Source organism: Cupriavidus necator (genome assembly GCF_013141915.1).
GTDB classification, from domain to species: domain Bacteria; phylum Pseudomonadota; class Gammaproteobacteria; order Burkholderiales; family Burkholderiaceae; genus Cupriavidus; species Cupriavidus necator_B.
Map to the genome: position 1 here is coordinate 111,549 of NZ_SROX01000011.1, position 55,304 is coordinate 166,852.

At 64.4% G+C, this 55,304-nt stretch carries 61 protein-coding genes and 1 other RNA gene (2 of these 62 cut by a window edge); 9 read left to right on the forward strand and 53 right to left on the reverse strand.

Annotated features, from left to right (window positions below):
• From E5S69_RS20130 to E5S69_RS20165, 8 genes are all read right to left on the reverse strand, one after another.
• On the reverse strand, positions 1-293 hold the beginning of the coding sequence (locus tag E5S69_RS20130) for an acyl-CoA dehydrogenase (protein ID WP_171516390.1). Its footprint begins 1,492 nt before the window's first position; only the first 293 of its 1,785 coding nucleotides appear in the window; its start codon is at positions 291-293; the stop codon falls past the left edge of the window.
• 109 nt (positions 294-402) lie between these two features.
• On the reverse strand, positions 403-1,338 hold the full coding sequence (locus E5S69_RS20135) for an electron transfer flavoprotein subunit alpha/FixB family protein (RefSeq protein WP_171516391.1): 936 nt from the start codon (positions 1,336-1,338) through the stop codon (positions 403-405).
• An 18-nt stretch (positions 1,339-1,356) separates the two neighbouring features.
• Complete coding sequence (locus E5S69_RS20140; RefSeq protein ID WP_171516392.1) at positions 1,357-2,106, reverse strand: electron transfer flavoprotein subunit beta/FixA family protein; 750 nt, start codon at positions 2,104-2,106, stop codon at positions 1,357-1,359.
• Positions 2,107-2,325: 219 nt separating this feature from the next.
• Entirely contained in the window at positions 2,326-3,123 is a 798-nt protein-coding gene (locus E5S69_RS20145) for a MetQ/NlpA family ABC transporter substrate-binding protein (RefSeq protein ID WP_171516393.1), read from the reverse strand.
• Between the two features lie 32 nt (positions 3,124-3,155).
• On the reverse strand, positions 3,156-3,809 hold the full coding sequence (locus tag E5S69_RS20150) for a methionine ABC transporter permease (RefSeq protein ID WP_171516394.1): 654 nt from the start codon (positions 3,807-3,809) through the stop codon (positions 3,156-3,158).
• On the reverse strand, positions 3,799-4,833 hold the full coding sequence (locus E5S69_RS20155) for a methionine ABC transporter ATP-binding protein (protein ID WP_171516395.1): 1,035 nt from the start codon (positions 4,831-4,833) through the stop codon (positions 3,799-3,801). The genes E5S69_RS20150 and E5S69_RS20155 overlap by 11 nt, the downstream gene beginning before the upstream one ends.
• Positions 4,834-4,997: 164 nt before the next feature.
• Entirely contained in the window at positions 4,998-5,801 is an 804-nt protein-coding gene (locus E5S69_RS20160) for an enoyl-CoA hydratase (RefSeq protein ID WP_171516396.1), read from the reverse strand.
• 12 nt (positions 5,802-5,813) lie between these two features.
• Entirely contained in the window at positions 5,814-6,737 is a 924-nt protein-coding gene (locus E5S69_RS20165) for a histone deacetylase family protein (protein WP_171516397.1), read from the reverse strand.
• Positions 6,738-6,905: 168 nt separating this feature from the next.
• Here E5S69_RS20165 and mltB point away from each other — a divergent pair, with 168 nt between their 5' ends.
• A complete protein-coding gene (mltB, locus tag E5S69_RS20170; protein ID WP_171516398.1) occupies positions 6,906-8,012 on the forward strand; it encodes a lytic murein transglycosylase B in 1,107 nt (368 codons plus the stop codon).
• Positions 8,013-8,080: 68 nt separating this feature from the next.
• On the opposite strand, the gene cysM is transcribed toward mltB, so the two are convergent.
• The 11 genes from cysM to cmk all read right to left on the reverse strand — a co-directional run bounded on the left by cysM (position 8,081) and on the right by cmk (position 19,560).
• On the reverse strand, positions 8,081-8,983 hold the full coding sequence (cysM, locus tag E5S69_RS20175) for a cysteine synthase CysM (RefSeq protein WP_171516399.1): 903 nt from the start codon (positions 8,981-8,983) through the stop codon (positions 8,081-8,083).
• A gap of 137 nt (positions 8,984-9,120) precedes the next feature.
• Entirely contained in the window at positions 9,121-10,422 is a 1,302-nt protein-coding gene (locus E5S69_RS20180) for a solute carrier family 23 protein (protein WP_171516400.1), read from the reverse strand.
• Between the two features lie 252 nt (positions 10,423-10,674).
• Positions 10,675-11,073: a ComEA family DNA-binding protein gene (locus tag E5S69_RS20185; protein WP_171516401.1), complete on the reverse strand. Its 399-nt coding sequence runs from the start codon at positions 11,071-11,073 to the stop codon at positions 10,675-10,677.
• A gap of 170 nt (positions 11,074-11,243) precedes the next feature.
• Positions 11,244-12,239, reverse strand: a complete 996-nt coding sequence (gene rfaD, locus E5S69_RS20190; protein ID WP_171516402.1) for an ADP-glyceromanno-heptose 6-epimerase — start codon at positions 12,237-12,239, stop codon at positions 11,244-11,246.
• A 27-nt stretch (positions 12,240-12,266) separates the two neighbouring features.
• On the reverse strand, positions 12,267-13,214 hold the full coding sequence (rfaE1, locus tag E5S69_RS20195; RefSeq protein WP_171516403.1) for a D-glycero-beta-D-manno-heptose-7-phosphate kinase: 948 nt from the start codon (positions 13,212-13,214) through the stop codon (positions 12,267-12,269).
• Between the two features lie 80 nt (positions 13,215-13,294).
• Positions 13,295-14,686, reverse strand: a complete 1,392-nt coding sequence (locus E5S69_RS20200) for a UDP-glucose dehydrogenase family protein (RefSeq protein ID WP_171516404.1) — start codon at positions 14,684-14,686, stop codon at positions 13,295-13,297.
• A 34-nt stretch (positions 14,687-14,720) separates the two neighbouring features.
• On the reverse strand, positions 14,721-15,953 hold the full coding sequence (gene lapB / locus E5S69_RS20205) for a lipopolysaccharide assembly protein LapB (RefSeq protein WP_171516405.1): 1,233 nt from the start codon (positions 15,951-15,953) through the stop codon (positions 14,721-14,723).
• Between the two features lie 3 nt (positions 15,954-15,956).
• On the reverse strand, positions 15,957-16,298 hold the full coding sequence (locus tag E5S69_RS20210) for a LapA family protein (protein WP_171516406.1): 342 nt from the start codon (positions 16,296-16,298) through the stop codon (positions 15,957-15,959).
• Positions 16,299-16,579: 281 nt separating this feature from the next.
• A complete protein-coding gene (locus E5S69_RS20215; RefSeq protein WP_171516407.1) occupies positions 16,580-16,999 on the reverse strand; it encodes an integration host factor subunit beta in 420 nt (139 codons plus the stop codon).
• Between the two features lie 31 nt (positions 17,000-17,030).
• Complete coding sequence (gene rpsA / locus E5S69_RS20220; protein ID WP_116382164.1) at positions 17,031-18,725, reverse strand: 30S ribosomal protein S1; 1,695 nt, start codon at positions 18,723-18,725, stop codon at positions 17,031-17,033.
• Between the two features lie 166 nt (positions 18,726-18,891).
• Complete coding sequence (gene cmk, locus E5S69_RS20225) at positions 18,892-19,560, reverse strand: (d)CMP kinase (protein ID WP_171516408.1); 669 nt, start codon at positions 19,558-19,560, stop codon at positions 18,892-18,894.
• A 124-nt stretch (positions 19,561-19,684) separates the two neighbouring features.
• Here cmk and E5S69_RS20230 point away from each other — a divergent pair, with 124 nt between their 5' ends.
• The gene (locus E5S69_RS20230) at positions 19,685-19,930 is read left to right on the forward strand and encodes a DUF2061 domain-containing protein (protein WP_171516409.1); all 246 of its coding nucleotides are present in this window, start codon (positions 19,685-19,687) and stop codon (positions 19,928-19,930) included.
• On the opposite strand, the gene aroA is transcribed toward E5S69_RS20230, so the two are convergent.
• The 7 genes from aroA to gyrA all read right to left on the reverse strand — a co-directional run bounded on the left by aroA (position 19,920) and on the right by gyrA (position 29,348).
• Complete coding sequence (aroA, locus tag E5S69_RS20235) at positions 19,920-21,224, reverse strand: 3-phosphoshikimate 1-carboxyvinyltransferase (protein ID WP_171516410.1); 1,305 nt, start codon at positions 21,222-21,224, stop codon at positions 19,920-19,922. The genes E5S69_RS20230 and aroA overlap by 11 nt on opposite strands.
• A gap of 49 nt (positions 21,225-21,273) precedes the next feature.
• Positions 21,274-22,170, reverse strand: coding sequence for a prephenate dehydrogenase/arogenate dehydrogenase family protein (locus tag E5S69_RS20240; protein WP_171516411.1), 897 nt, complete (start codon positions 22,168-22,170; stop codon positions 21,274-21,276).
• Between the two features lie 87 nt (positions 22,171-22,257).
• The gene (gene hisC, locus E5S69_RS20245; protein WP_171516412.1) at positions 22,258-23,388 is read right to left on the reverse strand and encodes a histidinol-phosphate transaminase; all 1,131 of its coding nucleotides are present in this window, start codon (positions 23,386-23,388) and stop codon (positions 22,258-22,260) included.
• 28 nt (positions 23,389-23,416) lie between these two features.
• Positions 23,417-24,580 (reverse strand): prephenate dehydratase, encoded by a 1,164-nt coding sequence (gene pheA / locus E5S69_RS20250; RefSeq protein ID WP_171516413.1) that lies wholly within the window; start codon positions 24,578-24,580, stop codon positions 23,417-23,419.
• A gap of 105 nt (positions 24,581-24,685) precedes the next feature.
• A complete protein-coding gene (gene serC / locus E5S69_RS20255; protein ID WP_171516414.1) occupies positions 24,686-25,843 on the reverse strand; it encodes a 3-phosphoserine/phosphohydroxythreonine transaminase in 1,158 nt (385 codons plus the stop codon).
• Between the two features lie 160 nt (positions 25,844-26,003).
• Positions 26,004-26,567: a DUF2059 domain-containing protein gene (locus E5S69_RS20260; RefSeq protein WP_171516415.1), complete on the reverse strand. Its 564-nt coding sequence runs from the start codon at positions 26,565-26,567 to the stop codon at positions 26,004-26,006.
• Positions 26,568-26,660: 93 nt separating this feature from the next.
• Positions 26,661-29,348: a DNA gyrase subunit A gene (gyrA, locus tag E5S69_RS20265; protein ID WP_171516416.1), complete on the reverse strand. Its 2,688-nt coding sequence runs from the start codon at positions 29,346-29,348 to the stop codon at positions 26,661-26,663.
• 434 nt (positions 29,349-29,782) lie between these two features.
• On the opposite strand from gyrA, the gene ompA reads away from it, so the two are divergent.
• The 4 genes from ompA to ssrA all read left to right on the forward strand — a co-directional run bounded on the left by ompA (position 29,783) and on the right by ssrA (position 32,426).
• Positions 29,783-30,436, forward strand: a complete 654-nt coding sequence (gene ompA / locus E5S69_RS20270) for an outer membrane protein OmpA (RefSeq protein ID WP_010812964.1) — start codon at positions 29,783-29,785, stop codon at positions 30,434-30,436.
• Positions 30,437-30,552: 116 nt separating this feature from the next.
• Positions 30,553-31,311, forward strand: a complete 759-nt coding sequence (gene ubiG / locus E5S69_RS20275) for a bifunctional 2-polyprenyl-6-hydroxyphenol methylase/3-demethylubiquinol 3-O-methyltransferase UbiG (protein ID WP_236901389.1) — start codon at positions 30,553-30,555, stop codon at positions 31,309-31,311.
• A complete protein-coding gene (gene gph / locus E5S69_RS20280) occupies positions 31,308-31,982 on the forward strand; it encodes a phosphoglycolate phosphatase (protein WP_171516417.1) in 675 nt (224 codons plus the stop codon). Before ubiG ends, gph begins: the two co-directional genes overlap by 4 nt.
• Positions 31,983-32,067: 85 nt before the next feature.
• Positions 32,068-32,426, forward strand: a transfer-messenger RNA (tmRNA) gene (gene ssrA, locus E5S69_RS20285).
• A gap of 193 nt (positions 32,427-32,619) precedes the next feature.
• On the opposite strand, the gene E5S69_RS20290 is transcribed toward ssrA, so the two are convergent.
• Positions 32,620-32,856: a hypothetical protein gene (locus E5S69_RS20290; protein WP_171516418.1), complete on the reverse strand. Its 237-nt coding sequence runs from the start codon at positions 32,854-32,856 to the stop codon at positions 32,620-32,622.
• Positions 32,857-33,543: 687 nt separating this feature from the next.
• Between E5S69_RS20290 and E5S69_RS20295 the strand changes: the two genes are divergently transcribed.
• Genes E5S69_RS20295 through E5S69_RS20305 form a run of 3 tightly spaced genes read left to right on the forward strand, consistent with a single transcriptional unit; the run spans position 33,544 to position 34,646 of the window.
• Entirely contained in the window at positions 33,544-33,768 is a 225-nt protein-coding gene (locus E5S69_RS20295) for a DUF2188 domain-containing protein (protein ID WP_171516419.1), read from the forward strand.
• A gap of 31 nt (positions 33,769-33,799) precedes the next feature.
• Positions 33,800-33,979, forward strand: coding sequence for a hypothetical protein (locus E5S69_RS20300; protein WP_171516420.1), 180 nt, complete (start codon positions 33,800-33,802; stop codon positions 33,977-33,979).
• A 34-nt stretch (positions 33,980-34,013) separates the two neighbouring features.
• Positions 34,014-34,646, forward strand: coding sequence for a hypothetical protein (locus tag E5S69_RS20305; RefSeq protein ID WP_236901390.1), 633 nt, complete (start codon positions 34,014-34,016; stop codon positions 34,644-34,646).
• Between the two features lie 146 nt (positions 34,647-34,792).
• Here E5S69_RS20305 and E5S69_RS20310 read toward each other — a convergent pair whose 3' ends face one another.
• The 26 genes from E5S69_RS20310 to E5S69_RS20435 form a co-directional block, all read right to left on the reverse strand.
• Positions 34,793-35,176, reverse strand: a complete 384-nt coding sequence (locus E5S69_RS20310) for a hypothetical protein (RefSeq protein WP_171516421.1) — start codon at positions 35,174-35,176, stop codon at positions 34,793-34,795.
• A complete protein-coding gene (locus E5S69_RS20315) occupies positions 35,173-35,517 on the reverse strand; it encodes a DUF6527 family protein (RefSeq protein ID WP_171516422.1) in 345 nt (114 codons plus the stop codon). Before E5S69_RS20315 ends, E5S69_RS20310 begins: the two co-directional genes overlap by 4 nt.
• Entirely contained in the window at positions 35,514-36,068 is a 555-nt protein-coding gene (locus tag E5S69_RS20320; RefSeq protein WP_171516423.1) for a glycoside hydrolase family 19 protein, read from the reverse strand. Before E5S69_RS20320 ends, E5S69_RS20315 begins: the two co-directional genes overlap by 4 nt.
• Positions 36,065-36,463 (reverse strand): hypothetical protein, encoded by a 399-nt coding sequence (locus E5S69_RS20325; RefSeq protein WP_216621388.1) that lies wholly within the window; start codon positions 36,461-36,463, stop codon positions 36,065-36,067. Before E5S69_RS20325 ends, E5S69_RS20320 begins: the two co-directional genes overlap by 4 nt.
• A gap of 104 nt (positions 36,464-36,567) precedes the next feature.
• Complete coding sequence (locus tag E5S69_RS20330; RefSeq protein WP_171516424.1) at positions 36,568-37,683, reverse strand: acyltransferase family protein; 1,116 nt, start codon at positions 37,681-37,683, stop codon at positions 36,568-36,570.
• Between the two features lie 78 nt (positions 37,684-37,761).
• Entirely contained in the window at positions 37,762-37,953 is a 192-nt protein-coding gene (locus tag E5S69_RS20335; protein WP_171516425.1) for a hypothetical protein, read from the reverse strand.
• Entirely contained in the window at positions 37,950-39,596 is a 1,647-nt protein-coding gene (locus E5S69_RS20340) for a phage tail protein (RefSeq protein ID WP_171516426.1), read from the reverse strand. The genes E5S69_RS20335 and E5S69_RS20340 overlap by 4 nt, the downstream gene beginning before the upstream one ends.
• A 60-nt stretch (positions 39,597-39,656) precedes the next feature.
• On the reverse strand, positions 39,657-40,880 hold the full coding sequence (locus tag E5S69_RS20345) for a phage head spike fiber domain-containing protein (RefSeq protein WP_171516427.1): 1,224 nt from the start codon (positions 40,878-40,880) through the stop codon (positions 39,657-39,659).
• Between the two features lie 11 nt (positions 40,881-40,891).
• A complete protein-coding gene (locus tag E5S69_RS20350) occupies positions 40,892-41,719 on the reverse strand; it encodes a hypothetical protein (protein WP_236901391.1) in 828 nt (275 codons plus the stop codon).
• Positions 41,720-42,844, reverse strand: a complete 1,125-nt coding sequence (locus E5S69_RS20355; protein WP_171516428.1) for a baseplate J/gp47 family protein — start codon at positions 42,842-42,844, stop codon at positions 41,720-41,722. It lies immediately after the preceding gene.
• Position 42,845: 1 nt separating this feature from the next.
• The gene (locus E5S69_RS20360; protein ID WP_171516429.1) at positions 42,846-43,226 is read right to left on the reverse strand and encodes a phage tail protein; all 381 of its coding nucleotides are present in this window, start codon (positions 43,224-43,226) and stop codon (positions 42,846-42,848) included.
• A complete protein-coding gene (locus tag E5S69_RS20365) occupies positions 43,223-43,894 on the reverse strand; it encodes a phage baseplate assembly protein V (protein ID WP_236901392.1) in 672 nt (223 codons plus the stop codon). Before E5S69_RS20365 ends, E5S69_RS20360 begins: the two co-directional genes overlap by 4 nt.
• Entirely contained in the window at positions 43,891-45,012 is a 1,122-nt protein-coding gene (locus E5S69_RS20370) for a hypothetical protein (protein WP_171516430.1), read from the reverse strand. The genes E5S69_RS20365 and E5S69_RS20370 overlap by 4 nt, the downstream gene beginning before the upstream one ends.
• Positions 45,013-45,019: 7 nt before the next feature.
• Complete coding sequence (locus E5S69_RS20375; protein WP_171516431.1) at positions 45,020-45,976, reverse strand: hypothetical protein; 957 nt, start codon at positions 45,974-45,976, stop codon at positions 45,020-45,022.
• Between the two features lie 4 nt (positions 45,977-45,980).
• Complete coding sequence (locus E5S69_RS20380) at positions 45,981-47,915, reverse strand: hypothetical protein (RefSeq protein ID WP_171516432.1); 1,935 nt, start codon at positions 47,913-47,915, stop codon at positions 45,981-45,983.
• 238 nt (positions 47,916-48,153) lie between these two features.
• Entirely contained in the window at positions 48,154-48,627 is a 474-nt protein-coding gene (locus E5S69_RS20385; RefSeq protein WP_171516433.1) for a hypothetical protein, read from the reverse strand.
• Between the two features lie 166 nt (positions 48,628-48,793).
• Positions 48,794-49,153, reverse strand: coding sequence for a hypothetical protein (locus E5S69_RS20390; RefSeq protein ID WP_171516434.1), 360 nt, complete (start codon positions 49,151-49,153; stop codon positions 48,794-48,796).
• Between the two features lie 3 nt (positions 49,154-49,156).
• The gene (locus E5S69_RS20395; RefSeq protein WP_171516435.1) at positions 49,157-49,588 is read right to left on the reverse strand and encodes a hypothetical protein; all 432 of its coding nucleotides are present in this window, start codon (positions 49,586-49,588) and stop codon (positions 49,157-49,159) included.
• 53 nt (positions 49,589-49,641) lie between these two features.
• Positions 49,642-51,159: a phage tail protein gene (locus tag E5S69_RS20400; protein ID WP_171516436.1), complete on the reverse strand. Its 1,518-nt coding sequence runs from the start codon at positions 51,157-51,159 to the stop codon at positions 49,642-49,644.
• 61 nt (positions 51,160-51,220) lie between these two features.
• Positions 51,221-51,367: a hypothetical protein gene (locus E5S69_RS20405; protein ID WP_171516437.1), complete on the reverse strand. Its 147-nt coding sequence runs from the start codon at positions 51,365-51,367 to the stop codon at positions 51,221-51,223.
• 7 nt (positions 51,368-51,374) lie between these two features.
• Positions 51,375-52,205, reverse strand: a complete 831-nt coding sequence (locus E5S69_RS20410) for a hypothetical protein (RefSeq protein WP_171516438.1) — start codon at positions 52,203-52,205, stop codon at positions 51,375-51,377.
• A complete protein-coding gene (locus E5S69_RS20415; protein WP_171516439.1) occupies positions 52,205-52,858 on the reverse strand; it encodes a hypothetical protein in 654 nt (217 codons plus the stop codon). The genes E5S69_RS20410 and E5S69_RS20415 overlap by 1 nt, the downstream gene beginning before the upstream one ends.
• A 12-nt stretch (positions 52,859-52,870) precedes the next feature.
• A complete protein-coding gene (locus tag E5S69_RS20420; protein WP_171516440.1) occupies positions 52,871-53,269 on the reverse strand; it encodes a hypothetical protein in 399 nt (132 codons plus the stop codon).
• A gap of 1 nt (position 53,270) precedes the next feature.
• Entirely contained in the window at positions 53,271-53,435 is a 165-nt protein-coding gene (locus E5S69_RS20425; RefSeq protein ID WP_171516441.1) for a hypothetical protein, read from the reverse strand.
• Positions 53,436-53,490: 55 nt separating this feature from the next.
• On the reverse strand, positions 53,491-54,813 hold the full coding sequence (locus E5S69_RS20430) for a P22 phage major capsid protein family protein (RefSeq protein ID WP_171516442.1): 1,323 nt from the start codon (positions 54,811-54,813) through the stop codon (positions 53,491-53,493).
• A 63-nt stretch (positions 54,814-54,876) separates the two neighbouring features.
• Positions 54,877-55,304, reverse strand: the 3' portion of a protein-coding gene (locus tag E5S69_RS20435; RefSeq protein ID WP_171516443.1) for a DUF6651 domain-containing protein. Its footprint extends 340 nt past the window's final position; 428 of the gene's 768 nt are visible here — the last part of the coding sequence; its start codon lies off the right edge, out of view; it ends in the stop codon at positions 54,877-54,879.

The following is a 55,304-nucleotide window of genomic DNA, read 5'->3' on the forward strand; positions in this document are numbered from 1 at the left end:
AATTCCTGCGGATGCAGCACGCCCTGCCAGCCACCCTCGCCGAACTGGCGGAAGGCCTCCTTGAAACCCGGCGTGGTGGTGACCACGCCATCCTTCCAGCTGCTCGGCTCCAGGTCGCCAGCGCGGTTCAGCGGCGCCACCACCTGTTCGTTGAACTTGGCCGCCTCGTCGAGCACGGCCTCGGCCGTCTCGGGCGTGGCTTCCTCGAAGCCGGGCAGCTGGCTGACGGCCTCAAGGCCTGCCAGCTCGTTCATGACGAACAGCATGTCCTTGATCGGCGCACGGTAGGTCATCGATGTCTCCCAACATGTATGAAAAAGCCGTTCGCGGGTGGCCCCCGGAACGGCTAGTTATTTGCTACCTGCGGCTATCCGTGCCGGCCGCGTCGCGGCCGGCGAGGCATCAGCCCAGTGCTGCCACGAGTTCCGGCACCACGGTGTTCAGGTCGCCCACCAGGCCGTAGTCGGCCACGGAGAAGATCGGCGCCTCGGCATCCTTGTTGATCGCGACGATCACCTTGGAGTCCTTCATGCCGGCCAGGTGCTGGATCGCGCCCGAGATACCGACGGCGATATACAGCTGCGGCGCGACGATCTTGCCGGTCTGGCCCACCTGGTAGTCGTTCGGCACGAAGCCGGCGTCCACCGCGGCGCGCGAGGCGCCCAGCGCGGCGTTGAGCTTGTCGGCCAGCGGCGTCAGCACCTTGGTGTAGTTTTCGCCCGAACCCACGCCACGGCCACCGGAAACGATGATCTTGGCGGCGGTCAGTTCCGGGCGGTCGCTCTTGGCCACTTCGCGCGAAACGAATTGCGAAACGCCCGCGTCGGCCACGGCCGGCAGGGTCTCGACGGCGGCCGAGCCGCCTTCTGCCGCGGCGGCGTCAAAGGCGGTGCCGCGCACCGTGATGACCTTGATCTTGTCTTCCGACTTGACCGTGGCGATGGCATTGCCGGCATAGATCGGACGCTCGAAGGTGTCCGGGGCGTCGACCTTGGAGATTTCCGAGATCTGGGCCACGTCCAGCTTGGCGGCGACGCGCGGCAGGATGTTCTTGCCGTACGGGGTGGCCGGGGCCAGGATGTGCGAGTAGTCGTTGGCGATGGCCAGCGCCTGCTCGGCCACGTTCTCGGCCAGGCCGTCGCCAAAGTAGGCGGCGTCGGCCAGCAGGACCTTGGTCACGCCGGCGATCTTGGCGGCGGCATCGGCCGCGGCCTTGGCGTTGGCGCCGGCCACCAGCACGTGCACGTCGCCGCCGCATTGGGCAGCGGCAGTCACGGTGTTGAGCGTGGCAGCCTTGATGGATTGATTGTCGTGTTCAGCAATGACGAGTGCAGTCATGTTATTTCTCCCCCGCGCTCAGATAACCTTGGCTTCGTTCTTCAGCTTCTGCACCAGCGTCGCAACGTCCGGCACCATCACACCCGCGCTGCGCTTGGCAGGCTCGACCACCTTCAGGGTCGACAGGCGCGGCTTGACGTCGACGCCGAGGTCTTCCGGCTTGACGATATCGAGCTGCTTCTTCTTGGCCTTCATGATGTTCGGCAGCGTGACATAGCGCGGCTCGTTCAGGCGCAGGTCGGTCGTGACCACGGCCGGCAGCGTCAGCGACAGCGTTTCCAGGCCGCCGTCGACTTCACGCGTGACCGATGCCTTGCCGTCGGCCACCACCACCTTCGAGGCGAACGTGGCTTGCGGCAGGCCGGCCAGCGCGGCCACCATCTGGCCGGTCTGGTTGGAGTCGTCGTCGATGGCCTGCTTGCCCAGGATCACCAGTTGCGGCTGTTCCTTGTCGATCAGCGCCTTCAGCAGCTTGGCCACGGCCAGCGGTTGCAGGTCTTCGGTCGATTCCACCAGGATGCCGCGGTCGGCACCGATGGCCATCGCGGTGCGCAGGGTTTCCTGGCACTGCGTGACACCGCACGAGACGGCGATCACTTCGGTGGCCACGCCGGCTTCCTTCAGGCGCACGGCCTCTTCCACGGCGATTTCGTCGAAGGGGTTCATGCTCATCTTGACGTTGGCCAGATCGACGCCCGAGCCGTCCGCCTTGACGCGGACCTTGACGTTGTAATCCACCACCCGCTTGACTGCGACGAGTACTTTCATGCGCTCACTCCACTGATAGCTGATAGTCAGAAATTTTGTTCGCTCGTCATTATAACCACCGGGTTGGCGGCTCTCCTGTTTTTCGAACGATCGTACTATTTTATCGGCAAAATGATGCCGGGCATAGGCCCGGCATCGCTTCATCCGTTCGGCGATTGTGTCGCAAACCCGCGTTGGGCGGCATCGTCTGATTGGATGAAAGGCTCAAGTGACGCCGGCTTACCAGGCGGTGATGACCGAGTCCTTGAAGGTCGATGTGACGTATTGCTTGATTTCCGGTGAATGGTAGGCCTTCACCAGCTTGGCCACCCAAGGCTTGTTCTTGTCCGCCTCGCGGATCGCGATCAGGTTGGCGTACGGGCCCTTCGGACCTTCGATGGCAATCGCGTCCTTGGTCGGCGACAGGCCCGCGGACTCGGCATAGTTGCCGTTGATGGCGGCGGCGTCCAGGTCATCCAGCGAGCGCGGCAGCTGGGCGGCGTCGAGCTCGACGATGCGGAGTTTCTTCGGGTTCTCGACGATGTCCAGCGGCGTGGCCTTCAGGCCGGCGTTGGGCTTGAGCTTGATCACGCCCTTGCTCTGCAGCAGCAGCAGGCCGCGGCCACCGTTGGTGGGATCGTTGGGCACGCCCACGCGCGCGCCCTGCTTGAGCTGGTCGAGCGACTTGATCTTCTTCGAGTACACGCCCATCGGGAACGTGACCGTGTAGGCGATATGCGTGAACTTGTAGCCACGATCCTTGATCTGGGCTTCCAGGTACGGCAGGTGCTGGTAGCTGTTGGCATCCAGGTCGCCGGAGGCGAGCGCGGCGTTGGGCTGGATGTAGTCGCTGAACTCGACCACCTGGATGTTAAGGCCGTCCTTGGCGGCGACCTTCTTCACCTGTTCCATGATCTGGGCGTGCGGGCCGCCGGTGACGCCGATCTTGATCGGCTTTTCCTGGGCGAACGCGCCAGTGGCCAGCGAGGCGCCGAGCGCGGCGCCGAGCATCCATTGCAGCAGGTTGCGACGTTGCATGATGTACGTTCCTCTTTCGAAAAAGGTTGGGTTCAACGGTGGCTGATGCGCCGGACCAGCCAGTCGCCGAAGCTCTGCACCGCCTGCACAAAGACAATCAGGATCACCACCACCGCCACCATCACCTCGGTGATGTAGCGCTGGTAGCCGTAGCGGATGCCCAGGTCGCCCAGCCCGCCGCCGCCGATGGCGCCGGCCATGGCGGAGTAGCCGACCAGGCTGACGAAGGTGATGGTCAGGCCGGCGACGATGCCGGGCATGGCCTCGGGCAGCAGCACCTTCCAGACGATCTGGCCGGTGGTGGCACCCATCGACTGGGCGGCTTCGACCAGGCCCTTGTCGACCTCGCGCAGCGCGCTTTCCACCAGGCGTGCGATAAACGGGATCGCCGCGATGGTCAGCGGCACGATCGCCGCGGTGGTGCCGATCGACGAACCGACAATAAAGCGCGTGAACGGGATCACCACCACCAGCAGGATGATGAACGGGATCGAACGCACCGCGTTGACCACCACGCCGATGGTGCGATTGAACAGCGGGTGCGACAGCACGCCGCCGCGGTTGGTCAGGTGCAGCAGCACGCCCAGCGGCACGCCCAGCAGCGCGCCGACCACGCCCGAGATCGCCACCATCAGCAGGGTCTCGTTGAACGAGGTCAGGAACAGGTCAAACATTTCAGACCACATGCTCGAACTCCTCCACCACGACGCCTTGCGCCTGCAGGTATTCCATCGCCGCCTTCACATCGGCCAGCTCGCCCGTCGCCATGATCGCCAGCGAGCCGAAGGCCTGGCCCTGGATCTCGTCGATATGGCCGTGCAGGATATTGAAATCCAGCCCGTAGCGGCGAATCGCCTGCGCCAGCACCGGCTGGTCGACGCCCTCGCCGGTGAAGGCCAGGCGGTAGACGTGGTCGCGGCCATTGCCGAGCCGGCTTTCCACGCGCTTGAGCACGCTCGCCGGCAGTTCCTGCGAGATGACATCGCCGATCATGGCGCGCGTGACCTCGTGCTGCGGGCGCAGGAAAACGTCGATCACGCGCCCGGTCTCCACTACCTCGCCGGCCTCGAGCACAGCCACGCGGTCACAGACCTGCTTGATGACTTCCATCTGGTGCGTGATCATCACGATGGTCAGGCCCAGCTCGCGGTTGATCTGCTTGAGCAGGTCCAGGATGGAACGGGTGGTTTCCGGGTCCAGCGCGGACGTGGCCTCGTCCGACAGCAGCACCTTGGGCTTGCTCGCCAGCGCGCGCGCAATGCCCACGCGCTGCTTCTGCCCGCCGCTGATCTGCGCCGGGTAGCGGTCCTTCAATGCCGACAGGCCGACCAGGTCCAGCAGCGGCAGCACCGTCGCGGCGATCTCGGCCCTGGGCTTGCCGGCGAGCTCCAGCGGCAGCGCCACGTTCTCGTACACGGTGCGCGAAGACAGCAGGTTGAAATGCTGGAAAATCATGCCGATCTCGCGGCGGGCCAGGCGCAGCGCGCTGCGGTCCAGCGCCGTCAGGTCCTGGCCGGCGACCACCACGCGGCCACTGGTGGGCCGGTTCAGCAGGTTGATGGCGCGTACCAGCGTGCTCTTGCCGGCGCCGCTGCGGCCGATGATGCCGAAGACTTCGCCCGCCGCTATCGACAGGCTGACCTCCCGCAATGCATGCACGTCGCCAGACGCGCCCGGGAAGCGCTGCGACAGTCCTTGCAGTTCGATCATGGAAAGGTGACCAAAAGAAAACGGCAACAGGCGAGGGATCTCCAGCGCTGTTGCCGCTCGTTATTTTTCTGAAGCGCGTATTTTATGCGATTCGCTTCATACCATAAACGACTTTTTGCCGATGTCTTTATGCGCTCCCGGCATATAAAGACCGGACAAGTCGATCAGGAGGCACGCCAGGACGGCGGTCGCTTGTCGATGAAGGCCTGCACCCCCTCCAGCGCCGCCTCGTCCATCATGTTGCAGGCCATGGTCTGCCCGGCAAGCTGGTAGGCCGCCTCGATGCCCATCTCGAGCTGGCGGTAGAACAGCCCCTTGCCGGCAGCGACGGCGGCGGCCGGCTTGGCGCAGATGCTGGCGGCCAGCCGGGCCACCTCGGCATCCAGCTCGCCGGCCGGCACCACCCGGTTGACCAGGCCGCGCTCGCGGGCACTGGCGGCATCGATCATGTCGCCGGTCAGCAGCATCTCCATGGCCTGCTTGCGGTGCAGGTTGCGCGACAGTGCCACGCCCGGTGTCGAACAGAACAGTCCCAGGTTGACGCCCGACACGGCAAAGCGGGCATCGTCCGCCGCCACCGCCAGGTCGCACATCGCCACCAGCTGGCAGCCGGCCGCGGTGGCGATGCCCTGCACCCGTGCGATCACCGGCTGCGGCATCCGCTGGATCGCCATCATCATGCGCGTGCAGCGGTCGAACAGACGCCGGTAGTAATCGTGCGATGGCGCGGCGCGCATCTCGCGCAGGTCGTGCCCAGCACAGAAGGCCTTGCCGGCGCCAGCCAGCACCACCACGCGCACGCTGTCGTCGGCGGCCAGCCGGCGCAGCGCATCGGTGAGCGCATCGAGCAGCCCTTCGGACAAGGCGTTGAAGGCCTGCGGCCGGTTCATGGTCAGGCGCGCCACGCCGGCGGCGTCGCGCGATTCGGTCAGCAGCGGCGCATCCACGCGCGCATCGTTCTCGGCCATGGCAGCGGTCTCCTAATGCTCCAGCAGCACCTTCAGGTGGGCCAGCACGCTGCGGCCCAGCGCGCTGAGGTTGTAGCCGCCTTCCAGGCAGCTGACGATGCGGCCCTGCGCATGGGTGCGCGCCACCTCGACCAGCTGGCCGGTGATCCAGGCATAGTCCTGCTCCACCAGGCCCATCTGGCCCAGGTCGTCCTCGCGGTGCGCGTCGAAGCCGGCGGAGATGAACAGCATCTGCGGGCGGAACTCATTGAGGCGCGGCAGCCAGATGGTCTCGACCACTTCGCGCACCGCCATGCCGTTGCTATAGGCCGGCAGCGGGATATTGACCATGTTCGGCGCCAGGTGCTCGGTGCCGCTGTAGGGATAGAACGGGTGCTGGAAGATGCTGCACATCATCACGCGCTCGTCGCCGCGGAACGCCGCCTCGGTGCCGTTGCCGTGGTGCACGTCGAAGTCGATGATCGCCACGCGCTCGAGCCCGTGCGCCTCCAGTGCGTGGCGGGCGGCGATGGCCACGTTGTTGTAGAAGCAGAAGCCCATGGCGCGGTCCGGCTCGGCGTGGTGTCCGGGCGGGCGCACGCAGCAGAACGCGTTCTCGAACTCGCCGGCGATCACCGCGTCGGTGGCGGCCACGGCCGCGCCGGCGGCCAGCGTGGCGGCGGCGAGGGTGTGCGAGTTCATCGAGGTGTCCGGATCGATCGCGTGGTAGCCGCTGGACGGGCTGGCGTTTTCCAGTGCGTCGACGTGCTCGGGCCGGTGCACGCGCTCAAGCTGTTCGCGCGTCGCGGGCGGCGCCTCGCGGCGCTCCAGCAGCCCGTCCAGGCCATGCGAAATCAGGTGATCCTCGATCGCCTGCAGGCGCTCCGGACATTCGGGATGGAAGTGCCCCATCTCGTGCCGCTGGAATTCGGGGTGCGTGTAATAGCCGGTCGGCATCTCTTATCGTCGCAATGGGTCGCAATGCGTCGCCATGTTGTCTCCAAACGTTACGTTAGCACAGGCACGGCCATGCCACCCAGCGGCGCGGGCGCGCCAGGCGTGCCCGCGCCGACGCGAATGCCGCAGTGGCATCCGCTATACTCGGTGCGACTTGCAAAGGACACCATGACCGACACCCAGCGCTCACTGCGACGCCCCCTGCTGGGCGCCGCGCTTTCCGCTGCCGCACTCGGACTCTGCGGCCTCTCCCCCAGCCTGCTCGCCGCCGGCAAACGCCGCGTCAGCGTGCGCGAGGAAGAAATCGAACCGGGCCGTTACCGCGACAACCCGCAAGCGCGAGCCTTTATCGACGAGATGGTGGCCCGCCACGGCTTTGACCGCGGCATGCTGCAGGACTGGTTCGGACAGGCGGTCTATTCGGCCACCGTGGTGCGCCTGATCATGCCGCCCGCTACCACCGGCCGCAAAAGCTGGCGCACCTACCGCTCGCGCTTTATCGAGCCGATCCGCATCAACGCGGGCGTGCGCTTCTGGCAGGACAATCGCGACACGCTGCGCCGCGCCGAAGCCGAGTTCGGCGTGCCGGCCTCGGTCATCGTCGGCATCATTGGCGTGGAAACCATCTACGGGCGCGACATGGGCACGTTCCGCGTGCTCGATTCGCTGTCGACGCTGGCGTTCGACTACCCGGCCACGCCCAACCGCGAAGCCCGCAGCACGCTGTTCCGCAATCAGCTGGCCGACTTCCTGGTGTGGTGCCGCGACACCCGCACCGACGTCTACTCGGTACTGGGCTCGTATGCCGGCGCCATCGGCATTCCGCAGTTCATGCCGACCAGCCTGCGCGAATACGCCCTCGACTACGACAACAACGGCCACGTCGACCTGCGCAACAGCCCCACTGACGCCATCGGCAGCGTGGCGCGCTTCCTGCAATTGCATGGCTGGGAGCCGGGCCGCCCGGTGGTGTGGCGCATCGCCGATGACGCGGGCAGTCTCGGTGTCGCCACCGCGGCGGCCGATGGCGAGCCGTGGCCGACCCGCACCGTCAACCAGCTGACCCGCGCCGGACTGCGCGTGGACGAGCCCATCAGCCTCGCGCGCGAAGGCGAGACCGGCGTGCTGGTGGTGGACCTGCCCACGCCCGACCAGCCCACCGAGTACCTGCTGGGCCTGCGCAACTTCTATGTGCTGACGCGGTACAACCGCAGCTTCTTCTATGCGCTGGCGGTGTACCAGTTGGGCGAGGCGGTCAAGGCGGCGATGGGCTGAGGCAACACGGCCAGAAAGCACAAGGCCTCGCATCAGCGAGGCCTTTGTTTTTGCCGCGGCGCTGCGGATCAGGCCGGAAACACGCCGGTCGACAGATAGCGGTCGCCGCGGTCGCACACCACGAAGACGATGGTGGCGTTCTCGACTTCTTCGGCAACGCGCAGCGCCACGCACAGTGCGCCGGCCGCGGAAATGCCGCAGAAAATGCCCTCTTCGGAGGCCATCCGGCGCGCCATGTGCTCGGCATCGCTTTGGCTGACCGGCTCGGTGCGGTCGATGAACTTCGGATCGTAGATCTTCGGCAGATAGGCTTCCGGCCACTTGCGGATGCCCGGGATGCGCGAGCCTTCGGCCGGCTGCGCGCCAACGATCTGGATCTCCGGATTGCGCTCCTTCAGGAAGCGCGACACGCCGGTGATGGTGCCGGTGGTGCCCATTGCCGAAACGAAGTGGGTGATGCGGCCATCGGTATCGCGCCAGATCTCGGGGCCGGTGCCCTCGTAGTGCGCCTGCGGGTTGTCCGGATTGGCGAACTGGTCGAGGATCACGCCCTTGCCGTCGCGCTCCATCGCATCGGCCAGGTCACGCGCATACTCCATGCCGCCCTTGACCGGGGTCAGGATGATCTCGGCACCATAAGCCGCCATGCTCTGGCGGCGCTCGAGGCTCAGGTCCTCGGGCATGATCAGCACCATCTTGTAGCCGCGGATGGCGGCTGCCATGGCCAGCGCGATGCCGGTGTTGCCCGAGGTCGCTTCGATCAGGGTATCGCCCGGCTTGATGCGCCCGCGCGCTTCGGCACGGGCGATCATCGACACTGCCGGACGGTCCTTGACGGAACCGGCCGGATTGTTGCCTTCGAGCTTGCCGAGGATCACATTGCCGCGCGCATCGTTGGCGGCGCCGGGAATGCGCTGCAGTCTGACCAGCGGCGTGTTGCCGATGGTGTCTTCAATTGTCTTGTAGGCCATGGGGCGGAGGAAGGTCGCAAACGGGGGATGCCGGGGGGCTTCCAATTTGCCGGCCATTGTAATCCAGACCCCTATCCCGCGCCGGCAGGCGGGATTTGCGCTGTGCCCGCCTGCTGCCTGCACTTATGTATGGTGACTCAGTCTTCTTCGCGGTTGCCTTCGCCGAGCAGGTGGTACAGCAGGATGCAGCCGAAGGTGGCGGTGCCGATGCCCCCCAGCGTCATGCCGCCCAGCTTCAGCGTCAGGTCGCCGGCCGCCACCGTCAGCGTGGCGCCAACCGTAATCAGGTTGCGCGAGCTGGAGAAGTCCACCTTGTTCTGCACCCAGATCCGGCCCGCCGTGGCCGCGATCAGGCCGAACACGACAATGGTCAGCCCGCCGATCACCGGCCCCGGGATGGTCAGGATCAAGGCGCCGAACTTGGGCGAGAAGCCCAGCAGGATGGCCACCGCGGCCGCGACCACGAAGATCAGCGTCGAATAGATGCGGGTGACCGCCATTACCCCCATGTTTTCGGCATAGGTAGTCACGCCGGTGCCGCCGCCGCTGGCCGACAGCATGGTGGCGATGCCGTCGCCGATAAAGGCGCGGCCGATGTAGGGATCCAGGTTGCGGCCGGTCATCACGCCGATGGCCTTGATATGGCCGAGGTTCTCGGCCACCAGCACGATCGCCACCGGGGCGATCAGCAGCATCGCGTTGAGTTCGAAGGTCGGCGCGGTGAACGCCGGCAGGCCGAACCAGCTGGCGGCGGCCACGCCGGAAAAATCGATCGGCTTGCCCAGGCCCATCACATTGGTGCCCAGGTAGTAGGCAAGATAGCCGGCCAGGCCGCCGATCAGCACCGGCAGGCGTCCGATCATGCCGGGCGCGCGTACCGCGACCAGCCCCACCGCGACCACGGTCAGCAGCCCCACCCAGGTATCCAGCGCCGCCCCGCTGACCGCCTTGACCGCCACCGGCGCCAGGTTCAGCCCGATCGCCGCGACAATGGCGCCGGTCACCACCGGCGGCATCAGCTTTTCCACCCAGGCATAGCCCACCGCCTGCACGATCAGGCCGATCACGGTGTACAGCGCTCCCGCGGCCATGATGCCGCCTAGCGCCACCGGGATATTGAGGTTGGGGCCGCTGCCGGCATAGCCGGTGGCGGCGATCACCACGGCAATGAAGGCGAAGCTGGAACCCAGGTAGCTGGGCACCCGGCCGCGCACGCACAGGAAGAAAATCAGCGTGCCGATGCCGGAAAACAGGATGGCGATATTCGGGTTGAAGCCCATCAGGATCGGCGCGATGGCGGTCGAGCCGAACATCGCCACCACATGCTGGATCCCGGCCAGCAGTGTCTGCCCCGCGGGCAGCCGCTCATCCGGGCCGATCACGCCCCCGGTCTTGAGCCGCCATTGCGGCAGGAATCCCGCGTCCTCGCCATTCGCCATATTGTCTTGCTCCCTGTGGTCCGGGCTGGCCGCCGGATCGGCGGCCGCCGCGCTTGTGCCTGGTTGTTTGGTTGTGGAATGCCGGTCGGCAGCCGCGCGGCAGGTCCTGCCTGCGCGGCGTCCGCATGATACTCCGCCGCCACGGGGGCTGCGAAGCCGGCAATTTTTAGCACAACGCGTACCAGGCACAACGCATACCAGCCACAACGCACCCGGCCGCAGCACGACCGGGCACAGGGCAGCGCGATCTGGCTAGCGGGCCGGCTTTGCCGGTGCGGCCGCGGCCGCCTTTGCTCCTTTTGCGGGCGCTGGCGTGGCCGGCGGCGCAGCGGAGGGCGCGGCAGCGGGCGCGCCCTTGCCGGCGATGGTCAGGCCGGCATCCTGCAACTTGGCCACGGACTTCGGCCCGATGCCGCTGACGCGCTCAGCCAGGTCGGCGGCGTCCTTGTACGGCCCGCGCTTGTTGCGCTCTTCGACGATGTGGCGGGCCGTGGCCGGCCCCACCCCCTTGACCGAGGTCAGCGCCGCCTCGTCCGCGGTGTTGACGTCGACTGCGGCACGCGCGGTGCCGCCGGCAAGCAGGCAGAGGGTTGCCGCGAGGGATATCAGGGAAAAACGCCGGGCAAGCTGCCGGATCCAATGCATGGCCATGAAGGCTCTCCTTTCCTGTGGATGGTCTGAGGTACCACCCCCGCCGAGGTGGCGAGGTCAGGTCAGGATAGGGGCGCGTCGCGAGCGCGGCGCATGCGGCAACAAAAGTTGACACCGGCCGCACGAAATCGTGTCAGCCGGGATCAGGGATGGCGCAATGCTGCGGGCGTTCAGCCGTTGCGCTCCAGCAGCCAGCGGCAGTAGCGCGCCACGCCTTCCTCGACGCTCAGGAAGCGTTCGCCGTAGCCCGCGCCACGCAGTTTGGACACATCCGACTGCGTGAAGCACTGGTACTTGCCACGCAACGCGTCGGGAAACTTGACGTACTCGACCAGCCCTTCCTGCACCAGGTCGTCCAGCGACAGGGGCGGCTTGCCTTCGGCTTCGCGCAGCGTGTTGACCACGGTGGCGGCGATGTCGTTGAACGGCTGGGCGCGGCCGGTGCCCAGGTTGAAGATGCCGGACTTCTCGGGATGGTCGAAGAAGTACAGGTTGACCTTGACCACGTCCTCGACCGAGATGAAATCGCGGCTCTGCATGCCCGGACCATAGCCGCCGTATTCGCCGAACAGCTTCACCGTGCCGTCGGCGCGGAACTGGTTGAAGTTGTGGAATGCCACCGAGGCCATGCGGCCCTTGTGCGTTTCGCGCGGGCCGTACACGTTGAAGTAGCGGAAGCCGACGATCTGCGACAGGGCCGACGGCAGCCGGCGCCGCACGATCTGGTCGAACAGGAACTTGGAATAGCCGTACACGTTGAGCGGACGCTCGAACTCGCGGTCTTCGCGGAACACCTGCGAGGCCCCGTAGGTGGCCGCCGACGACGCATACAGGAACTGCGCGCCCTGCTCCAGGCAACTCTCCATCAGCGACAGCGTGTAGCGGTAGTTGTTCTCCATCATGTAGCGGCCATCGGTCTCCATGGTGTCGGAGCACGCGCCTTCATGGAACACCGCGCGGACCTTGCCGAACTCGCCGCGGGCAAAGCGCGCAAGGAAGTCCTGCTTGTCCAGGTAATCGGAGATCTCGCAGTCGACCAGGTTGTGGAACTTGTCGGCGCGGGTCAGGTTGTCGACGGCAATGACATGGGTCTCGCCGCGGTCGTTCAGGCCCTTGACGAGATTGCTGCCGATAAAACCCGCGGCACCGGTGACGATGATGGTCATGGTCGGATCAAAAGAGGGCGCCGCGCCTCAGGCAGCAGCGCCGAACAATTCAGGATAAGTGACGACGGCGGTGCCCAGCTTGCCGACCACGATGCCGCCGGCGCGATTGGCATGCTGCACGGCTTCCTTGAGCGGCACGCCGGCACCCATCATGGTGGCGAGCGTGGCGATCACGGTGTCGCCCGCACCGGATACATCATAGACCTCGCGGGCCTGGGCGGAGACATGCAGCACTTCGGCTTCGGTATAGAGCGTCATGCCCTCTTCCGAGCGCGTCAGCAGCAGCGCTTCGAGCTGCAGCGCGCGGCGCAGGTTCTGCGCGCGGATGGTCAGGTCGGCCTCGGTCTTCCAGGCCCCGACCACGGCACGCATTTCGGCACGGTTGGGGGTGATCAGCGTAGCGCCGCGATAGCGGGAGTAGTCGTCGCCCTTGGGATCGACCAGCACCTTGCGGCCGGCCGCGCGGCCGGCATCGATCATGCGCGTGACATGGGTCAGCCCGCCCTTGCCATAGTCGGACAGCACCAGCACCTGGTAGTCGTTGACCAGGCTCTGGAACCGGTCCTGTACCGCGAGCAGCACTTCGTGCGCCGGCGTGTTCTCGAAATCCACCCGCAGCAACTGCTGCTGGTGCGCCACCACGCGCAGCTTGATGGTGGTGTTGATCTTGGCATCGCGGTGCAGGTAGGGCTGCACGTGGCTCTCGGCCAGCAATGCCTCGAGCGTGCGCGCCGGCTCGTCGTCGCCGACCACGCCCAGCATGCCGACGCGCGCGCCCAGCGCCGCGGCGTTGCGGGCCACGTTGGCGGCGCCGCCCAGGCGCTCGTCGCTGCGCTTGACCTGCACCACCGGTACCGGCGCTTCGGGCGAAATGCGCTCGACGTCGCCGAACCAATAGCGGTCCAGCATCATGTCGCCGACCACCAGGATATGGGACTGCCGGATCTGCTCCTGCGGAATGACGGTCTTGTTCATGAAGATCCTTGGCAAGATCGCGGCGGCAGCGGCCACCGCGTTAGCTTATCGATTGATGAGTCGGTTGACCCGCCAGCGCCTCATTCGTTCGCCGCCGGCGCTGCCGTGCGGGTCGGGCGGCCGATGGCGTGGTATTCCACGCCGGTCTCGCGCATCGCCTCGGGCTCATACAGATTGCGTCCATCAAAGATCACCGGCGACTTCAGCCGCCGCTTGATCTGCCCGAAATCCGGGCTGCGGAACACCTTCCATTCGGTCACGATCGCCAGCGCATCGGCGCCGTCGAGCGCGTCCATCTGGTGCTGGTGGAAGCTCACGCGCGCCGCCCCCCCCGGCACGTCGGCCAGATCGGCGTCCAGCACCCGGCGCGCCTCGGCCATCGACACCGGGTCATGCACGCGCAGCGACGCTCCGCGCACGACCAGCTCGCGTGCCAGCACGCGCGACGGCGCTTCGCGCATGTCGTCGGTATTGGGCTTGAACGCCAGGCCCCAGACCGCAAAGACGCGGCCGGTCAGGTCGTCGCCGAAGCGGCGCACGATCTTTTCGCCAAGCACGCGCTTCTGCGCGCCGTTGACCGATTCCACCGCCTCGAGCACGCGCATCGGCTTGCCATGGTCGGCGGCGGTGCGCATCAGCGCCTGCACGTCCTTGGGGAAGCACGAGCCGCCATAGCCCGCGCCGGCATACAGGAAACTGTAGCCGATGCGCGGGTCCGAGCCGATGCCCATGCGCACCAGTTCAATATCGGCGCCGACTTCGTCGGCCAGGTTGGCGAGCTCGTTCATGAACGAGATGCGCGTGGCCAGCATCGAATTGGCAGCGTACTTGGTGAACTCGGCCGAACGCACGTCCATGTAGAAAGTGCGCTCGTGGTGGCGGTTGAACGGCGCATACAGCTGCCGCATGGTGGCCTGCGCGTGGCGGCCGGCGGCGTCGGCATTGCAACCCAGCACGATGCGGTCGGGGCGCATGAAGTCTTCGACCGCGGCGCCCTCTTTCAGGAACTCGGGGTTCGACACCACCGAGAACTGCAGGTCTTCCAGACCGCGCGCGGCCAGTTCCTCGCGGATCGCGGCGGTGACGCGGTCGCCGGTGCCGACCGGCACGGTCGACTTGTCGACCACAACCTTGAAGCCGGTCATGTAGCGGCCGATATTGCGCGCCGCCGCCAGCACGTACTTGAGGTCGGCCGAGCCGTCCTCGTCCGGCGGCGTGCCCACCGCGATGAACTGCACGTCGGCATGCTCGACGCTGGCGGCCACATCCGTAGAGAAGGTCAGGCGGCCGGCCTCGCGGTTGCGCTGGATCAGTTCCTGCAGGCCCGGCTCGTAGATCGGCACGCCGCCGGCGTTGAGCAACGCGATCTTCCGTTCGTCCAGGTCCAGGCAGAACACGTCGTTGCCCTGCTCGGCGAGGCAGGCACCGGTGACCAGACCTACGTAACCGCTGCCGATAATGGTGACTTTCATAGCTTCAATTCAAACGTTGCACCGGCCAGCGGGATCAGCCGAGGGTTTCGGAACGCCGCGGGGCATAGGTTTCCCAGCGGTTGCAACCGGGGCACTGCCAGTAGAAGAGCCGGGCGCGGAAACCGCATTCGCGGCAGGTATAGCGCGCCAGGTTGCGCGTGCGCAGTTGCAGCAGGTCGCGGATAGCGGTGGTTTCCTTCGCCTCGTCGCCGTCATCCGCGCCGTCGGCCTGGCCAGCCGCAGCGGCGACCACCGCGGTTTGCGTGGCGGGCGCGGCGGCGGCCACTGCCGCCTGCGCCTCGAAATACTTGGTCAGCGCCAGCAGCGTGGGCTGACGGCGCAGCTGTTCGCGCATCAGGCCGGCCGCGGCTTCGGGACCATTCACATCCAGCTCGGCCTTGTACGCAGTGTCGAGCACCTCGGGCGCGAGCTTGCCCTTGAGCAGGCCGCGCAGCCATTCCAGCGCTGCGCCTTGCTCGTCCAGCGCGGCATAGGCCTTGACCACACGCTCGGCCACCAGCGGCAGGAACGATGCGTCCTGCTGCTCGATGCCGAGCCAGTGTCCCAGCGCAGCGCGCGCATCGCCAGCCGCCGCGGCCACGTCGCCCAGCAGGATCGGCGCGCGCACGTTGGCGGGATTCTCGGCCACGGCCTGGTTCAGCCATTTCACCGCATCTTCCGGGCGCTTGCGCTGCAGCGCGTCCTGCGCCAGCTCGCAGCAGAACTGCGCGATTTGCAGGCTGTAGCTCTTCTGCTCGAGCGTCTGCAGCTCACGCGCGGCATCGATCGCCTTCTGCCACTCCTTTTCCACCTCATAGAGCTCGAGCAGCACGCGCTTGGCCGATGCCGCGTAGGGGCCCGACATCAGCCGGCGCAGCGATTCCTCGGCACGGTCCAGCAGGCCCGCCCGCAGGTAGTCTTCGCCCAGTTCAAACAGCGCATGCTCGCGCTCGGGCTCCGGCAAATCGGGGCGCGTGGCCAGGTTCTGGTGCACGCGGATGGCGCGCTCGGTTTCGCCGCGGCGCCGGAACAGCGCGCCCAGCGCAAAGTGCAGTTCGGTGGTTTCCGGGTCCAGCCGGGCGACTTCGACAAAGGCGTCGATGGCCTGGTCGGGCTGCTCGTTGAGCAGGAAATTGAGTCCCTTGAAGTAGGAGCGCGGCAAGGCGCCCTGCTCGCTGATCAGCTGGCGCACGTCGAAGCGCGCCGCCATCCAGCCAAGGCCAAAGACAAGTGGCAGCGCCAGCAGCCACCAGGTTTCGAACATCATGGATCAGACTTTCGGGCCGACTACGTTATAGGGAGACTTGCCTTCGCGCGGCATCGGGGCGGTGCTTGCCGACGCCGGCGATGGCGCCGCCGTTGATACCCTGGCGTCCGCGGCGGTCCGGCGCAGCTTCGCCAGTTCCAGGCGCTGGCGCATCAGCCCCGGCGCCACCGCTGCCAGCGCGGCCACCGCACCGAGCGCAAACGCGGCAAAAAGGATCAGGATCAGCGGCGCATGCCAGACCGCATTGAAGAACAGCTGCAGCGAGACTTCTGCGGTATTGCGCAGCGCCAGCACGAACAGCAGCACGAACACGACGATGCGGACGATCCAGGCAAACAGTTTCATGCGGGTAGGCGGCGAGGCAGCTTGGCGTTGGAGCGGGCAAGCGCAGAGACAGCGGCTAGGGACGCCCTGTGCAAGGCCCGGCAAAGACCCCGGCATTGTAACGGAATCACTTCACCGATTCGGTAACGTGGCAGTAACGGCGTCCCGGCTCGCGCCTCGCAGGCGTCGAAGACCGGTCTTGCAGACGATGCCGCGTGCCGCGGCAGTTCGCATGGATAAAAAAAGCGCCCTAAAGGGCGCTTTTTTTGACAATACAGCGACAGGCAGGCAGCCCGGTGCAGTCAGGAGCGAATGAAATCCAGTCCGCTCTCATGCAAACCCGTCGGCGCGGCGGGTGCCGCGCCCTGGCTTATCTTGCCCGGCAGGGCTTGCGCCGTGCCACCGGAATGACCGTTGCCATTGGCGCCCGCAGGCGCCGGCTGGCTGCGGTCAACCCGTTCGCGCAATTCCTTGCCCGCCTTGAAGTGCGGTACCCGTTTTTCAGGCACCAGCACCCGCTCGCCGGACTTGGGATTGCGCCCCACGCGAGGCGGACGCTTGTTCAGACCGAAACTGCCGAATCCACGGATCTCGATGCGGTGGCCGTCGGCCAACGCTTCGGACATCGCGTCGAGTATCGTTTTCACCGAGATGTCCGCATCCCGCAGCAGCAGCTGGGGGAAGCGGGCAGCCAGTTTTTCGACAAGCTCCGACTTGGTCATGGGCATACGCGCAAGCGCGGGGGCCTGCGATTTACTGGTTGTCCTGGCCGAGCTTGGCCTTCAGCAGGGCGCCGAGGTTGGTCGTGCCAGCCGTGCCGGTGTCGGCCTGGAACTTCTGCATCGCTTCCTGCTGCTCTGCGCTGTCCTTGGCCTTGATCGACAGGTTGATGTTGCGCGACTTGCGGTCCACGTTCACCACCAGGGCGGTGATCTGCTCGCCTTCCTTCAGCACGTTGCGGGCGTCTTCCACGCGGTCAGCGGAGATTTCCGATGCACGCAGGTAGCCTTCCACGTCGTCGGCCAGCTGGACCACGGCACCCTTGGCGTCAACCGCCTTGATCGTGCCCTGAACCAGCGAACCCTTGTCGTTGGCCGAGATGAAGTTGTTGAACGGATCGCCCGACAGCTGCTTGATGCCCAGCGAGATGCGTTCCTTGTCGACGTCGATGCCCAGTACCACGGCTTCGACTTCGTCGCCCTTCTTGTACTTGCGCACGGCCTCTTCGCCGGATTCTTGCCAGGACAGGTCGGACAGGTGCACCAGGCCGTCGATGCCGCCAGGCAGGCCGATGAACACGCCGAAGTCGGTGATCGACTTGATCTGTCCGCTCAGCTTGTCGCCCTTCTTCTGGTTGCGCGAGAAATCGTCCCAAGGATTGGCCTTGCACTGCTTCATGCCCAGGCTGATACGACGCTTGTCTTCGTCGATATCCAGAACCATGACTTCGACTTCGTCGCCCAGCTGGACCACCTTGGACGGGGCCACGTTCTTGTTGGTCCAGTCCATTTCCGACACGTGCACCAGGCCTTCGATGCCGGCTTCGATCTCGACGAACGCGCCGTAGTCGGTCAGGTTGGTCACCTTGCCGAACAGGCGGGTGCCTTGCGGGTAGCGGCGCGAGATGCCGACCCACGGATCTTCGCCCAGCTGCTTCACGCCCAGCGAGACGCGGTTCTTTTCCTGGTCGAACTTGAGGATCTTGGCGGTGATTTCCTGGCCAACCGACAGCACTTCGCTGGGGTGGCGGACACGGCGCCAGGCCAGGTCGGTGATGTGCAGCAGGCCGTCGATGCCGCCCAGGTCAACGAACGCACCGTAGTCGGTGATGTTCTTGACGATACCGTTGACGATGGCGCCTTCCTTCAGGGTTTCCATCAGCTTCTGGCGCTCTTCGCCCAGCGTGGCTTCCACCACGGCGCGGCGCGACAGCACAACGTTGTTGCGCTTGCGGTCCAGCTTGATGACCTTGAATTCCAGGGTCTTGCCTTCGTACGGGGTGGTGTCCTTGATCGGACGCACGTCAACCAGCGAGCCCGGCAGGAACGCGCGGATGCCGTTGACCATCACCGTCAGGCCGCCCTTGACCTTGCCGGTCACGGTACCCGAGATGATTTCGCCGTCTTCCAGTGCCTTCTCGAGGTTCAGCCACGAGGCCAGGCGCTTGGCCTTGTCGCGCGAGAGGATGGTGTCGCCATAGCCGTTCTCGAGTGCGTCGATGGCCACGGAGACGTAGTCGCCGGCCTGCACTTCGAGTTCGCCCTGGTCGTTCAGGAACTCCTCCACCGGCACAAATGCCTCGGACTTGAGACCGGCGTTGACGACCACGAAATTGTGGTCGATGCGCACGACTTCAGCGGAGATCACTTCGCCAGCCTTCATATTGGAGCGGGCGATCGATTCCTCGAACAGTGCGGCAAAGGATTCGTTAGTTTGCAGGTCGGACATAAACGTAAGGTGAAATCCGCAGTACGCTGGCCGGCGCGACTATCGCGCTCAGTCTGCCAGTGCAGCGGGGTCAGGTTTGACAAAAGCCAGCCCCGGAACTTGCCCGGGCCGGCGCCATCCGGCGCTGTCGGGGCGCGCCGCTTCTACGGATGCGCCCGCATGCATCTCATGCATCGGGCCGCACAGCGGCAAACCACTCCAGCACCTGCGCCACTGCCTGATCCACCGTCATGTCGGAGGTATCGAGCAGCTTTGCATCCTCGGCGGGACGCAGCGGCGCGGCGGCACGGGTGCGATCCCGCGCATCGCGCGCCTCGAGGTCACGCAAAAGGTCTTCGATATTAGCAGAAATTCCCTTATCAATCAATTGTTTATAGCGCCTGCGCGCACGGGCCTCGACACTGGCGGTCAGGAACACCTTGAGCTGGGCGTCCGGAAAGATCACGGTGCCCATGTCGCGGCCGTCCGCCACCAGGCCCGGCAGCTTGCGGAAGCTGCGCTGCAGCTGAGTCAGCGCGTCGCGCACCGGCTGGTGCACGGCGATGGCGGAGGCACGGTTGCCGATCGCCTCGGCCCGGATCGCCAGGCTCACCTCCTCGCCTTGCAGCCAGACCCGATCAGGACCGAACTTCACATCGAGGCGCGAAGCGATCCGCGCCAGGCTGTCCATGTCGGCCAGGTCAACATCCGCACGGTCACTGGCCAGCGCCACCAGGCGGTAGAGCGCACCACTGTCGAGCAGGTGGAAGCCCACCGCGTCGGCGACCTTGTGCGCAACCGTGCCCTTGCCGGAGGCGGTCGGCCCGTCAATGGTGATGACGTTGACAATAGTCATTGTTTATGACATCCAGTGAAACGATTGATTGTTAATTCTATTGAGAATCATTATCATTTGAACCATGGCATCGCGCTGCGGCAAGCGCAACGCCTTCTCAGTATTGGTCGCGAGGCAATCTACCATGGCAAAAACCCTGACGTTCGGCATCATGCACCTCGGCATCGCGTTCAGCGTGACCTATGCGCTGACCGGCAGCCTGGCCGTGAGCGGTGCCGTCACCTTTATCGAGCCGGCCATCAATACCGTGGCCCACTACTTCTTCGACCGGTACTGGGACAAGCGCGAACGCCGGCAGGCCGGGAGCACGCGCGACCCCGCCTCGGCGCCCGCCAACACCAGCGACAGCGCCGCCTTGGTCAGCGCGTGACGCCCGCCAACACGCTGAAATAATCCGGGAACGTCTTCGCCACGCAGCCCGGATCATTGATCCGCACCGGCAACGGGCCGAACGCCGCCAGCGAGAAACACATCGCCATGCGATGGTCATCATAGGTGCCAATGCCCTCGGCCGGGGTCTGCCACGGTTCCGGCGGCGTCACTCGCAGGTAATCGGCGCCCTCTTCGACGACGGCACCCAGCTTGCGCAATTCCGTCGCCATCGCCGTGATGCGGTCGGTTTCCTTGACGCGCCAGCTTGCAATATTGGTCAGCGTGGTGGGGCCTTCGGCAAACAGTGCCGCCACCGCCAGCGTCATGGCCGCATCGGGGATATGGTTGCAATCCAGCTCGATGCCGTGCAGGCGCCCGTCGTCGCGCTCCGTGCCACGCACTTCGATCCAGTTGTCGCCGGCCATCACATTGGCACCCATGCGGTTGAGCGCATCGGCAAAGCGGACGTCGCCCTGGATGCTGGCCATGCCGACGCCTTCCACCCGCACCGGGCCCCCGCCGATCGCGCCGGCGGCCAGGAAATACGAAGCCGACGAGGCATCGCCCTCGACAAAGATTTCGCCCGGCGAGCGGTAAGCCGCACCGGCGGGCAGGATGAAGCGCTGCCAGCCCTGCCGCTCCACCTCGATGCCGAAGCGCGCCAGCAGGTTCAGCGTGATCTCGATATATGGCTTCGAGATCAGCTCGCCCACCACTTCGATCTCGATGCGGCCGCTGGCGGTTTTCGCCATCGGCAGGCTCATCAGCAGCGCGGTCAGGAACTGGCTCGAGACATCGCCGCGGACGCGGATCGGCGCGTCGATGCGCAGGCTTGCCGGCTGGATGTGCAGCGGCGGGAAGCCTTCGTTACCCAGGTAGTCGATCACCGCGCCGATCTGGCGCAGGCCATCGACGAGATCGCCAATCGGGCGCTCATGCATGCGCGGCACCCCGGAGAGCTGGTAGCTGCCGCCTTGCAGCGCCAGCGCAGCGGTCAGCGGACGGATCGCGGTGCCGGCATTGCCCATGAACAGCTCGGCGGACTTGTTCGGAAAGTTGCCGCCGGCGCCGGTGACGATGTAGTCCGCGCCCTCTTGCCGCCAGGCCACGCCAAGCGTGCGCAGCGCCTGCAGCATCACGCGCGTGTCGTCCGAGTCGAGCAGGTCGCGCACGCGGGTCTCGCCGTCGGCCAGCGCGGCCAGCAGCAGCACCCGGTTGGAAATGCTCTTGGAGCCCGGCAGCCGGACGGTGCCGTGGGCGCGGGTCAGGGGGCCTAGCGTCAGGTGTTCCATGGGTTTTGTGGGCGCCGGGGCGCCGAGGTCAGGCGATTGGCGAAAGCAATCAGGGTTCGATATGGTTGCCCGCGGCACGCTCGGCGCCCCAGGCCAGCCGGGTCTTGCTGGCACGTGCAAAGATGCGCTCGAGCGCGTCGCCGTCGCCCTTCTCGATCAGCGTCTTCAGGTGCGCCAGCACCGACTGGTAAGTATTCAGTTCGCGCAGTAGCGCCTCGCGGTTGGCCACGCAGATATCGCGCCACATTTCCGGCGACGAGGCAGCGATGCGCGTGAAGTCGCGGAAGCCGCCACCGGCAAAATCCAGCTTCAGCGCCGCATCCTCGGCGTTGGCCACCTGCGCCACCAGCGCGTACGACAGCACATGCGGCAAATGGCTGACCGCGGCAAACACCGCGTCGTGCTGCACCGCCGACATCACGTGGCAATGCGCGCCGGCGCTTTCCCACATGGCGCGCACGGCGGCCACATCGGCGCGCGCGTTTTCCTGCAGCGGGCACAGCACGGTCTTCTTGCCCTCGTACAGGTCCGGCAAGGCGGCCTCGACGCCGTTGAGCTCGCGCCCGGCGATCGGGTGGGCGGGCACGAACTGCGCGGCCTTGTCGCCCAGCGCGGTCTTGGCGGCGATGATCACGTCGGACTTGGTGCTGCCGGCGTCGGTGACGATGGTGCCCGGTTGCAAGTGCGGCTCCAGCGCGTGCAGCAGCGCGAAATTCTGCGCCACCGGCGCGCACAGCACGATCACACTGGCGCCGCGGGCGGCATCGGCCAGCGTCGCCGCCTCGTCGATCACGCCCAGGTCCAGGGCCTTCTGCAGCGAAGCGGCCGAGCGCCCGACCCCAACCACCGTGCCCACCACGCCGGCGCGCTTGAGCGCCAGCGCTAGCGAGCCGCCGATCAGGCCGACGCCAACAATGACAACACGGGAAAAATGCAATGCACTCACAATCACAGGCCGCAAGCGGCAGTAGTTCGGTTCAGACCGAAGTCAATCAATGGGCGGCAAATCCACCGGCGTTTGCAGCGACCGGGCTCAGGCCAGCGCCCGCTCCAGTGCCGCGATGAACGCCGCGTTTTCTTCCGGCAAGCCGATGGTCACGCGCAGCCAGCGCGGCAGGTTGTAATTGCCCACCGGTCGCACGATCACGCCCTGTTTCAGCAACGCCAGGTTCACGCGCGCGCCGGCGCCGTCATCGTCGCCCACGCGCACCAGCACGAAGTTTCCGGAGGACGGCACGTATTCCAGGCCCAGCCGGTCGAAGGCCTGCGTCAGTTGCCGCTTGCCGCTGCGGTTCAGTTCCGCGCTGCGGCGCAGGAAGTCGGCATCGGCCAACGCGGCGATTGCCGCGGCCTGCGCTACGCTGTTGACGTTGAACGGCTGGCGGATGCGGTTCAGCAGGTCGGTCAGTTCCGGCTGCGCCACCGCGTAGCCGATGCGCAGCCCCGCCAGACCGTAAGCCTTGGAGAACGTGCGCGACACCATCAGGTTGGGGTAGCGGCGCACCCAGGCAATCGCATCGTATTGCTGGTCGGCATCGAGATATTCGTTGTAGGCCTCGTCCAGCACCACCACGACATGGCTCGGCACCCGCTGCAGGAACGCTTCGATCTGCGCGGCCGGCAGGAAGGTGCCGGTCGGGTTGTTGGGGTTGGCGATAAAGACCAGGCGCGTATCCGGCGCCATCGCCGCGGCCATCGCGTCCAGGTCGTGGCCGTAGTCGCGCGCGGGCACTTCGATCGCGCGTGCGCCGATCTCCTGCGTGGCCAGCGCGTACACCGCGAACGAGTACTCGGCATAGACGATCGACTGGCCCGGCTCCACCAGCGCATGCGCGGCCAGTTCCAGGATGTCGTTGCTGCCGTTGCCCAGGGTCAGCCAGTCGGCGGGCACGCCGAAGCGCGCCGACAGCGCACCCTTCAAGGCAAAGCCGTTGGCATCGGGATAGCGGCCCAGTTCAGCAACCGCAGCGGCCACCGCAGTGCGGGCCGATTCCGGCATGCCCAGCGGATTCTCGTTGGAGGCGAGCTTGACGATGCCGGCCTCGTCCAGGCCGAACTCGCGCGCCACTTCGGAAATCGGCTTGCCTGCCACGTATGGCGAAATCGCCCGCACATAATCCGGCCCGAATACCGTAGCGCCGCCTTGCTTGCCCTGCTCTGCCATCTCGTCTCCTTGTGCTGTCCTGGCTGTCTTACTTGCTCGACGGATACGAGCCCAGCACCTTCAGGTAGGCGGCGTTGCGGCGCAGGTCTTCGATCGCGCGCGCCACCGCTGGTTCATGCTGGTGCCCTTCCACGTCGACGTAGAAGTAGTATTCCCACGCGCCGCTGCGCGCTGGGCGCGACTCGAAGCGGCACATCGACACGCCGTTCTCGGCCAGCGGCGCCAGCAGCTGGTACACCGCGCCGGCCTTGTTCGGCACGGACAGAATCATCGACGTCTGATCGCTGCCTGACGGCTCGGTCTCATAGCGGCCGATCACGGCAAAGCGCGTGCGGTTGTGCGGATCGTCCTGGATGTGCGTGCGTACCAGGTGCAGGTGATAGCGGTTGGCGGCGGACTCGGCGGCAATCGCGGCCACCGTAGGGTCTTCGCTGGCCATGCGCGCCGCTTCGGCATTGCTCGACACCGCCTGGCGCTCGAGGTGCGGATAGTTGGCGGTCAGCCAGTGCTGGCACTGCGCCAGCGCCTGCGCATGCGCGCGCACCACCGTGACGCCTTTCATGTCAGGCGTCGACGCCATCAGGTTGTGGTGCACCTTGAGTGCGATCTCGCCGCTGATCTTCAGCGAGGTCTGCAGGAACAGGTCAAGCGTGCGCGACACCGCGCCCTCGGTGGAATTCTCGACCGGCACCACGCCGTATTCGACCGTGCCCGCCTCGACCGCACGGAATACCTCGTCGATGCTGGGACAAGGCACGCCCGACACCTCGTGGCCGAAATGCGCGTACAGCGCCTGCTCCGAGAACGTGCCGGCCGGGCCCAGGAACGCTACTTCCAACGGCTTCTCCAGCCCGCGGCAGGCGGACATCACCTCACGCCAGATTGCCGCCACGCTGTCACCGAGCAGCGGCCCGGGGTTGGCGCCCTGCACCTTGCGGATGACCTGCAGCTCGCGCTCCGGACGGAACACCGGCGCGCCGTACTTCTTCTTGACCTCGCCCACTTCGAGCGCCAGCTTGGCGCGGCGGTTCAGCATCGCCAGCAGCTCGCGGTCCACGGTATCGATCTGCTCGCGCAGCGGGCCCAGCTCGACCGACAGCTTGCGCTCGGCATCACTCAGGTGGCTGTCGCCGTTCTGCGGCGCATTGGGCGGCGTCTCCTCGCGCGCGGGGGTGCGGTCTTGGCTTGTCATGTTGTATCAATCCGGTGGGCCGCCGGGGGTGGCGGCCAGGAAAACTGCCCGCGCGGGCCGGCATGCCGTGCCTGGCATGCGCGGGCCCGCCCGCGGGAATGCGCGTCAGGCGGAGGTCCGCTCGAACTCGCGCATGAATTCGATCAGCGCCATCACGCCTTCCAGCGGCATGGCGTTGTAGATGCTGGCGCGCATGCCGCCCACGGTCTTGTGCCCCTTCAGCTGCACCAGGCCGTTGGCCCGCGCTTGCTGCAGGAACGCCTCGTTGCGCGATTCGTCGCCCAGGAAGAACGGTACGTTCATGCGCGAGCGGCAGCTGGGGTGGATTTCATTGCGATAGAAATCGCTCTGGTCGAGGTAGTCGTACAGCGCCGACGCCTTGGCGATATTGCGCTGTTCGATCGCGGGCACGCCACCCTGGCGCTTGAGCCACTGGAACACCAGGCCGGCGATATAGATCGCATAGGTCGGCGGCGTGTTGTACATCGAGTTATGCTCGGCCACCTGGCGCCAGTTGAATGCCGACGGGCAGAGCGGGTGGGCATGGCCGATCAGGTCCTCGCGCACGATCACGATGGTGACACCGGCCGGGCCGATGTTCTTCTGCGCACCGGCGTAGACCACCTGCACGCGCGACCAGTCGACGGGCCGCGACAGGATATGGCTGGAAGCATCCGCCACCACGACGCGCTCGCCCTTGACCTGGCCGATATCGGGAATCTGCTGGAACTCCACGCCGACGATGGTCTCGTTGGTGCACAGGTGCACGTAGCCGGCGTCGTCCGACAGCTTCCAGTCCGCCACGTCGGGAATGCGATGGTATTTCTGTGCCTCGCTGCTGGCCGCGATATTGACCGCGCCATAGCGGCGGGCTTCCTGCTCGGTCTTGACCGACCAGGTGCCGGTGATGACGAAGTCGGCCTTGGGTGCGTCGGCATGGCGCAGGCGCATCAGGTTCAGCGGCACGATGCCGTTTTCGCCGATGGCGCCGCCCTGCAGGAACAGCACGCGGTAGTTGGCGGGAATATGCAGCAGCTCGCGCAGGTCGGCGATGGCCTGGTTGTGGATGCCTTCAAACTCGCGGCTGCGGTGGCTCATTTCCATCACCGAAACCCCGGTCCCGCGCCAGGACAGCATCTCCTCGGCAGCCTGCTGCAGCACTTCGGGGGGCAGCGCCGCCGGGCCCGGCGAGAAGTTGTAGACGCGTTCGGCCAATGCACGCTGCATCATGCCGGCAAGAGCGGGATTCTGGGGATCGTTCATGAGACGGGGGGAATGGAAAAATGGCTGCCGGTGTTACCCAAGCAGCCATTATCCCTCAAACCCGCGCCCGTTGGGCCCTGGGGGGCAGCCCCCCGGAGCCGGCGCCCGTCAGACAGCTATCGGACGGGCAGCGGCGGACCCGTTGCGGATCACGCCAGGGTCACTTCGAAGCAGCGGTGATTTCCTTCTCGGCGGCGTCGCGCATCGACTTGCCAACCTGCGGGCCGTACTTCTGCATCATCGAGCCCCAGATTTCCTGGGTTGCCTTGCCCTGGTTGGCCATGAACTTCTGGCCGGTCGGCGACTTCAGGAAGGTGGTCAGGTCCTTCAGTTCCTGCGTGGTGTAGTACTTGCCGAAGGCATCGTAGTGCGCCTGGATGGCGTCCTTGCGGAAACCGTCGGTGTTGAATGCCGTGCCGGCGCCGTCGACGATGCGCTGGACCGCGCCGTTCTTCTTCAGCTTTTCAACGGCGGCCTGCTTCTGCTTGTCGTTCAGGGTCTTGTTTTCGACCAGCACCTGCTCGAGGACCAGCGGCGCTTCCTGCTTGGCGCCCTGCTGCCAGTTCTCTGCCTGGCCCTTCACAGCCTGGTCTGCCTGCATGACGGAAAGCAGTTCCTTGATGGCTGCCGTCTTTTCCGCGTCCTGGGCGTGGGCGTGCTGCGCCATCATGAAGGTCGGAACAAAAGCAGCCAGAACAGCGATACGTCGATAGGTTTTGAGCATTGTGACTCCCTGGTAAATACGTCCGTTTTAGTCGGACAGCCGCGAGGCGAGTTCCGGCTGGCGTCCTATTGTTGCAACAATTTACGTTTTGTCTTACGGCTTGGCGTCGGCGTCCGCACCGGCAGCGCCTTCGGCGCCCTCGGCCCTTTCCGCGCCCTCGGCTTCGTCAGGCTCTTCGCCATTGCCGCCGTTGTCGGCATCGCTTTCCACGATGCGCTGCAGCCCGGACAGCTTGGTGCCTTCATCCACGTTGATCAGCGTGACACCCTGCGTGGCGCGGCCCATCTCGCGGATTTCGGCCACACGCGTGCGGATCAGCACACCGCCGGTGGTGATCAGCATGATTTCGTCTTCGGGCGAAACCAGTGCAGCAGCCACCACACGGCCGTTGCGCTCGCTCGTCTGGATCGCAATCATGCCCTTGGTGCCACGGCCATGTCGAGTGTACTCGGCGATGGGCGTGCGCTTGCCGTAGCCGTTCTCGGTCGCGGTCAGCACGCTGCCGCGCAGGCCCGCATCCGCCGCCTCCTCAGCGGTCTCGGCCGGTGCCACCAGCATGGCGATCACGGTCTGGCCGTCTTCGAGGTTCATGCCGCGCACGCCACGCGCCTGGCGGCCCATCGGCCGCACATCGTTCTCGTCGAAGCGGACGGCCTTGCCGGCGTCGGAGAACAGCATCACGTCATGCTGGCCATCAGTTACCGCGGCACCGATCAGGTAATCGCCTTCGTCGAGGTCGACCGCGATGATGCCGGCCTTGCGCGGGTTGGAGAATTCGGTCAGCGCCGTTTTCTTGACCGTGCCCCGGGCCGTGGCCATGAAGATGAAGTGCTCGGCGTCGAACTGCCGCACCGGCAGGATGACATTGATCTTCTCGCCTTCCGACAGCGGGAACATGTTGACGATCGGCCGGCCCCGCGAGTTGCGCGAGCCCTGCGGCACCTCATAGACCTTCAGCCAGTACAGCCGGCCGCGGTTGGAGAAGCACAGGATGTAGTCGTGGGTATTGGCCACGAACAGCGTATCGATCCAGTCGTCTTCCTTCGTTGCCGCCGCCTGCTTGCCACGGCCACCGCGCTTCTGCGCACGGTATTCCGAGATCGGCTGGCTCTTCATATAGCCGCTGTGCGACAGCGTGACCACCATGTCCTGCGGGGTGATCAGGTCCTCGGTATCCAGCTCGGTCGCGTTCAGTTCAATCTGCGAACGCCGCTCATCCCCAAATTCCGCCCGGATTGACGTCAGTTCGTCGACGATGATGGAAGTAATACGCTCCGGGCGCGCCAGGATATCGAGCAGGTCGGCAATTTCCGCCATGATGTCGCGATATTCCTGGACGATCTTGTCCTGTTCGAGCCCGGTGAGGCGTTGCAGGCGCATTTGCAGGATTTCCTGCGCTTGCCCGTCAGACAGCCGGTAGAGGCCATCGGCCTGCATGCCAAAAATGGCGGGCAGCCCGTCAGGCCGGTACGAAGCCCGCCCGCCCGGGGTTTCCCCTTCCGCGCGAGCCAGCATCTCGCGGACCAGCGCCGAATCCCATGCCTTGCTCATCAGTTCTTGCTTGGCAATGGGGGGCGTCGGCGCCGCCTTGATGATCGCAATGAACTCATCAATGTTGGCCAGCGCCACGGCCAGGCCTTCCAGCACATGACCGCGCTCGCGCGCCTTGCGCAGCTCGAACACGGTGCGGCGGGTCACCACTTCGCGGCGGTGCGCCAGGAAGTACTCCAGCATCTGGCGCAAGTTCAGCAGGCGCGGCTGGCGGTCGACCAGCGCCACCATGTTCATGCCGAACGTGTCCTGCAGCTGGGTGTTCTTATATAGGTTGTTGAGGACGACCTCGGGCACCTCGTTGCGCTTGAGCTCGATCACCACCCGCATGCCGGACTTGTCCGACTCGTCACGGATATCCGAGATGCCTTCGACCTTCTTCTCGGTGACCAGCTCGGCAATGCGCTCCAGCAGCGTGCGCTTGTTGACCTGGTACGGCAGCTCATCGACGATGATGGCCTGGCGCTGGCCGCGGTCGATATCCTCGAAGTGGGTCTTGGCGCGCATCACGACGCGGCCGCGGCCGGTGCGGTAGCCTTCGCGGACGCCCTGAATGCCATAGATAATCCCGGCGGTCGGAAAATCCGGAGCCGGAATCAATTCAATCAGCTCATCCACGGTCGCCTGCGGGTTGCGCAACAGGTGCAGGCAACCATCGACGATTTCATTCAGGTTATGCGGCGGGATATTGGTGGCCATGCCCACCGCAATACCCGACGACCCATTGATTAGCAGATTGGGAATACGGGCCGGGAGAATCGAAGGCTCTTTTTCAGAGCCGTCGTAGTTGCTGTCGAAATCGACGGTTTCCTTGTCGATGTCATGCAGCATCTCGTGGGCGATTTTCGACAGGCGGATTTCGGTATAACGCATGGCCGCGGCGTTATCACCGTCCACGGAACCGAAATTCCCCTGGCCATCGACCAGCATGTAGCGCAGCGAGAAGTCCTGCGCCATGCGCACGATAGTGTCGTAGACTGCAGTATCACCGTGTGGATGGTACTTACCAATCACATCTCCGACGATACGGGCCGACTTCTTGTAGGCGCGGTTCCAGTCGTTGTTGAGCTCGTGCATCGCAAACAGCACGCGCCGGTGCACCGGTTTCAGGCCATCCCGGACATCGGGAAGCGCGCGCCCGACGATCACGCTCATGGCGTAATCCAGGTAGGAGCGGCGCATTTCCTCTTCTAGGGAGACCGGAAGGGTTTCTTTTGCGAATGGATCCATTGCGGCGTGGTTTATGCGGCAGGTTTAAGCGAATGACAGGCCCTTTGGCACGCGGCGCCGGTGAGCGCCTGACGGCTGGGCAACGTGCCATTCTAACATGCCGGCACCCCCTGCCCGCGGCTCTCCAGAGGGGCCGCGCAGGCGCCCGCGGAGGCCCGCACTGAAACCCGGAATCCCTGATGCCACAAGGCTTTGCGGGCGACACAAGACCCATGTTGCACAAACACCACAGGCCCAAAACCCATGCGGCGAATCGAATATATTTACTTCTTAGGAAACGACCCTTGTGGCACAATTCCCCAGCGAAGAGCCAGACATTGTTCGAAGTGGAGCATCCACCACATCGAGAATGTTATACTCCGAAGAATGTATGACTTGTTTTCGTCCATTTGCTCGCAGTAACCCTGCGGTGATCTCATCCTGAGAGGAGAAATATGAAAAAATTTGCCAAGCTCGCGCTCGTTGCAGCTACCGCAGTAATGGCTGCATCCGCTCAAGCTCAGTCCGTCCCTTATGAAAAGAAGGCAGTGAACGACAACTGGGGCAACGGTACGAGCGAGTACGTGTGGAAGAATGGCACGAACGAGCTCTGCTGGCGCGACAGCTCCTGGACCCCGGCCACGGCCAACGCGCTGTGCGACGGCGCCCTGGCACCGGCCGCACCGGCACCGGCACCGGCTCCGGTGGCTCCGCCGGTCGTCTCGAGCGAGAAGGTCACTTTCGCTGCTGACACCCTGTTCGACTTCGACAAGGCTGTGCTGAAGCCCGAAGGCAAGGCCAAGCTGGACGACCTGGTTTCGAAGCTGCAAGGCATCACCCTGGAAGTCATCATCGCCGTTGGCCACACCGACTCGTTCGGCTCGGACAAGTACAACGATCGCCTGTCGATCCGCCGCGCTGAATCGGTCAAGGCTTACCTGGTGAGCAAGGGCGTTGAAGCCAACCGTGTCTACACCGAAGGCAAGGGCAAGCGCCAGCTGAAGGTTGATCCGAAGTCGTGCAAGGGCAACCGCAAGTCGCAGATCGCCTGCCAGCAGCCGAACCGCCGCGTGGAAGTCGAAGTGGTCGGCACCCGCAGCGCACGTTAATCGGAACCCTTCCGATCCAAGAAGCCCAGCGCAAGCTGGGCTTTTTTTTTGGTACAGTTGCCTGGACTGTCCCCTTTCATCACCCGCCGCGGCCAGCGCCGCCGGACCCGCATACGATGACGTTGCAACCGCAAACCCTCCCCGCAGCCGACACCGCCAGCCAGCACCCGTCGCGCCGGAATGCCGACCCCAAGGAAATCGATAAATTCAGCGAACTGGCCCACCGCTGGTGGGACCCGCAGAGCGAGTTCAAGCCGCTGCATGAGTTGAACCCGCTGCGCCTGGGCTGGATCGATGGCATTGCCGGGCTGGCGGGCAAGCGGGTGGTCGACGTGGGCTGCGGCGGCGGCATCCTGTCCGAAAGCATGGCGCGCCTGGGCGCGACCGTGCGCGGCATCGATCTGTCCAGCAAGGCGCTGAAGGTCGCAGACCTGCACAGCCTGGAGTCCGGCGTTGCCGTGACCTACGAGGAAATCGCTGCCGAAGCGCTCGCCGCACGCGAGCCGGCCAGCGTGGATGTGGTGACTTGCATGGAAATGCTGGAACATGTGCCGGACCCGGCTTCCATTGTGCAGGCGTGTGCGACGCTGGTCCGACCGGGCGGCCATGTGTTCTTCTCGACCATCAACCGGAACCTGAAGGCATACCTGCTAGCTATTGTTGGCGCCGAATACGTGCTCAACATGCTGCCGCGCGGCACCCACGACTACGAGAAGTTCATCGCTCCGTCCGAACTGGCCCGCTTCGCGCGCCAAGCAGGCCTGGACCTCGTCGAGATGCGTGGCATGACCTACAACCCGCTATCGCAAATCTATTCGCTGAGTCGCGACACCGACGTGAATTACCTGATGGCGTTTCGCCGGGTGGCAGCATGAGCGCGCGGATCGCAGGCGTCTTCTTCGACCTAGACGGCACCCTGGCCGACACGGCGCCGGATCTGGCTGCGGCGGCTAACCGGCTGGTCATGGAACGCGGGCGCCCGCCCGTGGCCTATGAAAAGCTGCGACCCGTGGCCTCGCATGGCGCACGCGGGTTGCTGGGCGCCGCCTTTGGCTTGCGCCCCGAAGATGCGGAATTCCCGGCGCTGCGCGACATCTTCCTCGATTACTACGAGGCCGACATCGCCGTCCACACCCGCCTGTTCGATGGCATGCCGCAGGTGCTGGCCACGCTCGAGGCCGCGGGCATCCCCTGGGGAATCGTCACAAACAAGATTGCGCGCTTCACCACGCCGCTGGTCGCCGCGATCGGCTTGGCACCCCGCGCCAGCGCGGTGGTGAGCGGCGACACCACGCCGCACGCCAAGCCCCACCCCGCCCCGCTGCTGCATGCCGCCGCCAGCGCCGGCGTCGATCCGCGCCGCTGCGTCTACGTGGGCGACGACCTGCGCGACATCCAGGCTGGCAAGGCCGCCGGCATGATTACCGTGACCGCCGCCTACGGTTACTGTGGCGATGGCAACCCGCCCGAGGCCTGGGGCGCGGACCACCTGATCCGTCACCCCGCCGAGCTGATCCCGCTACTGGTGCCCGCGGCGATCACCTGAAAGTGCGCCGCAAGTATCCACGGCACGGACCTGGAACTCCGCAAGACAGCATGCGTCCAACCGGGTACAATCCAGCTTCCTCACTGGGGCCGACCTGGTTTCGACGTGGGTTACAAAGCAGTGGAGGGCATACCGAGGACCCGTCACCTCGTTAATCAATGGGAATGCAATAACTGCTAACGACGAACGTTACGCACTGGCAGCCTAAGGGCCGCCGTCCTCGCACTGGCTCGCTGACGGGCTAGGGTCGCAAGACCACGCGAGGTCATTTACGTCAGATAAGCTCCGGAAGGGTCACGAAGCCGGGGACGAAAACCTAGTGACTCGCCGTCGTAGAGCGTGTTCGTCCGCGATGCGCCGGTTAAATCAAATGACAGAACTAAGTATGTAGAACTCTCTGTGGAGGGCTTGCGGACGCGGGTTCGATTCCCGCCGGCTCCACCACCTTTCCTCCTTGAAAAACAAGCACTTGCCTTATTTTTCAAGGACTTATTCTTGATAACGTGTGTGCTGATGTGTGTGCATGCGTTTCTGCATCCGCCCAAATCGGCAATCTTGGGCGATAACTTCGTGGATGATGGTTATGCGTAGGCATGTGCGTAGAGCACATGTCCACGCACACGCGTTATCCTGAAAATCAGTCCCCGATCGTCCCAATCACTGGAACTCGCCGCAATCGCGGCTCGGCTTTGGCCGCGTCGAGTTCATTGTTCAGATTTTGTGTGAGCGCGGCGCCAACCTGGCATAGCGACTCCACCTCCGGGTCTGTCACGCCAAGAGCCTGGATGGCACTAAAGATTCCCGCCACCCCTTCCGCCATCTTCTTAGCCTCCTCGATTCCGCCGCTACCTCTCTGCATCGCTTCATCCGTCATTTTTTGCCCCTCTGCGCTTGGTTCTTAGCCACGTTGCACCAACCCGCCTTGCCTCGCCCTGGCTTCCGCGGTACTGTATATTCATACAGTATATCCCTGGCCTTGTGCTGTTGCCAGTACCTGACAAGGAGGGTCCAGAATGCCCCGCTTATCACCAATGCCGAGGCCGCCCGCGCCGGCCGATGGATACATTCCGAGCCCAATCGACCCCGACTGGGACCGCAAGTACATCCTCAATGAGGCCGGCGAGCCTGTGCGGGTCTATGACTCCGGCGTGCTCGCTCGATGGGAGAGTTGGGAGGGTAAGGGTTTCCAGATAAGGGACCAGTTGCCAGAGTACAACGCCGAGGTTTGGACGTATTTCTCGTGCTGGGGAAGCATGCATGACGACAAACCGCCGGAGTTTCGTACGATCCTTTACATCGGCGGGGCGAAGACATACTTCAGCTCTGAGACGTGGGAGCAGGCGCAGGACAAACACCAACGTGTGGTAGAGAAAGTTCGTCGCACATTGCCGAGGAAGGACGCCCGGCCGTAGAGAGATCCTGTAGAGGTTTGCGCTTGGTGTAGCCTACAAAATAGATGAAGCAGTAAGCGCAGTAGACGATATGTCTTGTCGGACGGCGACCGATAGCGCCCGGCCGGACGGGCGCCGACACTGGCTCCATCAATTCGTAGGAGACAGCCATGCCAGGCAAAAACATTCACGTCGTGCCCACCAACAACGGCTGGGCAGTTGAGGCGGAAGGCGGCGCCGGCGGCCAGCAGCAGTACGCCACACAGGAAGATGCGATCGCCGCCGGCACTGAGCGTGCCAAAGGCGAGAAGGTCGAACTCCTGATCCACGGGCGCGACGGTCAGATCCGCGAGCGGAATTCGTTCGGGCATGACCCCCGCAACATCAAGGGATGAATGCCATATCCGGCTCAGTAGGAGAACGACGATGGACTATCCTTTCGACCTCTACTCCCCGGCTGGGGTGGAAGATTTGATCAAGCGCCTGAAGGCCAGCGTCGGGAACGCAGAGCCTTACGAAGAGTGCCGTGTGTACGCCGCAAATATCCGTGCGGCAGTCCTAGTCTTGGAAAAGCACCTCGCGGCCATCAAGAAAGGAGGTCAGTAGGCGCCCAACTCCGAACGCATGCTGGGGCGGCGCTATGGCCACCAGTAAGCCGTCATCGCCAACACTCGCCGAACTGCGGCCGATGCTGATGTGCGACAGTCGCGCGGTACCGCTTTCGCCTGGCTGGCACTTCGAGATCAAGTACGACGGTTACAGGGTCTTGGCCGCCACGGGAAACTCGCCGCGGCTGAACTCACGAAACGGGGCCGACGCCACCGCATGGTTCCCTGAGCTCGCCGCTGCCCTGGCCACCCTGCCAGCCGGCTTTATTCTCGACGGGGAGGTCTGCGTGCTCGACGACATCGGCCGGAGCGATTTCGAGCGGCTCCAGGCCCGGGCTAGGCGCAGGGGATGGTATCGCGGCGCTGACCCGGTCGCCTTCTGCGTCTTCGATCTACTGGTCGGCAAGGGAAAGAGCTTGATGGGGCAGCCCATCGAGCGGCGCAAGACCGCCCTTCGCGACCTTGTTGAGGATCCGCCGGATGGCCTGCTCTATGTAGACAGCGTCGAAGACGGCGCATGGCTGTACGGTCATGCGCTGGCGCTGAAATTGGAGGGTGTGGTGGCTAAGCGCGCTGGCTCTCTCTACCGCCCGGGGGAGCGGTCACGCGACTGGCTGAAGATAAAGCGCCCCGGCGCAGTGCCGCCGCAGAGGTTCAAGCGCTAGCCTACGTCGGCCAGGCCGCGACCGTCTTACGATGCCGCGCCGCGCAGTCGCCCAAGGCGCCCAGCACGACGACCATCCAGTCTTGCCATACGTCATAGTCGGCCACCGCCGGCGCATCAGGCACCTTGCAATCCGCCGCCAGAGCGCTATCGAGCGGCGGCGGCTTGCTTGGCAGCGTCGACGGCGTTGGACAGGTTACGCACGCGCTGAGCATCAGGGCGGCAGCCAGCAGGCAAAGGCGTTTTGGCATTCTTCAGATCCTTTCGGATGGCGTCGATCTTGCCCCCTAGCATGTCTTGGATGTCGGCATAGGTGTCGGCGGCTTCGCGGATCTTGGCGCCTGCCGTGCTGAGGTTCTCGATCGCCTTGTTGGCGCCGGCCAGGTCGGCTTGGGCTTGATTGGCGACGAGCTTGGCAATCTCGGCATCCTTCCGCCAGCCGTTGGTGACCCAGCCGGCGGCGAACAGGGCGGCGGCCAGCCCCGCGGCGCTGATCGCGCGCCATGGGATGTTCGTGGGTATCGCGATCATGCTTCGATCTCGGGAAGGTTCACTGTCTGCCCGGCCAGCGCGTGCGTGCAGTCGCCCAGGAACTGGATGCGGCCATCGGTCACGAAGGAGTGACAGGTGAGCGGACGCGGCGTCGGCAATCCCTCCCCGCGCATGTAGGCCGCGTGCTCTTCGTCGGTCATCTGCTGTACGCCGGTCACAAGCAAGCTAGGCGTGAATGTGGGCCGCTCCATGCTGCCATTCCAGCCCCAGACCGGCACGCCGGTGCCGGCGACGTGCACCTGATGCAGGAACCCGCAACCAGGGCAGTCGAACATCATCGTCCGGATGCCGTCGCCGCGCTTCAGTTCTTCGATCTTCATTTCATCCCCAGTGCCGCTTTCGCGCGCGCCCAGTACTTCAGCCGGTCATCCCATCCGTTCGGCAGGCCGGTGGCCTTGTTCCGACCGTTGATGGCGATGCTCAGCGCCTTGAAGTCGCCTGAGTCGGCGAATCGGTTCAGGTTGTTGGAGTGCCAGTACCAGCCCGCGGACGCCGCGGCAGCCATCGGTTGCTCGAGCAGCTCGGGCATCGCCACCAGATCGAGCCCAAGGCCACGGCCGCAGAGCCCATAGTTCTTCCGCCCCGTGATCTGAATCAGCCCCCGGCCCATGAACCGCTTGCCATCGCCCGGCTCGGTATTGCCGAGGTCTGCCCTCCCTTCGTATCTGCACTGGGTTGCCGTCGGGCCCCAGATCTCGCGTACGTAGACGAGCTGGCCGGACTCATGCGCGACTTCCGCAAGAAACGCGGCCGCGCGCACCGGCGTGTCGATGTCGAAGCGCGTCATGGCGTCCGTTAGCGGCACGAGGAACGTATCAGCCCGACGCCCGGCGCCAGGCATGATCGTCCGCAGAATCTTCGCTGTGATCATTGGCCCAGCCCCTTGCGGACGTCTGCGACAACCTCGTCGAGGCTCGCATCTTTCCGCTTTTCGATGAAGTTGAACAGCCAGCGGACGATCGCCCAGCCCGGCAGTCCGCAGGCGAAGACCAGGCCGAACAGCGCCACGAGTCCGATGTAGTCGTGTGTCCAGGCCTGCAGGCCGAAGTACTGGACGACGGCCGCGCCGCCGGTGACGCTTCCCACCACTGTCGAGATGAGCGCCACCGCCCACTCTGCCGTGCTTCTCGGTTTCATCATGATCATCACCACGATTGCTGCGAGTCCGCTGGCACCTGCCGCCACGGCTGCTGGCCCGCCGACTGCTTTGAACGCAGCCGCGCCAGCGACACCGACTGCGGTACCGCCGCTGATTGGTTCGGACATGTAAGACCCCGGTTTGCCCGCTCTATGGCGGAAATGAAAAGGCCAGCTCGAGGCGGCCATAAAAAAACCGCCCGAAGGCGGCTTGATCTCGATTGACTGATTATTCAGGCATTGCTATTGGCGGAGCGCACTGCTTTGCCGGACCGATCCAAGACTGGATCCCTCAGTGAGCTTCCCCGAGTCATAAGGTAGCGACGAACCGGCCTGTCAAACAGGTAGTACACCGCAACAGCGAGAACGAACACTGCAGCGACAGTCAATGCGAGGCCAACCCATCTGTTGCGATGACTGAATATCTCATTGAGGATGGTGTAACCAATGTTCTGATGCAAGAGGTACAGCGGATATGTGACCCCACCTGCGACCGCAGCAAAAGAGCTCAGTGACCTAGGCACGAGGTCGTAAAGAGTATCAACGACCAAGATGATCGCCCCAAACACGAGAATCGCTGCCACATACCAGCCATTCAACCAAGTCTCATAGTGAGTCTCGACGTATTGGACTTTCTGGGTCGTATAGAAAACAGCCGACACAACAGACACCAAAAGCAACAGCGAACTATGCGCCATATCTCGACGGGTTGACAGACATCGCAACGCCGCTCCGATACCAAAAAATCCCACATATGCCCCGCATAGCCAGCGCTCGGGGAAAGCGGCCTCCGGCACGCAAATCTTCAGCAACAGATTGATTAATACCAGAAATGACAATGATGGCAACAGGGCGTCCCGACCGAGAGCCGCTACTACTACAGCCACCATCGCATAGAACTGCAACTCTAGGACGAGCGACCAGTATGCCCCATCGATCATCTGATATGAGTAGCCATCGAACGGAACCCACAGCACCAGGTTGCCTGGCACATCATGGCGACCGATGTAGAAGCGCGTTGCTTCCAACAAAAAAACCACCGTCGCGGTGATCGCCGCGCATAGCCAGAGAGTTGGAAAGATCCGCACCGCTCGGCCGTACAGAAACGACTTGACGGTCTTCATCCTGACACTGTCATAAATGACGTAGCCAGAGATCATGAAGAAGATCTCTACGCCAGCCCATCCGTACTTCGCCACGCGCGCGAGTTCAGGGAATCTCGCATCGAGCAACCCGTCAGCGGTGTAACCTCGAAAGCCGAAGTGAAAAAGCATCACGGCGACCGCGCACGCCAGCCGCAGGATGTCTATGCCAGACTGCCGTCCTTTTCCATACTGTGCCCCCATCATCACCCTCTCATTACATGAGCGATGGATTATACGACGGCAGGATTTTTGAATTGATCGGCCGCTATATGGGCAGCCCCTTTAACCTGGCGTGGACTCCCTTGGCTCCCTGTAGGACGTCCCATCAAAAAAATAGCCGATGCTCACGCTGGCCCCATCTTCCACCGGAACGACCGTCGCCCCTGATGGCGCGTTCCATTCCGAAACACCATCCCATACGACGACGTTCGTGACCGTCCCTTGCTCCACTACCGCGTAGATCGCTTCCATCATGCGTACTCCTCAATGACCACGATGCCTGCTGCACCGGCACCTCCAGATAAGGCGCCGCCGCCATCCACGGTCGCGCTCCCGCCGCCACCAGCACCATAGCCCACACCGGCATTACCGTTTAGTCCGCTCCCACCAATTGCGCCCCCAGGACCAAGATTGGAGGCACCGCCGCCACCAGGTACGCAGGCGGTAGAGGAAAAGGACATCGTCAGTCCGGCTCCAGCGCCGCGACTGCTATACAAGTTCGCCCCTGTTGCAGGGGAACTGATTACGCTGTTGCCGTTGAAGTTCGGAGGAAGGACGCTGTTTTGCATCTGTCCACCTGAGCCGCCCGGCGCGGTAATCAGCGCCCCAACCGACGACGTACCACCAATTCCGCCATTTGCCGATAATGTCGCGGTGCCGCCAGCCCCAATCGTCACCACTTGTGACGCACCAATGGCCGCAGCCAGGAACTTGCCGGCGGCAAACGTACCAGCACCTCCAGGCGCACCTAGACTAACACGGCCTGCACTCGGCGCCTGCGTACCCGCACCGGCGCCGCCACCGCCCTGCACCCGCATGATCGCGAACGTCATCCCAGGAGTCGGCGTGTAGGTACCCGATGCCGTGAACACCTGAATGTTGAGTAGCCGACCCGTCGCCTGTCCCAGCTGCAAGGCATGGTTGCTCTGCGTGGCAGGCGCAACCTGCAACGCCCCACCCGTACATTCAATTAGCACCCACGAACTGATGTCAGCGCGCCAGACGGCGCATGCCTTGCCATTGGCAACGATTTCGCCGCCTTGCAGCGCGCTATGGGCTCCACCAACCAGCGGCGACGCGCCCAGCCCGTTCACATTCAGCGTCGACGCGCCGGTGTTCGCAGTCTTCGCCTTGAACCACACCACCATGCCATCGGTCAGCGCGCTGATGGCAGGCGAGAAGCTAACGACGTAGGTGTTCGCCGAGCCGGTGTCGTTGGCCGTGACCAGCGAGTTCGCCTGGATGGCGTGCAGCAGATCCGTCGGCAGGATCGGCGCGTTCGCAGCTTGCGTGATGTTGGCCGCGGTGATCGTCGTCTGACCGTTGGCAACCGTGACCACGTAAAGACCGGTGTAGCCTGCGTCCGGGGCCGGAGTCGTCTGGCTGCCGGTGGTCGCCGCAACGCCTGCCTTGGCGGTGATGTTGACGATGCCCTTGCGCACGGTTGCTTGCTGCGCGCCGGAGTTTCCCGGGCCGGACCATGCCTGCGACGGATTGCTGGCGTTGTAGTACGGCAGCGTGACAAGCCCCTGATCGGAGTCCTGGTAGGACGCTTGGATGAGGTAGTTCACGCTCTGGCCAGCGGTCACCGGCGCCGGGCAGCTCAGCGTCAAAGCATCCATCACGATGCCTTGCTTCAAGATGCTGTGAGTCGTGTCGGCCGCGACCGACGAGTACGCAGTCGCGTCGACGTTGGCAAGGCTGTACATCTCCCCGGGATTCACGTTCACCTGCAGCGACGCGGGGCTGGTCGGCACGCATGCGAGGCCATTGACCACGGTGGCGGTACCGAACATGGCTGCAGCCAGCTTGGCCAACGCGATCATGGCGTTCTTGTTGGTGTTCAGCAGATCGGTTTCGAGCGGGATCTGGCCGGGGTAAATGATCTGACGATCCATCGTGGCTCCGGAAATGAAAAAGGCCACCGGTGTCGGTGGCCTGTGATGCGTTGCTTACTGTCAGGCTGTCAATGCCTGCAGTTCTGAGTCGGTCATTCGCTTCGGGTAGTAGCGGATTGCTCGGACCCATCCGTTCCAGAACCGCGTGGTACCTGCTTGCGAGCCAATCCACAGCGTGTCGACGTCCGCCGGCCATGTCCGGGCCGTCAGCGGAGTGCCAAGGACACCGTTCCGCGCCGCGCTGATGTTCGCCCCTTGCCCCGCAGCCGCCATCTTCTCGATCGAACCTACAGCGGTGTTCGTGAAGTTGATGCTGCTGAACGTGCCGGTGTTTCCGACGTTGATCTGCATTTGCGCTGGCTGGCTTAGCCGAAATGCTAGGTAGTCACCCGCGGATGAGCTTGTGCCCTTCATTAGACCGACGATGTGAGGCAAGTTGTTCTGCGTCGCACTGTTGCCTAGGGCACCCGTCATGGCTTCGACGTAAAACGTGCCCAGCGAAGGGTTGAAACCAATCTTCGTGAGATCGGTTAGGCTAGCCACATCAGCCGTCCGCGTAACGGAGGCAGTCGTGGTCGCGATATAGCTTGTAGCAAACGCACCAACCTCGGCACCTGTGAAACCAGTAAAGATGCCGGAGACGCCATCACCTGAGCCAGAGGTGTTGAGCGGATAAATGCGACATGCCAGTGTCGTCGCCGTGTCAGTCGTGAACGTTGCGGCGATCCGGTAGATACCGCCTCCGATCGCCGAGATCGCTACCGACAAATCTGCAAATCCATTCGTCCCTTGGACAATTTGCGCGACAGAGCCATTAGTGAGATCGACGTCGCAATAGCATCGAGCCGTTGTGGTGTCGATACCGTTTGCGAACAGCCGGACGCGAGGCAATTCCCCGGCCTTAGCGAAGATGCTGTACGTGTACTGAATCGCGCTAGCAGCCTTCGTGAAGGACTGAGAGTTTGACGATCCTGTGAACGATGCACCGTTGTTGGTAACGATCTTCGCCAGCGACAAAGCCCCGTCCGGACCAATCGCTGCGCCGGGCGTCACAGTGACGCCGTTCTTTACCCAAGTCGCGTTGTCCAACGCGTTCGATTGCAGCAGCAGATTCGTCCGGCTTTCCTCGATTAGAAGACCCCGTGGCTGCCGCGTGACGGGGTCGTAGTCGAACCGAGCCACCCCATTCGACTCTTGCACCATCAAGCCTGAGGAGTTGAACCGCCACGCCGGCGACGCACGAGTGAAGGTGATGAGGTCGACGAAATTGCGAGAGACAAGCATGTCTGTTCCTGTTAGCCAACGACGCCGTAGTACTGGCCGAGCGACTGATAGCTGTGGGAGGTGAAGTCCAACACCAAGTTCACGCCAGATGGGTCATCCGAGGCGCCTGCGAAGTCCAGAATCATCGAAGGCCCATCGACGCCTGGGATCATCGGCGGCGGCGACGGCAGCGCTTGAACGATCGACGTCCACACGATGGTGGCCACCGGTTTGACGCTGTCGATAGCGGCGTAGATGTCGGCGTCCGTCACGCCACCTTGGATCATCGAAAGCGACGCGTACTCGGCTTGCGAGGCAGTGTTGTAAGCCCCCGTCGATACGCCGTAGCCTGCAACGTTCGGGATGCCTGTCCCAGAAGGCCGGAAGGCGATCACGAACGCCTGGAAAGGCATCGAAAGCGATCCGTATGCGCCGGCGTAGCCATATCCGCTTGTCGGCACGCCGTAAGCGCCGGTGTCCGCCGGCCGCGTCGGCTCGATCACCACAGGCGTGCGGCCGGTCAAGTCTTCCAGCACCTTGATCAGGCCGGCCCGCGTCGCGCGCTCGCGGAACAGGTTCAGGATGATCCGCGCACGGAATGAATCGTCGGACTGGTTGGCGGCGCGCAGCAGCGCATCGCCGAAGAAGTCCGCCGCGATCATGTCGAGCCAGCCGTCGGTGGCGGTCTTGATCCGCGTCTGGAGCCGAGCGTAGCTCAGCAGGCCACACACGTACGATCCGGCGTAGGCCAAGCCGTTCAGCAACCCGTTGATGATCGGCGTTTCCGCTTCATCGCCGAACCATGGCGGCAGGTAGCCACGCAACCGGCGGTACACATCCTGTTGATCGCCTACCGCCATTTATGCCACCGTCACAGAGGACCACTTGATAACCTGCTTCGCCGTTGCCGTCAGGTCGGCCGTCCCGCCGTTCAGCGTCACGCCCGTGACGTTCGTCACGCCGGGCGACGCGTCATACGCGATCTGCGCAAGGCGCGAGTACCGCAGCGCCTGGCCCAGCGATAGCGAATTGATGTAGGACTTCAGCGCATCGGAGACGAGCGCTCTGGTCGCTGCCGCGTCGTAGCCGGCGGCGATCGCCACAGTCATCGCCACGGACGCATTCACGACCACCGGCGCAAACACACCGAAGCTGCTGCATAGCGGTCGGACGGCGTCGATCGCATTCGAGACCGTGGACAGGAACGTGCTCCCCGGCGCGCCGGTCCCATCATCGACGACGACATAGAAGTAGCCCATCTGGACCGAACCGCTGTAGGTCTCGTTCTCGACCAGCGAGTACGTGACACCCTGCTGCAGAGACGTGATCGCATAACCGACCGCGGCCTTCGTCGCCTTCGACAGGCTCGCCACATAGGCGATGAAGCGCGTTCGCAGCGCAGGGTCGCTCTCGGCGTCGGCGCCGTTCGTGAAGCTCGCCGCGTTGGTGACGGTGTCTACGCCGGAGATTGCGCCCGCAATGGTCGACACCGCGCCAATGATTGCGTTGCCGCCGACGCCGGCCGTTACTGCAACCACCGGGACGCTGACGCTCGAAACACCGACCGCCATGACATAGCCGCCCAGCGTACCGTTGTAGGCCGGATTCGTGGTGTCGGCCCCCACGGTGTACTGCTGGCTGCCGTCTCCCGTCTGCACGACAGCACCGACCGGCACGACGGCCTGTAGTGTCGCAGTGAACCGAGAGAACGTGACCTGACCGGTGGCGAAGGTGGCTGGCAGGCGCGTCACGCCGAAGTCAGCGACCCACGAATCGAGATCCGCGCCGCTCGACGTCGCCGCCCGGGTGATCGCCAGCACCTGGAGGATAAGGCTCTGCAGCCAGATGACGACCGCGGCGTTCGCCTCCACCACGGCGCGCAGGATTGAGCCGACTGTGAGGTCGACTAGCGCGCTGGTGTACCCCTGAATGGCGGTAACGGACTCGCGGACCAGGGTAACGAAGTCTTTCGTGCTAAGAGCCATGTCAGCGGTTCACGTCAAAACTGAGGGTGATGGGCTTGCGCGTGTCGGCGCTGGTGTAGCGGATCGTGATCGAGAAGCCGGAGTTGATTTGAACTAGATCTACCTCCGGCTCAGGGAGCCTCGCAACGGCCTCCTCCATCAGCACCTGCGTGCGGATCAGTGCGCGCAGCGCCGGCAGGTCGGCGCTCTCGCCGATCTTGGCTGGCAACCCCGCGCCGTATTCCGGGTGGAACATGTAGTCGCTGGGATTCGTCACCAGGCGCCGCACAATCCTCTGCTGGGCTCGGATCTCGCCGCTGGAGCGGCCAAGGTCGCCCGTCGCGGACACGCCGATGTCCACGCCGGCCCAGTGATCGATGTCATTCAGGAGTTGCTGGGTCATTGCGGTACCCCGCCGAGGCCAGAGCCGCCGGAGTTAAGGTGCTTGTGCGTACTGCCGATGTCGTGACCGTTGTTGTAGATCGTGCCGGTCGTGTCCAGATTGCCGGTGATCGTCGACGTGTTGCCTGTGCCGTTGTCGCCGGAGATGGCCATGCCTCCCTGCCCGGTAATCGTGTCCTCGACCAGCAGCGTGTCATCCATCTGAACTGGACCGACGAAGTGGTGAAGCTGCGCCGTGTACTTGGCAGTCGTGTGCGCGACCACTTCGACCGTTCCGTCGTTCTTGAACTTCAGCGATGAGCCGGACTTGTGCACCACCCAGAACTCACCTGACGGCGCACCCGGCGGGCGGTCGGCGTCGCTATACAGGCGCCCGCAGACATAGCCGTTCTCGACGCTGCCGCCGAAGAATTTCACCTCGACCTGATCCCCCGGACTCGGCGGCGCATCCATGCCCCAGCCATTACCCACCCAGGGAGACGTCACTGGCAGCCAGCCAGAGATGAACAGCGCTTCGTCGTCGCTCGGGTTGGAGCGGTCAACGAACTCCACGCGCGCCGCGGCCCTGCCCGGGTCATAGCTGCGCACAATGCCCGCGCGCGACTCGGCCACATCACCACGGGCGAGTCGCGCGGCCATCGCCATCTGGTTTCGAATTGCCTGCATCATGGCGATGGCACCGTCTCGGGATTGGAGTTCTTGGCCTCGACACGCATCGAATAGCCGGTAGAAAGACTCATCTGGCGCGTCACTGAGACCGGGTAGTAAGCCTGGTCGAACTTCGTCCCGGTGCCCTCGACCTGAATCATCATGGTCGGGTCCAGGATGTTGTCGGCCGGCATGCGAGCCCAGAACTTCATTTCGTGCGAGGTGATCTCGCGATGCAGCTCAATCGCCTTCTGCGTCGCCTGGTCTTGCGTCAGGCCCGGGAAGACGAAGCTGTAGACCTGCACGCCACCGAATGGGACCGCCTTGCCGGCCTGAATCGTCTTGCCCTTGCTCGGGTAGTACGCGGTGAATCCCTGCTTCTGCTTGGCGTTCCACGACCGCACGACGACAGACACGCCCTTGGCGACGGTCAGGCTGCGGGAGAACTCCATTTCCTGCACGTTGGCCTGGCGCGCCGCGCGATCGTCCGTAGGCGGCTCCCAGCGGATCACGTAGGGATCGCCCTGGTCAGTCGGGCGCGGGTGGAAGTACAGCGTCTTGCCCTTGACGTAGCAGAGATAACCCTCATTCGACGCAAGGTAGGTCAGCAGATCCCACTCGCTGCGCTCTTCCACCATGCGGGCATGGTCGCGCGCATAGTAGGTGCCGACGAGTTCCTTGGTCGGCGTAACATCTGCGGTCAGGCCGTGCGATTCCGCCAGCTTGATCGCGATCTGCGACGACGTCAGATTCTGGAATTGCAGCGAGGTCTTGGCGTCGATGAAGACCGCCGTCAGGTCGCGCCCGATGAGTTCGATCGTGCGGCGCGCCGGGTCGTACTCGATGTCATCGATCCGGCCGTAGATCAGGCTGTCCAGTTCGGTCTCGGTGTAGTTCTCCGGATCCAGCGGGAAGCCGCCGAAGACCTCGACGAAGCCCTCGGTCAGCGCCGAGAACCACGCCGCGTCGCGTTCAGGAGTCAGTAGCGACTCGGCGAACTTCACCCGGAAGGTGTCCGCTTGGTAGTAGGTGTTGCGAGAAACGGTCCAGCTTTCCCAGCCCCTCACCTGCTCGCCAGAGATCTGCACGATCCCGCGCGGCGCCCGGACGGCCGGGACGACGGGTAGCGTGTTCTGCATAGCACCTCTACGAGATCAGAATGCCGCCGTTCGTGTCCGCGGTGGCTGGGATAGTCAGTTCCTGAATGCCGGTCACCGCCGGATCGGTCATGCCGTTGGCCTTGGCGAGGCCGGTCCAGGCCATCGCATCGCCGTAAAGCTGCGCAGCCATGTCCATCAGGTTGCCGCCGGCGACCGTCTGGCGCCGCGCGCTGTTGTAGACGCTGCCGACGTTGCCCTGCACGCGCCCCATGACGCGGTCAAGGTTCACCAGTGCCGGAAGCTGCTGCGCGGCCAGAATCTGGCCGGAGATCTTCTGCACTTGCTGCGCGATCGGCGTGTTCGGCAGGATGCCGCCGACCGTCGCCACGTTGACCAGCACGTTATTCACCTGCGCGACAATGGTCTGCGCCTCATTGCGCAGCGCGGCGATCGGCTGCAGAACGCTGTTCAGCGTCGATTGCGCGGCATTGGCGAACGACGAAACGCCGTCCACCGCCGTCTGGACCGCGCCAAACAGGCTGGTGATGCTGGACATGCCAAGGCCATCCACCAATCCGCCTGCCGTCAGCATGTCGCCGCTGATGAGGCTGTCGATGCTGGCAGCCGACAGCGACCGGTCCGGCTGACCGAGATCCTCGACCACCTCCAGCACGATGCTGTAGGGCATCTGATAGAACCGCTGGAAGTCGGCCCTGAAGGTCCGGATGACCACCGCGTAGATGAACTCCGACCACGTTAGCGCCAGCGGCTTACCCTGTGCCCGCATGGTGTCGAGGTAGCGGGCTCGCTGCATCGCATCCTGCCCGCGCAGCCAGCCGGACCACTCGATCGGCAGGCAGAAGCCGCCCATGGCGTCGACCGCCCGCAGTCCGCCGATCAAGTCATGCGTCACGAGCCGCTGCTCGCCGCCGATGGCGATCTGCTGGGGGATTTCAGTTCCATCGAACTGCATTTCCCCCAGGTAAAGCGCGAGATCAGCCATTAATTCACCTCATGGACGGTGGCGGCAGCGACATGGACGGGTCAAATCCGCTTGGCCCAGTTTGCGGACGCTGCAGCTCCCTTGACTGGTGCCAGGTCAGAGCCTCGGCGACCACGCGGCTATCTAGTTTCACGGTGCTGTTTACCTGCACCATCTGCGGCGCGGAGCCTCCGACCGGGTTGGCTGCGGCCAGCCGGTCGTTCTTGTCCTTGCCTGCCGTCGGATCGCCGCCAAACATCGCCTTGCCGGCACGCCAGGCCCAGCCCAGCACCCCGCCAGAGCCGATGTCGCGCGGGTCCAGCGAGAAAGGCGAGCCAGCAGCTTGCAGGCGCGCATTCATGTCGGCGTTTTTCTGCCCCCAATCGTTCACCGACCGGAAGAACTCCGTACCCGCGTTCAGGATCTTCGTGACCGTCGGGAGTACGCCGCGGCCCATCTCGGCCTTCATGGACTCCCACGCGGCAATGAAATCCGCCTCGGCGCCCGGCGCGGTCTTTTTGAACTCGTCGATCGTGCCTTGCGTGCCCTTGGCGTTCTTGACCAGCTTGGCGTCACGCAGTGCCTGTTCCTGCTGCGTAGTGAAGTTGGCGCCCATGTTGGACGCCTGCCGATTGGACAGAAGCTGGTTGGTGAAGGCGATCTTCTCCGAGTCAGTCTTGGCGCCAGCTTTGATTGCCGCCGCGTCGACGTACTTCATGATCCATGCCGCCGGATCTTCGCGGAGCAGCTTCTCGTCGACGATGTTCTTCAGCGCCATCGACTTGATCTGCTTGCCACCCACGCTGCCGCTCTTGACCTCTGTCAGCTCGGCGAGGCCGGCGTCTGCCAGCGCAGCCATCGTCTTCTTCGGCGTCCGACCGGCTATCAGGTTCTGGTACAGCGACATCAGCGCGGTACCGGTGCGAGAACCACCCTGCTCCTGCATCAGGGTAGCCATGTTCATGATGCCCTGATCGCTCAGCCCCTTAAACGCCGCGCCGCCGGTCTTGGCGAATTGCTCGAGGTCAGCGAATTTCAGCGAGCCGCCCGAGCCGGTGACCATGCGCTGGGCAAGGTCCAAGCTGCTCAGGAAGTCCTCTTTCGAGTTTGTCTTGCCGCGCATGTCGTTGAAGCGCATGACCGCGCGGACCGCGCCCTCATCGAGGGAGCCGACCTTGCCACCGAAGAGCCCAGAGTTGGCCGCATTCAGCGCTGCCAGCGTCGGCGCGACTTCCTTGGCGAGATCCAGACCACCGAACATGCCAACCGACTCGCGCAGCGTCTCCATCAGCTGGGCGCTGGACGTGCCGAAGACCTTCGTACCGCGGGCGAACTGGTCGGCTTGCTTATTGACCTCGTCGCCCAGATTCAGCGTCTTGAACCGGGTGTAGGCGACCTGGTACTCCTTGCCGGCATCGTACAAGGCCTTGGTCATGTAGATGCTGGCAAAGCCAGCCGCCACAGGCGCAAGAGCGCCGCCAGGGATGCCCATGCCGATCGCGCCAACACCGAAGCCGCCGGGGCCGACGTGCACGTTGCCGCCATGGCCGCCACCAAAGCCGCCTCCGCCGGCCGCAGCGCCTCCGCCGCGACGGGGTAGACCAGAAATATAGCCGCGGGGTCCGGGCAGCGCAGGCGGGCGCTGGCCTCCGCCTCCCCTACCGCCAACGCCCATGAATACCGACTGCGAGGCCGCAGCGCCAGCCGCGTGCATGGCATTGATGCTGCGCGCCAGTTGGGCCGCCTCGCTGTTTGCGCGGCCCATGTTGTTTGCCATGGTCCGGCTGGAGTTGGACAGCGCCCGAATGCCCGCGACGTGGCTGTCCAGCTTGCCGAGATGCTGATTCAGGTTGGCCGCCAGCACATCGACCTTCCTGAACTCGGCCGCCAGCTTCAGCAACTGAGGCGCGATCAGGTCGTTCAGCACCAGTGTGGCGCCGATCTTATAAACGTCGATCATGGTGACCTATACTTGTCGTTCCTGAACCCAGAAATCGGCTATGCGATCACTGACGATCCGCGCTCATGAGTGGCTTGCAGACCACGTCTCATGGGTGCAATACCCGAAGCCAAAGCCTCCGCGGGCGAAGCCACAACTGACCGACCGGCAGCATCTGGACCGGCGCGCGCGGCGTATCACCGGCGCGATTTACATCGTGGTCGTCGGTTTGCCAGTCCTTGGCGGAGCCATGGCTGGCCTACTTGAGTCGCGGCAGGCGCCAGCTCCGGCCAGCCAACCAAGCAGCGACGGTGCGGCTAAAACGCGCCTTCAAGTCTTCGCCGGCTCGAATGGCAGCCGGGCCTAGCACCGCGCGCGGCGGGACTCGCAACGTGCCGAGTTCGTGCCAGACCATCTTGTCCTCGTTCGAGCCGACAGCGGCCTCGTTACCGGCGACTGTCCTTTCGATGCTGTCACGCATCTCCCCAGTCCGCAGAAGCGGCGCGTCCACCGGATAACCCTGGCGGATCTTCTCGAATTCCGTTTCAGCGGTGAGTTCTTCCCACTTGGCAAACGGGCCCACGGCGGGCTGGTAATGGCCAATCTCCGACTTGGCGATCTTCTGGATCACCTCGGCACCCGTTTCCGTCATGTGGCCGGTGACCGCGGTCGACTCGGCCGCCAGCGCGGTCAGGTGGTTGGCGAAGTCGCCAAGGCTGCGAAAGTTCTTCACGGTCGGTCCTTGTACGACATCGCTTCCCAGTCGAAGGTAGCGCCCTCTAGCTCGCGGAACACCACGCATGCGGCGAACCGCTCTGCATCGGTGTAGGAGAACGCGACGTCATAGGGAACGCCGTTCTTTATGAGCCACAGTGCCTGCCGAAACGCCGGGGCCCGGGCTAGTTTTTTGCGGTATCTGCGCCGCCGCCGTCGCCGCCCTCGACCTTGCCCATGCCAAGCTGGACGGCAATCAGGCCGGGCTCGTCGAGCTGCTGAATCAGCGCCTCGAGCTCCAGCTTGCTGGTCGGCGGAATGATCGGCTCGCCGTCGATGGCCGCCACATAGATCACCGGCATGCACATCGTGCGGTAGACCGCGTTCTCGGCCGCCTCGGGGCCCATCGCCTCAACCAGGCGGAATTGCGCCAAGATCCCCGGCTTCTTCAGCACGATCTGGCGCCCGGTCGAGTCAGTGACGGTATGCTCGGAAGCGGCGCGCGCGATGACTTCCTCGGACGGGCGGAGAGTGACTTTGGTCATGTGTTACAGGATCCGGATGCGGCGCGATGCCATGAAGGTGAGCGACAGCTTGACGGACGCGTCGCCGGCGGCTTCACCACCATCGTCAAGCGACAGCACGACGCCGTCATAACGCCACTTCGAGATGGCGCCGCTCGGCTCCGAGATGGTCTCGTAGATCTGGCACGGCTGCTCGTTGATGCCCGAGTAGTAGTCGGTTTCGATCTGATCGAAGTAGCCTTCGATCTCCGGGCCCGCGCGGTTGATCGAGAACGAGCCCGACCAGCCGTCGAAAAAGCGCAGGTGTTGCGAGACGCCGTTGATCAGCTTCACGCGCTCCTGTGTGGTGTCCTGCTTCTTGCGGAATGCGGTCAGCTTCGGGATCGGCAGCGGACCAGTCGGGGTCTGGATGACCAGGGTCGTGTCGCGCCCGACGGAAAGCCCTTGTTGCGGCATGTTCTTCTCCAGAAAGAGAGAGGCCCGGCGGACCGGGCAAGGTTATCGGGTGCTTATCGAACGATGACTGTGGTCTGACCGCCCTGCAGGTTCACGAGGAAGTTGCGCACGACAGCCATGTAGCGCACCTGAACGTCGCCCTGCATCCAGCCTGAGCGGATTCGCGCGTCTGGGTTGTTCGTCTTGTCCAGCACGACCTTGTAGTCGTCGATCATCTTGGGCCGGACGCCCTTCATGTTCGCGAGGAACTGATCGAGGCCGGCGAAAGCGTTTGCACGGGTATCGTCCTCATCGTCGAAGCCCTGCAACTCACCGACGAACTTGCCGCCCCAGGCATCGATGCTGTAGGCGATGTAGTTGGTCATCCGGGTGTAGCAGTCCTCGCGTTGGCCTTGGTCGCTGCTCGTGTTCACGCCCAGCACGAAGCTGAAGTATTTGCCGCCCGGCGACGGATTGGTCAGCACGTCGATGCCGGCCTGCACCAGCTGCAGCAGCTCCGCGTTCGAGTACGGCTGGTTGTTGTAGGTGCGCTGCGTGGCAACGATGCCCTGCAGTTGCTTGTTGAGCGTGCTCTTCTCTGGCGACTGGTTGACCATCAGGCCCAGTGCGAAGGCCTGCGGAGAGATCAGGCGCACCTGATTGTTGACCGTATCGTTGACGTACACCCAGTCACCGAAGATAACCTTGCCGGCGTAGCTGTCGATGCCAGCAGTGCTTTTCGTGGTCACTGCAGTGCTGATCGTGTCGCCGGCGGGGCCAACCATCTGCATGTAGGCGCCCTCGGCCAGGCCATAGGCGATCTGCGAGGACCAGGTGGTAGAGTCGTCGCAGTCCGCCAGTGCGATCACGCTCGCGCCGGACTTGCGCAGGGCATACAGCCCCTTGCGAGGCGCGGTGTCGGTGCCGAGAAGGACCGAGCCGGTGATGGTCGTTGCGCCATCCGTGCCGCCGGTCAGGTTGATCGTTGCTGGCAGCGTCGGGCCGGTAGAGCCTGCGCCCGCCGTCGCCACGCAGATCGTCGAGGGTCCGCGGAACTGGCTGTTGCCAAGGTTCACCGCCTTGACGATGTTGTCCCGCTGCGTCGCGCCGGTGCCAGGGATGTTATCGAAGACCTCGGGCTGGAAGCCGGCCAAGGTGATGGTCAGCTTCACCGTGTTCGCTGCGGTGCCGGCAGCGAGGATGGCGCTGATGCTGTTGCCCAGCGTGCCCGTGTACCTCGACGTCAGGGTGACGAAGGTGGTAGCGAAAACCGCCGAGGCGGCAACATCCGTGCCGTCGGTCACGCGCACCATCGAGAAGGCGCCGACCTTGCCCTGCATCGCAGCCCAATTCAGGACGGTCATCATGTCGTACTTGCGCGCCTGCATCTGGCCGAAAACGGCCACGCCGCCGGCGTAGTCAGACACCATGACGGGAACGCCAACTGGGCCCCAGGTCGCGGTACCGACGATGCCGCCGATATTGCTCGGCACGCCATTGATGGGCGCCGGCCCGGGCGGCTGGATGGCAACGATGATGCCTGGCACCTGTTGGGCGGTCAGGTTCACCTGCCCTGCTTGGACAACGGTCATTTGGATGGCTCCAGAAACGAAAAGAGCCACCCAAAGGTGGCTCGCAGTATGCGATGTGTGGTTACTTCGACTTCGGGGCGGCCGGCGCAGCGGCCTTGACGACGTTGGTGGCCTGTTCGGACGCCAGAATGTCGGCAACGGCCTTCTCGTCGGTGATCTCGTCGCCGATCTGGTAGCCGTTGAAGGGGGAGATAACGCGAAGGATCATGGTTGCCTCACAGAATTTTGTCTCTCAGCACAGTGCCGAGGTCATCGGTAACGATCACCTCGCCCTGCGTCACTTCGTACTGCTCTTGAACTTCCGTGGTCGCGTATTCGACCCAGCAGCAAAGGTTTCGGCGGTAGATGCCTTCCTTCTGGCCGCTGTCGTCCCACGGGTTCGGCAGCGGGCGCGATCGCAGATTGGCGAACGACCCATCGGTCAGCGTCAGCCGCACTAGGCTGGCCAGCGCCGCGTCAAGGGCCTCGCCGAGCGGGTCGCGCGCGTCAAAGCAGTTCGCCCAGACGGTGATCAGGAACTCCTGATCCTGCCGGCGGGCGTCCCGGATGCGCGTCGCCATGCCGCCTACGCGCGGCGAGATGTCTTTGGCGCCTGGGATGCTCACGACGGCCCCCGCTGATGTCGCAGGCTGGTCCACGCTGATGAGCGCGGCCAACGCAGTCGCGATTCCGGTCAGGGTGTCGCCGGCCTGCACCGCATAGGGGTACGCGTGCCCATCGATCCACAGCGACACGTTCTGCGGGGTCGAGATCGTCCCGCCGACGGCCACGTTCTGGCCGGCGACGGTAAGCGTCACCGTGTGCGACGCCTCGGTCAGGGCCGACCACTTCGACTTGGCGCTCTGGAGGTACTTCACCGCGCGCGGGAAGACCGAGATATGCGCCTTGTCGGCCTTCAGATCGGCAGTCAGGACAGCCGGGACAGGCCAACCCGCGTAGACCTTGATCGCCTGGCCGGTGATCGACGGCTGACTCGTCCCGTTCGGGTAGGCGATCTGCGCGATCAGCGCCACCAAGGCGTTGGATACGTCCGCGAGACCGGCCATTACGTGTGAACCTCAGTCAAATCCAGCCGCCACATCTGCTCGGACCGCTCCGCGCCGCCGATGCTGAAGCGCCGGCCGAGGTCGTCGATGACGATGTCGCCGGAGGCGAGCACGATCGGCACGCTGGCCGGCAGCCAGATGCGGAATCCATGTTCGTCGCCCGAAGCGGGCAGATCGGTGTGCGTCCGCGTCTTGCCGCCGAACAGTTCAGCGCACGGCCAGCCGCCGGCGCCGCCCGGTGAGCCGAGAACGTACTCGTCGTCACCGGCGCACAGGCCGGAATAGCCCACGTTGCCGACGCCAGACTGCACCGGTGGCCGCGTCACCCAGATACGGCGGTTGCACTCCACCGCGACGATTGGCAGGTTGTCCTGCATGCCGCCGATGAAGTAGGTCTGCTGGCCACGCACCAGGTAGTCGCCCAACTGGGTCAGGCGGCCATCGATCAGGCAGTACCAGTACGGCTTCTCGGGCAGGCCGGGCCGCGTGTAGGACCATTCCTGCGCCGAGAACGAGGCGTTCAGGCTCGCGACGACCGCGGTTAGCGGGTTCGCTGCGGCCGCCGGCCGGTAGACGTCATAGACGTAGCCGATCCGCTTGGCTGCCTTGGCATAGCCGGCGTAGATGCGATCCTGCAGCTTTGCTGCATCCATGCTAAACCCCTGCTATGCGCGGCCCACGCTGATGCCGCCAGGCCCAAGTGCTGGGCCCGGGGCGAACCCGATGAACCCGCATAGGCGCCGGCGCCACGAGTCGAGCAGCTTTTCCCTGTCCGCTTGCTCGCGAGGGTTATGCGTCCAGACCGCCGCCTGCGCGGTGTCTAGGTTGTCGCTCACGGCCGGGATCGCGCTCTCGAGCGCGTTCAGGTTCGTCAGGTAGGTGTTGATGAGGACCGCTTCCTCACTCGCCGACAGCGACGTCAGCCGCTGCTGCAGCGACATGACGACCATCCCGAAGTGGCCGTAGACGACGTCCTGGTCATTCGTGATGGCCATCGTCGTGCCGACGAGCGGATAGCCCATGAAGCGGCGCACGTCGGTCAGTTGAGCGGCGGTCAGCGCCATCTCACTCTTCCGACTGCTTCACGGCTTTGCCGCGGGCTGGCTTCTCCGGCGCGCCTTCCACGAAAAGCCTGTGCTCGTCCGTCAGGTCGGACTTGTTGATCACGATGTAGCCGTGCGGGTTGTCCTCGGACACTTCCGAGACAACCTTGACTGTTTCAAGTTGCATGCTTCCTCCGTGAGCGGAGAAAGAGCGGCCGAAGCCGCCCTCCCTCATCGGGCTATTAGCCCAGCAGCGTGGCGATGTGGTTCTGCTTGATCGCCTGGTAGCCCCACGCGAGACGCACGTGGTAGACGATCTGCATGAACTGACGGTACACGGCGACGTCGAAGACGATGCCGGTCTTCGGGTCGGTGACCTGGATCACGTCGTCAGCCATGTCCATCGCCTTGCCGTCAGGGCCGATCGGCATCTGCGGCGAGCGGGTGATCAGCTGCACGGCGCTGCGGCTGAAACCGAGGTTCGGCGTGGCCGTGTTGCCCACAGTCACCGCGGTGGCCGAGGCCGGGATCGCCTGCAGCAGGCCCGGGGCAGCGAGGGTGATGGTGCCAGGCGCCGAGATGCCAGCAGCCACCACGTACTTGTTGGCATCGCCGGCGAAAGTCACGACGTCACCCGCGTTGACGGTGCCGGTACCGGTGATCAGCGGGATCTGGGTGGTGCCGACCGCGAAGCCGGCCGCGGTCGTGGTGTACGACGCGCCGGTGCCCTTGGTCACGGCGGTGACCGCAGCGCTGTTGCGCAGGTCGAAGCCTTCCAGGCGGCCGATGATGCCTTCGCGCAGCAGGGCGTCGGTGCCGGCTTCGTTCACCTTGAACAGCACATTCTGCTTGCCGCGTAGGTTGGCCATCGCTGACGAGCCCATTGCGAACTGCAGATCGGACTGCGGCGCGCCGTTGTCGTCCAGGATCTTGCGAAGCTGAGCGATATCGCTCAGATCGCCCGCGGTCCCGAACGGGGCGGTGCCAGCGGTACCGTACGCGCGCGAGGCGTTCTGGTAGATCGTGGTGAACAGGTCGGCGTCGATCTGGTTCGTCAGGGTGCGGAATGCTTGGACGAACTGGTTGCGCAGGACGCCGCCGTAGGTGCCTGCGTTCAGCATGCCGCGCTGCTCTTCACCGGCCCAGCGGATCGGTGCGTGCTTCGACTTGCTGATGGTCATCGCCACGTTGCCGATCGTCTGATCGCCAGTGTTCGGCGCGGTGACGGCGGGCGTGTTGTCGGCCAGCGTGGTCGCCGGCGTGATCGGCACCATGATGGTTTCGTTCAACGCGGCTCGTTCGCCCGACGAGTTGCGGGACACAGCAGGGATGAAGCCGATCATCTCGCGCGAAACGACATCCAGCGCTTCGTAGAGAGTCGGGATCAGGCCGGTGAGCGTGTTGGCAGCCGCCACGCCGTACTGCGCGGGGCGCGTCACCGCGTCCTGCATCAGTTCGAACATGCGGGCCGCCACCTTGGCGACGGTCGCCACCGGGTACAGGGCGACGACGGACGCCACCGTTGCCAGCGCCATCACGCGCAGCTTCGAGAAAGTGCTCTTCATTTGGGTAGACCCTCAAAATAAAACGGCCGCTCTAGGCGGCCTTGGATTGCTTGGGTGGACTGGTCAGTCCGTGATTGCTACGTTCGGGTCACGGGCTGCAGCGGCTTGATCCGCCGGGCTCATGCCATCGAACTGGGCGCGCGAAAGCGTCCGCTTCCCGCCGCCACCACCATTTCCGCGTGCGCCGCCGCCCGATGCACCGGACCCCTTCAGGATCTGATCCTTGTGGGGGTAGTGCTCAATCAGGACGTCCAGCGCCTCGTCGAAGCCAGCCAGCTCGCCAGGATTGGTGCGGCTGAAGATCTTGTTGCCCGACTTGTCGTACGCGACGACGTTGCCGTTCTCGACCTTGAACGCATCACCGAAACGGGCTTGCACCAGGTCCGCCGGAATGGCGAGCTTGTCCGCGATCAGCTTCGATCGAGCGAAGCTGCCGCCAACCTTCTCAGCCACAAGCGAGGATTGGAGGTCGTCGCGTTCCTTGACGATCG

Coding starts and splice junctions, on each gene's coding strand:
- E5S69_RS20140 (WP_171516392.1), bottom strand. CDS start 2,106: ATGAAAGTACTCGTCGCAGTCAAGCGGGTGGTGGATTACAACGTCAAG.
- gph (WP_171516417.1), top strand. CDS start 31,308: ATGAGCGCGCGGATCGCAGGCGTCTTCTTCGACCTAGACGGCACCCTG.
- E5S69_RS20350 (WP_236901391.1), bottom strand. CDS start 41,719: ATGGCGGTAGGCGATCAACAGGATGTGTACCGCCGGTTGCGTGGCTAC.
- E5S69_RS20355 (WP_171516428.1), bottom strand. CDS start 42,844: ATGGCTCTTAGCACGAAAGACTTCGTTACCCTGGTCCGCGAGTCCGTT.
- ubiG (WP_236901389.1), top strand. CDS start 30,553: ATGACGTTGCAACCGCAAACCCTCCCCGCAGCCGACACCGCCAGCCAG.
- E5S69_RS20260 (WP_171516415.1), bottom strand. CDS start 26,567: ATGCTCAAAACCTATCGACGTATCGCTGTTCTGGCTGCTTTTGTTCCG.
- ompA (WP_010812964.1), top strand. CDS start 29,783: ATGAAAAAATTTGCCAAGCTCGCGCTCGTTGCAGCTACCGCAGTAATG.
- E5S69_RS20330 (WP_171516424.1), bottom strand. CDS start 37,683: ATGATGGGGGCACAGTATGGAAAAGGACGGCAGTCTGGCATAGACATC.
- gyrA (WP_171516416.1), bottom strand. CDS start 29,348: ATGGATCCATTCGCAAAAGAAACCCTTCCGGTCTCCCTAGAAGAGGAA.
- E5S69_RS20145 (WP_171516393.1), bottom strand. CDS start 3,123: ATGCAACGTCGCAACCTGCTGCAATGGATGCTCGGCGCCGCGCTCGGC.
- E5S69_RS20320 (WP_171516423.1), bottom strand. CDS start 36,068: ATGATCACAGCGAAGATTCTGCGGACGATCATGCCTGGCGCCGGGCGT.
- lapB (WP_171516405.1), bottom strand. CDS start 15,953: ATGATGTTCGAAACCTGGTGGCTGCTGGCGCTGCCACTTGTCTTTGGC.
- E5S69_RS20310 (WP_171516421.1), bottom strand. CDS start 35,176: ATGATCGCGATACCCACGAACATCCCATGGCGCGCGATCAGCGCCGCG.
- E5S69_RS20365 (WP_236901392.1), bottom strand. CDS start 43,894: ATGATGCAGGCAATTCGAAACCAGATGGCGATGGCCGCGCGACTCGCC.
- E5S69_RS20425 (WP_171516441.1), bottom strand. CDS start 53,435: ATGCAACTTGAAACAGTCAAGGTTGTCTCGGAAGTGTCCGAGGACAAC.
- E5S69_RS20300 (WP_171516420.1), top strand. CDS start 33,800: ATGGACTATCCTTTCGACCTCTACTCCCCGGCTGGGGTGGAAGATTTG.
- E5S69_RS20150 (WP_171516394.1), bottom strand. CDS start 3,809: ATGTGGTCTGAAATGTTTGACCTGTTCCTGACCTCGTTCAACGAGACC.
- E5S69_RS20370 (WP_171516430.1), bottom strand. CDS start 45,012: ATGCAGAACACGCTACCCGTCGTCCCGGCCGTCCGGGCGCCGCGCGGG.
- E5S69_RS20340 (WP_171516426.1), bottom strand. CDS start 39,596: ATGGATCGTCAGATCATTTACCCCGGCCAGATCCCGCTCGAAACCGAT.
- E5S69_RS20335 (WP_171516425.1), bottom strand. CDS start 37,953: ATGATGGAAGCGATCTACGCGGTAGTGGAGCAAGGGACGGTCACGAAC.
- pheA (WP_171516413.1), bottom strand. CDS start 24,580: ATGACAAGCCAAGACCGCACCCCCGCGCGCGAGGAGACGCCGCCCAAT.
- E5S69_RS20415 (WP_171516439.1), bottom strand. CDS start 52,858: ATGGATGCAGCAAAGCTGCAGGATCGCATCTACGCCGGCTATGCCAAG.
- E5S69_RS20380 (WP_171516432.1), bottom strand. CDS start 47,915: ATGATCGACGTTTATAAGATCGGCGCCACACTGGTGCTGAACGACCTG.
- hisC (WP_171516412.1), bottom strand. CDS start 23,388: ATGGCAGAGCAGGGCAAGCAAGGCGGCGCTACGGTATTCGGGCCGGAT.
- E5S69_RS20420 (WP_171516440.1), bottom strand. CDS start 53,269: ATGGCGCTGACCGCCGCTCAACTGACCGACGTGCGCCGCTTCATGGGC.
- E5S69_RS20135 (WP_171516391.1), bottom strand. CDS start 1,338: ATGACTGCACTCGTCATTGCTGAACACGACAATCAATCCATCAAGGCT.
- E5S69_RS20305 (WP_236901390.1), top strand. CDS start 34,014: ATGGCCACCAGTAAGCCGTCATCGCCAACACTCGCCGAACTGCGGCCG.
- rfaE1 (WP_171516403.1), bottom strand. CDS start 13,214: ATGAACAAGACCGTCATTCCGCAGGAGCAGATCCGGCAGTCCCATATC.
- E5S69_RS20290 (WP_171516418.1), bottom strand. CDS start 32,856: ATGACGGATGAAGCGATGCAGAGAGGTAGCGGCGGAATCGAGGAGGCT.
- E5S69_RS20185 (WP_171516401.1), bottom strand. CDS start 11,073: ATGGCCATGCATTGGATCCGGCAGCTTGCCCGGCGTTTTTCCCTGATA.
- E5S69_RS20325 (WP_216621388.1), bottom strand. CDS start 36,463: ATGTCCGAACCAATCAGCGGCGGTACCGCAGTCGGTGTCGCTGGCGCG.
- E5S69_RS20160 (WP_171516396.1), bottom strand. CDS start 5,801: ATGGCCGAGAACGATGCGCGCGTGGATGCGCCGCTGCTGACCGAATCG.
- E5S69_RS20345 (WP_171516427.1), bottom strand. CDS start 40,880: ATGCTTGTCTCTCGCAATTTCGTCGACCTCATCACCTTCACTCGTGCG.
- aroA (WP_171516410.1), bottom strand. CDS start 21,224: ATGGAACACCTGACGCTAGGCCCCCTGACCCGCGCCCACGGCACCGTC.
- E5S69_RS20230 (WP_171516409.1), top strand. CDS start 19,685: ATGGCAAAAACCCTGACGTTCGGCATCATGCACCTCGGCATCGCGTTC.
- E5S69_RS20180 (WP_171516400.1), bottom strand. CDS start 10,422: ATGGCGAATGGCGAGGACGCGGGATTCCTGCCGCAATGGCGGCTCAAG.
- rpsA (WP_116382164.1), bottom strand. CDS start 18,725: ATGTCCGACCTGCAAACTAACGAATCCTTTGCCGCACTGTTCGAGGAA.
- E5S69_RS20215 (WP_171516407.1), bottom strand. CDS start 16,999: ATGACCAAGTCGGAGCTTGTCGAAAAACTGGCTGCCCGCTTCCCCCAG.
- E5S69_RS20315 (WP_171516422.1), bottom strand. CDS start 35,517: ATGAAGATCGAAGAACTGAAGCGCGGCGACGGCATCCGGACGATGATG.
- cysM (WP_171516399.1), bottom strand. CDS start 8,983: ATGGCCTACAAGACAATTGAAGACACCATCGGCAACACGCCGCTGGTC.
- E5S69_RS20155 (WP_171516395.1), bottom strand. CDS start 4,833: ATGATCGAACTGCAAGGACTGTCGCAGCGCTTCCCGGGCGCGTCTGGC.
- E5S69_RS20395 (WP_171516435.1), bottom strand. CDS start 49,588: ATGCCGCAACAAGGGCTTTCCGTCGGGCGCGACACGACCCTGGTCATC.
- E5S69_RS20405 (WP_171516437.1), bottom strand. CDS start 51,367: ATGATCCTTCGCGTTATCTCCCCCTTCAACGGCTACCAGATCGGCGAC.
- E5S69_RS20375 (WP_171516431.1), bottom strand. CDS start 45,976: ATGGCTGATCTCGCGCTTTACCTGGGGGAAATGCAGTTCGATGGAACT.
- E5S69_RS20200 (WP_171516404.1), bottom strand. CDS start 14,686: ATGAAAGTCACCATTATCGGCAGCGGTTACGTAGGTCTGGTCACCGGT.
- rfaD (WP_171516402.1), bottom strand. CDS start 12,239: ATGACCATCATCGTCACCGGTGCCGCGGGTTTTATCGGCAGCAATCTC.
- E5S69_RS20390 (WP_171516434.1), bottom strand. CDS start 49,153: ATGACCAAAGTCACTCTCCGCCCGTCCGAGGAAGTCATCGCGCGCGCC.
- E5S69_RS20165 (WP_171516397.1), bottom strand. CDS start 6,737: ATGCCGACCGGCTATTACACGCACCCCGAATTCCAGCGGCACGAGATG.
- E5S69_RS20295 (WP_171516419.1), top strand. CDS start 33,544: ATGCCAGGCAAAAACATTCACGTCGTGCCCACCAACAACGGCTGGGCA.
- E5S69_RS20210 (WP_171516406.1), bottom strand. CDS start 16,298: ATGAAACTGTTTGCCTGGATCGTCCGCATCGTCGTGTTCGTGCTGCTG.
- mltB (WP_171516398.1), top strand. CDS start 6,906: ATGACCGACACCCAGCGCTCACTGCGACGCCCCCTGCTGGGCGCCGCG.
- E5S69_RS20430 (WP_171516442.1), bottom strand. CDS start 54,813: ATGAAGAGCACTTTCTCGAAGCTGCGCGTGATGGCGCTGGCAACGGTG.
- cmk (WP_171516408.1), bottom strand. CDS start 19,560: ATGACTATTGTCAACGTCATCACCATTGACGGGCCGACCGCCTCCGGC.
- E5S69_RS20400 (WP_171516436.1), bottom strand. CDS start 51,159: ATGACCGTTGTCCAAGCAGGGCAGGTGAACCTGACCGCCCAACAGGTG.
- E5S69_RS20410 (WP_171516438.1), bottom strand. CDS start 52,205: ATGGCCGGTCTCGCGGACGTATCCAACGCCTTGGTGGCGCTGATCGCG.
- E5S69_RS20360 (WP_171516429.1), bottom strand. CDS start 43,226: ATGACCCAGCAACTCCTGAATGACATCGATCACTGGGCCGGCGTGGAC.
- serC (WP_171516414.1), bottom strand. CDS start 25,843: ATGAACGATCCCCAGAATCCCGCTCTTGCCGGCATGATGCAGCGTGCA.